This window comes from Alistipes intestinihominis (genome assembly GCF_040095975.1).
Taxonomy (GTDB): domain Bacteria; phylum Bacteroidota; class Bacteroidia; order Bacteroidales; family Rikenellaceae; genus Alistipes; species Alistipes senegalensis.
Genome location: NZ_JBBMFL010000003.1, coordinates 173,014 through 230,684, shown reverse-complemented (window position 1 = coordinate 230,684; position 57,671 = coordinate 173,014). Strand labels below are relative to the sequence as shown.

52 protein-coding genes, 4 tRNA genes and 1 riboswitch (2 of these 57 only partly in view) are annotated in these 57,671 nt (G+C 58.4%); of the genes, 14 read left to right on the top strand and 42 right to left on the bottom strand.

Annotated features, from left to right (window positions below):
• Positions 1 to 307, bottom strand: the 5' portion of a protein-coding gene (locus WMO46_RS04100) for a YceD family protein (protein WP_026076664.1). The gene continues 296 nt to the left of window position 1, outside the view; the window shows 307 of its 603 coding nt (coding positions 1–307); its start codon is at positions 305 to 307; its stop codon lies beyond the left edge, outside the window.
• Between the two features lie 169 nt (positions 308 to 476).
• Between WMO46_RS04100 and WMO46_RS04095 the strand changes: the two genes are divergently transcribed.
• On the top strand, positions 477 to 881 hold the full coding sequence (locus WMO46_RS04095; protein WP_129651578.1) for a hypothetical protein: 405 nt from the start codon (positions 477 to 479) through the stop codon (positions 879 to 881).
• A gap of 85 nt (positions 882 to 966) precedes the next feature.
• Here WMO46_RS04095 and gap read toward each other — a convergent pair whose 3' ends face one another.
• The 4 genes from gap to WMO46_RS04075 form a co-directional block, all read right to left on the bottom strand.
• On the bottom strand, positions 967 to 1,983 hold the full coding sequence (gene gap / locus WMO46_RS04090; RefSeq protein ID WP_129651577.1) for a type I glyceraldehyde-3-phosphate dehydrogenase: 1,017 nt from the start codon (positions 1,981 to 1,983) through the stop codon (positions 967 to 969).
• Between the two features lie 142 nt (positions 1,984 to 2,125).
• A complete protein-coding gene (locus WMO46_RS04085; protein WP_129651576.1) occupies positions 2,126 to 2,881 on the bottom strand; it encodes an ABC transporter ATP-binding protein in 756 nt (251 codons plus the stop codon).
• Positions 2,878 to 3,621, bottom strand: a complete 744-nt coding sequence (locus WMO46_RS04080) for an MlaE family ABC transporter permease (RefSeq protein WP_019151390.1) — start codon at positions 3,619 to 3,621, stop codon at positions 2,878 to 2,880. The genes WMO46_RS04085 and WMO46_RS04080 overlap by 4 nt, the downstream gene beginning before the upstream one ends.
• 4 nt (positions 3,622 to 3,625) lie before the next feature.
• A complete protein-coding gene (locus WMO46_RS04075) occupies positions 3,626 to 4,042 on the bottom strand; it encodes a DUF4834 family protein (RefSeq protein WP_019151391.1) in 417 nt (138 codons plus the stop codon).
• Between the two features lie 103 nt (positions 4,043 to 4,145).
• Between WMO46_RS04075 and purB the strand changes: the two genes are divergently transcribed.
• Positions 4,146 to 5,492 carry an adenylosuccinate lyase gene (gene purB, locus WMO46_RS04070; protein ID WP_019151392.1) on the top strand — a complete coding sequence of 449 codons (1,347 nt, stop codon included), beginning with the start codon at positions 4,146 to 4,148 and terminating at the stop codon, positions 5,490 to 5,492.
• A gap of 69 nt (positions 5,493 to 5,561) precedes the next feature.
• Here the strand turns inward: purB and WMO46_RS04065 are convergent, their stop codons facing one another.
• From WMO46_RS04065 to WMO46_RS04005, 13 genes are all read right to left on the bottom strand, one after another.
• Positions 5,562 to 7,205, bottom strand: a complete 1,644-nt coding sequence (locus tag WMO46_RS04065; protein WP_349093863.1) for a PL29 family lyase N-terminal domain-containing protein — start codon at positions 7,203 to 7,205, stop codon at positions 5,562 to 5,564.
• A gap of 255 nt (positions 7,206 to 7,460) precedes the next feature.
• Positions 7,461 to 7,657, bottom strand: a riboswitch (cobalamin riboswitch).
• 362 nt (positions 7,658 to 8,019) lie between these two features.
• The gene (locus tag WMO46_RS04060; RefSeq protein WP_410520077.1) at positions 8,020 to 10,401 is read right to left on the bottom strand and encodes a TonB-dependent receptor; all 2,382 of its coding nucleotides are present in this window, start codon (positions 10,399 to 10,401) and stop codon (positions 8,020 to 8,022) included.
• Positions 10,402 to 10,424: 23 nt separating this feature from the next.
• A complete protein-coding gene (locus tag WMO46_RS04055) occupies positions 10,425 to 11,327 on the bottom strand; it encodes a bile acid:sodium symporter family protein (protein WP_262707866.1) in 903 nt (300 codons plus the stop codon).
• 40 nt (positions 11,328 to 11,367) lie between these two features.
• Positions 11,368 to 11,442: transfer RNA gene (locus tag WMO46_RS04050), tRNA-Val, on the bottom strand.
• Between the two features lie 39 nt (positions 11,443 to 11,481).
• Positions 11,482 to 11,556: transfer RNA gene (locus WMO46_RS04045), tRNA-Val, on the bottom strand.
• A 387-nt stretch (positions 11,557 to 11,943) separates the two neighbouring features.
• A complete protein-coding gene (locus tag WMO46_RS04040; RefSeq protein ID WP_244075921.1) occupies positions 11,944 to 12,141 on the bottom strand; it encodes a hypothetical protein in 198 nt (65 codons plus the stop codon).
• Between the two features lie 403 nt (positions 12,142 to 12,544).
• Positions 12,545 to 13,018: a HEPN family nuclease gene (locus WMO46_RS04035; RefSeq protein WP_138266303.1), complete on the bottom strand. Its 474-nt coding sequence runs from the start codon at positions 13,016 to 13,018 to the stop codon at positions 12,545 to 12,547.
• A gap of 12 nt (positions 13,019 to 13,030) precedes the next feature.
• Complete coding sequence (locus WMO46_RS04030) at positions 13,031 to 15,184, bottom strand: PL29 family lyase N-terminal domain-containing protein (RefSeq protein ID WP_349093862.1); 2,154 nt, start codon at positions 15,182 to 15,184, stop codon at positions 13,031 to 13,033.
• A gap of 421 nt (positions 15,185 to 15,605) precedes the next feature.
• Entirely contained in the window at positions 15,606 to 15,884 is a 279-nt protein-coding gene (locus tag WMO46_RS04025) for a hypothetical protein (protein ID WP_270391120.1), read from the bottom strand.
• On the bottom strand, positions 15,881 to 16,270 hold the full coding sequence (locus tag WMO46_RS04020; RefSeq protein WP_091534450.1) for a DUF6908 domain-containing protein: 390 nt from the start codon (positions 16,268 to 16,270) through the stop codon (positions 15,881 to 15,883). The genes WMO46_RS04025 and WMO46_RS04020 overlap by 4 nt, the downstream gene beginning before the upstream one ends.
• A gap of 306 nt (positions 16,271 to 16,576) precedes the next feature.
• Positions 16,577 to 17,809: an ImmA/IrrE family metallo-endopeptidase gene (locus tag WMO46_RS04015; protein WP_349093861.1), complete on the bottom strand. Its 1,233-nt coding sequence runs from the start codon at positions 17,807 to 17,809 to the stop codon at positions 16,577 to 16,579.
• Positions 17,810 to 17,975: 166 nt separating this feature from the next.
• Complete coding sequence (locus WMO46_RS04010; protein ID WP_349093860.1) at positions 17,976 to 19,136, bottom strand: hypothetical protein; 1,161 nt, start codon at positions 19,134 to 19,136, stop codon at positions 17,976 to 17,978.
• Between the two features lie 21 nt (positions 19,137 to 19,157).
• Positions 19,158 to 19,646, bottom strand: coding sequence for a hypothetical protein (locus WMO46_RS04005; protein WP_349093859.1), 489 nt, complete (start codon positions 19,644 to 19,646; stop codon positions 19,158 to 19,160).
• A 585-nt stretch (positions 19,647 to 20,231) separates the two neighbouring features.
• Here WMO46_RS04005 and WMO46_RS04000 point away from each other — a divergent pair.
• Together WMO46_RS04000 and WMO46_RS03995 are read left to right on the top strand one after the other, a co-directional pair.
• Positions 20,232 to 21,071 carry a hypothetical protein gene (locus WMO46_RS04000; protein ID WP_349093858.1) on the top strand — a complete coding sequence of 280 codons (840 nt, stop codon included), beginning with the start codon at positions 20,232 to 20,234 and terminating at the stop codon, positions 21,069 to 21,071.
• Positions 21,072 to 21,236: 165 nt separating this feature from the next.
• A complete protein-coding gene (locus tag WMO46_RS03995) occupies positions 21,237 to 21,776 on the top strand; it encodes a hypothetical protein (RefSeq protein ID WP_349093857.1) in 540 nt (179 codons plus the stop codon).
• A 63-nt stretch (positions 21,777 to 21,839) separates the two neighbouring features.
• Here WMO46_RS03995 and WMO46_RS03990 read toward each other — a convergent pair whose 3' ends face one another.
• The 3 genes from WMO46_RS03990 to WMO46_RS03980 all read right to left on the bottom strand — a co-directional run bounded on the left by WMO46_RS03990 (position 21,840) and on the right by WMO46_RS03980 (position 23,446).
• Positions 21,840 to 23,057 (bottom strand): site-specific integrase, encoded by a 1,218-nt coding sequence (locus tag WMO46_RS03990; protein WP_349093856.1) that lies wholly within the window; start codon positions 23,055 to 23,057, stop codon positions 21,840 to 21,842.
• Between the two features lie 119 nt (positions 23,058 to 23,176).
• Positions 23,177 to 23,251, bottom strand: a tRNA-Val gene (locus tag WMO46_RS03985).
• Positions 23,252 to 23,372: 121 nt separating this feature from the next.
• Positions 23,373 to 23,446: transfer RNA gene (locus tag WMO46_RS03980), tRNA-Asn, on the bottom strand.
• A gap of 125 nt (positions 23,447 to 23,571) precedes the next feature.
• Here WMO46_RS03980 and WMO46_RS03975 point away from each other — a divergent pair.
• Genes WMO46_RS03975 through WMO46_RS03960 form a run of 4 tightly spaced genes read left to right on the top strand, consistent with a single transcriptional unit; the run spans position 23,572 to position 27,531 of the window.
• A complete protein-coding gene (locus WMO46_RS03975; RefSeq protein ID WP_349093855.1) occupies positions 23,572 to 24,651 on the top strand; it encodes a DUF1573 domain-containing protein in 1,080 nt (359 codons plus the stop codon).
• Positions 24,652 to 24,675: 24 nt separating this feature from the next.
• Entirely contained in the window at positions 24,676 to 25,560 is an 885-nt protein-coding gene (locus WMO46_RS03970) for a sulfide/dihydroorotate dehydrogenase-like FAD/NAD-binding protein (RefSeq protein ID WP_349093854.1), read from the top strand.
• A gap of 3 nt (positions 25,561 to 25,563) precedes the next feature.
• Positions 25,564 to 26,949: an NADPH-dependent glutamate synthase gene (gltA, locus tag WMO46_RS03965; RefSeq protein WP_276760143.1), complete on the top strand. Its 1,386-nt coding sequence runs from the start codon at positions 25,564 to 25,566 to the stop codon at positions 26,947 to 26,949.
• Positions 26,950 to 26,961: 12 nt separating this feature from the next.
• Entirely contained in the window at positions 26,962 to 27,531 is a 570-nt protein-coding gene (locus WMO46_RS03960) for a lipocalin-like domain-containing protein (RefSeq protein ID WP_196016803.1), read from the top strand.
• Positions 27,532 to 27,585: 54 nt separating this feature from the next.
• Here the strand turns inward: WMO46_RS03960 and WMO46_RS03955 are convergent, their stop codons facing one another.
• Together WMO46_RS03955 and WMO46_RS03950 are read right to left on the bottom strand one after the other, a co-directional pair.
• Positions 27,586 to 28,611, bottom strand: a complete 1,026-nt coding sequence (locus WMO46_RS03955) for a glycosyltransferase family 9 protein (protein ID WP_349093853.1) — start codon at positions 28,609 to 28,611, stop codon at positions 27,586 to 27,588.
• Positions 28,595 to 29,200 (bottom strand): DUF4254 domain-containing protein, encoded by a 606-nt coding sequence (locus WMO46_RS03950; protein ID WP_019151401.1) that lies wholly within the window; start codon positions 29,198 to 29,200, stop codon positions 28,595 to 28,597. The genes WMO46_RS03955 and WMO46_RS03950 overlap by 17 nt, the downstream gene beginning before the upstream one ends.
• Before the next feature lie 75 nt (positions 29,201 to 29,275).
• Here WMO46_RS03950 and WMO46_RS03945 point away from each other — a divergent pair, with 75 nt between their 5' ends.
• From WMO46_RS03945 to WMO46_RS03930, 4 genes are all read left to right on the top strand, one after another.
• The gene (locus WMO46_RS03945) at positions 29,276 to 30,280 is read left to right on the top strand and encodes a glucosaminidase domain-containing protein (RefSeq protein ID WP_195497642.1); all 1,005 of its coding nucleotides are present in this window, start codon (positions 29,276 to 29,278) and stop codon (positions 30,278 to 30,280) included.
• Positions 30,281 to 30,297: 17 nt separating this feature from the next.
• Entirely contained in the window at positions 30,298 to 30,984 is a 687-nt protein-coding gene (locus WMO46_RS03940; protein ID WP_026076667.1) for a hypothetical protein, read from the top strand.
• A gap of 155 nt (positions 30,985 to 31,139) precedes the next feature.
• Complete coding sequence (locus tag WMO46_RS03935; protein ID WP_349093852.1) at positions 31,140 to 33,272, top strand: S9 family peptidase; 2,133 nt, start codon at positions 31,140 to 31,142, stop codon at positions 33,270 to 33,272.
• Positions 33,269 to 33,739 carry a methylated-DNA--[protein]-cysteine S-methyltransferase gene (locus tag WMO46_RS03930; protein WP_129651568.1) on the top strand — a complete coding sequence of 157 codons (471 nt, stop codon included), beginning with the start codon at positions 33,269 to 33,271 and terminating at the stop codon, positions 33,737 to 33,739. Before WMO46_RS03935 ends, WMO46_RS03930 begins: the two co-directional genes overlap by 4 nt.
• On the opposite strand, the gene WMO46_RS03925 is transcribed toward WMO46_RS03930, so the two are convergent.
• The 13 genes from WMO46_RS03925 to WMO46_RS03865 all read right to left on the bottom strand — a co-directional run bounded on the left by WMO46_RS03925 (position 33,740) and on the right by WMO46_RS03865 (position 46,510).
• Entirely contained in the window at positions 33,740 to 35,287 is a 1,548-nt protein-coding gene (locus WMO46_RS03925) for a glycosyltransferase family 39 protein (RefSeq protein WP_349093851.1), read from the bottom strand.
• Between the two features lie 149 nt (positions 35,288 to 35,436).
• Complete coding sequence (locus tag WMO46_RS03920; protein WP_129651566.1) at positions 35,437 to 36,864, bottom strand: NADH-quinone oxidoreductase subunit N; 1,428 nt, start codon at positions 36,862 to 36,864, stop codon at positions 35,437 to 35,439.
• A gap of 6 nt (positions 36,865 to 36,870) precedes the next feature.
• On the bottom strand, positions 36,871 to 38,355 hold the full coding sequence (locus WMO46_RS03915; protein ID WP_026076670.1) for a complex I subunit 4 family protein: 1,485 nt from the start codon (positions 38,353 to 38,355) through the stop codon (positions 36,871 to 36,873).
• A 13-nt stretch (positions 38,356 to 38,368) separates the two neighbouring features.
• Positions 38,369 to 40,261 carry an NADH-quinone oxidoreductase subunit L gene (gene nuoL, locus WMO46_RS03910; RefSeq protein WP_349093850.1) on the bottom strand — a complete coding sequence of 631 codons (1,893 nt, stop codon included), beginning with the start codon at positions 40,259 to 40,261 and terminating at the stop codon, positions 38,369 to 38,371.
• Between the two features lie 13 nt (positions 40,262 to 40,274).
• A complete protein-coding gene (gene nuoK / locus WMO46_RS03905) occupies positions 40,275 to 40,583 on the bottom strand; it encodes an NADH-quinone oxidoreductase subunit NuoK (RefSeq protein ID WP_019151409.1) in 309 nt (102 codons plus the stop codon).
• Positions 40,584 to 40,596: 13 nt separating this feature from the next.
• The gene (locus WMO46_RS03900; RefSeq protein WP_019151410.1) at positions 40,597 to 41,106 is read right to left on the bottom strand and encodes an NADH-quinone oxidoreductase subunit J family protein; all 510 of its coding nucleotides are present in this window, start codon (positions 41,104 to 41,106) and stop codon (positions 40,597 to 40,599) included.
• Positions 41,107 to 41,109: 3 nt separating this feature from the next.
• Positions 41,110 to 41,550, bottom strand: a complete 441-nt coding sequence (locus WMO46_RS03895; RefSeq protein WP_019151411.1) for a 4Fe-4S binding protein — start codon at positions 41,548 to 41,550, stop codon at positions 41,110 to 41,112.
• Between the two features lie 2 nt (positions 41,551 to 41,552).
• The gene (nuoH, locus tag WMO46_RS03890) at positions 41,553 to 42,629 is read right to left on the bottom strand and encodes an NADH-quinone oxidoreductase subunit NuoH (protein WP_129651564.1); all 1,077 of its coding nucleotides are present in this window, start codon (positions 42,627 to 42,629) and stop codon (positions 41,553 to 41,555) included.
• Between the two features lie 12 nt (positions 42,630 to 42,641).
• Entirely contained in the window at positions 42,642 to 44,189 is a 1,548-nt protein-coding gene (locus tag WMO46_RS03885; RefSeq protein ID WP_026076672.1) for an NADH-quinone oxidoreductase subunit D-related protein, read from the bottom strand.
• 64 nt (positions 44,190 to 44,253) lie between these two features.
• Entirely contained in the window at positions 44,254 to 44,913 is a 660-nt protein-coding gene (locus WMO46_RS03880; protein WP_019151414.1) for an NADH-quinone oxidoreductase subunit B, read from the bottom strand.
• On the bottom strand, positions 44,904 to 45,254 hold the full coding sequence (locus tag WMO46_RS03875; protein WP_010264732.1) for an NADH-quinone oxidoreductase subunit A: 351 nt from the start codon (positions 45,252 to 45,254) through the stop codon (positions 44,904 to 44,906). Before WMO46_RS03875 ends, WMO46_RS03880 begins: the two co-directional genes overlap by 10 nt.
• 111 nt (positions 45,255 to 45,365) lie before the next feature.
• The gene (locus WMO46_RS03870; protein ID WP_227901141.1) at positions 45,366 to 45,725 is read right to left on the bottom strand and encodes a hypothetical protein; all 360 of its coding nucleotides are present in this window, start codon (positions 45,723 to 45,725) and stop codon (positions 45,366 to 45,368) included.
• Positions 45,726 to 45,901: 176 nt separating this feature from the next.
• Entirely contained in the window at positions 45,902 to 46,510 is a 609-nt protein-coding gene (locus WMO46_RS03865) for a superoxide dismutase (protein WP_349093849.1), read from the bottom strand.
• Positions 46,511 to 46,715: 205 nt separating this feature from the next.
• Here WMO46_RS03865 and WMO46_RS03860 point away from each other — a divergent pair, with 205 nt between their 5' ends.
• Positions 46,716 to 48,140 carry a sialate O-acetylesterase gene (locus tag WMO46_RS03860; protein ID WP_349093848.1) on the top strand — a complete coding sequence of 475 codons (1,425 nt, stop codon included), beginning with the start codon at positions 46,716 to 46,718 and terminating at the stop codon, positions 48,138 to 48,140.
• A 41-nt stretch (positions 48,141 to 48,181) separates the two neighbouring features.
• Here WMO46_RS03860 and WMO46_RS03855 read toward each other — a convergent pair whose 3' ends face one another.
• The 6 genes from WMO46_RS03855 to WMO46_RS03830 form a co-directional block, all read right to left on the bottom strand.
• Positions 48,182 to 49,390 (bottom strand): site-specific integrase, encoded by a 1,209-nt coding sequence (locus WMO46_RS03855; protein ID WP_129651561.1) that lies wholly within the window; start codon positions 49,388 to 49,390, stop codon positions 48,182 to 48,184.
• 119 nt (positions 49,391 to 49,509) lie between these two features.
• Positions 49,510 to 50,001, bottom strand: coding sequence for a hypothetical protein (locus WMO46_RS03850; protein WP_195497650.1), 492 nt, complete (start codon positions 49,999 to 50,001; stop codon positions 49,510 to 49,512).
• A 48-nt stretch (positions 50,002 to 50,049) separates the two neighbouring features.
• Positions 50,050 to 51,042, bottom strand: coding sequence for an aspartate-semialdehyde dehydrogenase (locus WMO46_RS03845; protein ID WP_349093847.1), 993 nt, complete (start codon positions 51,040 to 51,042; stop codon positions 50,050 to 50,052).
• A 130-nt stretch (positions 51,043 to 51,172) separates the two neighbouring features.
• Entirely contained in the window at positions 51,173 to 53,575 is a 2,403-nt protein-coding gene (locus WMO46_RS03840) for a transglycosylase domain-containing protein (RefSeq protein ID WP_195497652.1), read from the bottom strand.
• A gap of 36 nt (positions 53,576 to 53,611) precedes the next feature.
• Positions 53,612 to 56,542, bottom strand: coding sequence for a hypothetical protein (locus tag WMO46_RS03835; protein ID WP_349093845.1), 2,931 nt, complete (start codon positions 56,540 to 56,542; stop codon positions 53,612 to 53,614).
• Between the two features lies 1 nt (position 56,543).
• Positions 56,544 to 56,891, bottom strand: a complete 348-nt coding sequence (locus WMO46_RS03830) for a translation initiation factor (protein ID WP_129651556.1) — start codon at positions 56,889 to 56,891, stop codon at positions 56,544 to 56,546.
• A gap of 169 nt (positions 56,892 to 57,060) precedes the next feature.
• Between WMO46_RS03830 and WMO46_RS03825 the strand changes: the two genes are divergently transcribed.
• Positions 57,061 to 57,671, top strand: partial view of a DUF4435 domain-containing protein gene (locus tag WMO46_RS03825; RefSeq protein ID WP_349093844.1) — the 5' portion only. The gene runs 487 nt beyond the window's last position; 611 of the gene's 1,098 nt are visible here — the first part of the coding sequence; its start codon is at positions 57,061 to 57,063; the stop codon falls past the right edge of the window.

The window sequence follows — 57,671 nt, the reverse complement described above, 5'->3', positions numbered from 1 at the left end:
TCACCTCGCCGTCGTATTCATGCACCTCTTCGGAGAATTTCACCACGAGCCGCCCCTCGAAATCGATGGGCACGCGGCAATCTTCCAGACAGCGGTCGCACTCCACGACGACGTAGCCCGCGATCGCCACGTCGAGCGTCACCTGGCTTTCCGAGCGGTCGGCGGCGACCGTCACTTCACAGCGGCCGTCCTTGATTTCCGTGCTCTGGTACTCCTCGAACAGCGATCCGTCCACCTCGAAACGAAATTCGTGGCAGCCGTTCTTCAGCCCTTTATAAGGGATCGCATATCGTTGAGATTCCTCCATTTATACATATTTAGTGCGCAAAGTTACGAAAAAATAGGACATTTGCAAAGAAAACCGCGAGATTTAGCGCTTCCGCACGCTTTGCGGCGAGCCCGCCGCAGGATGGTTTTGCATCCGTGCGTCTTTTCCCTATCTTTGCGGAGGATATTCTATCGCACCTTATTATAATATGGACAAAAAAGGATTCACCATCGAAGTCACGAGCCGTTACGACGGGTGGTGGCGGTATAACGCGGCGCTGATGTGCGGCTGTTTCGACGCTGCGGAGCAGCGCATCGGGTTCGCTTCGGCCGAATCGACCGTCGCCGCCGTGGGAGCCAATCTCGCCGAACGCCCGGCCGACATCCCGGCCGACCGCCGCGCGGTGCTGGAGACCATGCCGTGCGACCATCTCGTGCTCTATCTCTACCTCATTCCTCACACGCTGCCTGCGGGCAACGACATCGACACGACACGGCCTTTCGAAATCGAGCTGCGCATCTCCTACGCCGGGCGCCTGCTGCGCACCGAGAGGCGGGCGATCAACCAGTGGTCGGGCGCCTCGATAGAGCTGCGCGTGGAGTCGGGAAAATAATCCCCGCCCGGAGCGGCGGCCTCCGACCGCCCGAAAAAAAGAAAGGGACCCCGAGGGGTCCCTTTTCCGTTGAATAGCTTTTCGACTATTTGTTGTTGAAAGCGGCCATCTTCTCGATCAGCATGAGGACCTTGTTCGAGTATCCCCACTCGTTGTCGTACCACGAAACGACCTTCACGAAGGTGTCGGTCAGTGCGATACCGGCAGCCTTGTCGAAGATCGACGTGCGGGCGTCGCCCAGGAAGTCCGACGAAACGACAGCCTCCTCGGTGTAACCCAGAATGCCTTTCAGTTCGCCTTCCGAAGCCTCCTTCATGGCAGCGCAGATCTCGTCGTACTTGGCGGGCTTGGCCAGGTTCACGGTCAGATCGACAACCGAAACGTCGAGGGTCGGAACGCGCATCGACATACCGGTCAGCTTACCGTTCAGCTCGGGGATCACCTTGCCTACGGCCTTTGCGGCGCCGGTCGAAGAGGGGATGATGTTGCCCGAAGCGGCACGGCCGCCGCGCCAGTCCTTCATCGAGGGACCGTCAACGGTCTTCTGCGTTGCGGTGGTCGAGTGAACGGTGGTCATCAGACCGTCGGTGATGCCGAACTTGTCGTTCAGGACCTTGGCGATCGGGGCGAGGCAGTTCGTGGTGCACGATGCGTTCGAAACGATCTTCTGACCGGCGTAGGTGTCGGTGTTCACGCCGCATACGAACATCGGGGTGTCGTCCTTCGAGGGAGCCGACATAACGACGTACTTGGCACCGGCTGCGATGTGGGCCTCGGCCTTCTCCTTGGTGAGGAACAGACCCGTCGATTCAACGACGTACTCGGCGCCCACCTCGTTCCACTTCAGGTTAGCGGGGTCCTTCTCGGCGGTCACGCGGATCGACTTGCCGTTTACGATCAGCAGGCTCTTCTCGGCGTTGAAATCCACCGTGCCGTTGAAGCGGCCGTGCATCGTGTCGTATTTGAGCATGTAAGCCATGTAGTCCACGGGAACCAGGTCGTTGATGCCCACTACTTCGATGTTGTCGTTCGTGCAGGCTGCACGGAACACCAGACGGCCGATGCGGCCGAAGCCGTTGATACCGATTTTGATAGTTGCCATAATGATTTGAATTATTTGTTAATAAAAGTTTCCGTTATTTTTTTCACAGCACAAAAGTACATACTTTATATATTTTACGCAAATAAAAAATTAAATTTTTTTACGAACCGTATGCACCTGTACGCCGCACCCTCCCTGCGGCCTATTCCGCGACCCGTTTGGCCCGTTTGGCCATGGCCGAGGCGAAGACGAAATCGTTGAGTTCGCGGTTGTCGGCGTGGAGAATATCCTCCTTGGTCCCTTCCCACCATTTGCGGCCGCCGTGGATATATACAATTTTCTCGCCGATCTCCATCACCGAGTTCATGTCGTGGGTGTTGATGATCGTCGTGATGCCGTACTCCTCGGTGATCTCGTGAATCAGGTTGTCGATGACGATCGAGGTCTGGGGATCGAGGCCCGAGTTGGGCTCGTCGCAGAAGAGGTAGCGGGGGTTCATCACGATGGCGCGGGCGATGGCCACGCGCTTGATCATGCCGCCCGACAGTTCGGCCGGATAGAGCCGGTTGGCATCTTCGAGGCGCACGCGCTGAAGACAGAAGTTCACGCGCTCCATCTTCTCCTTCGTGCTCTGCGACGTGAAGAGGTCCAGCGGCAGCCGGACATTCTCCTCGACGGTCGATGAATCGAGCAGCGCCCCGCCCTGGAAGATCATGCCGATGTCCTTGCGGATGGCCTTGCGGTCGCGGAACCCCAGCCGGGTGAAATTGATGTCGTCGTACCACACGTCGCCCGAATCGGGTTCGTGCAATCCGACCAGCGTTTTGAGCAGCACGGTCTTTCCCGAGCCGCTGCGGCCGATGATGAGGTTGGTCTTCCCGGTTTCGAACTCCACCGAGATGTCGTCGAGCACCACGCGCCCGTCGAACGTTTTGACGATATGTTCGGCACGTATCATATGAGCAGGACTTGCGTAAGAATCAGGTCGAAAAGCAGGACCACCACGCAGCTGGCCACCACGGCGCGCGTCGATGCGGCGCCGACCTCCAGCGAGTTGCCCCGGGCGTTGTAGCCGTAGAAGGCCGAGATCGAAGTGATGATGTAGGCGAAGACGACGGTCTTGATGAGCGTGTAGGTGATCGAATAGGGTTTGAAATCCATCAGCAGGCCGTCAACGTAGTCGGCCGGGATCATAATGCCCGTGGCCGCGGCGATGATCCATCCGCCGAGGATGCCGATCAGGATCGAGAGGATCGTGAGGAAAGGGAAGAAGAGCATCGCGGCGACGATCTTCGGAAGGATCAGATACGAAGCCGAATTGACGCCCATGATTTCGAGGGCGTCGATCTGCTCGGTGATGCGCATCGTTCCGATCTCCGAGGCGATCGACGAACCGACCTTGCCGGCGAGGATCAGCGCCACGACCGCCGACGAGAATTCCAGGATCATCGTCTCGCGCGTGGCATAGCCCACCAGCGAGCGGGGGATGAAGGGCGAATCGAGGTTGATGCACATTTGCAGCGTGATGACCGCGCCGATGAACACCGAGATGATGGCCGTCAGGCCGATCGAATTGACGCCCAGCGCCTCCATCTCGAAGACGATGCGCCGGCGGTAGATCGCCGCCTTCTCCGGACGGGAAAAGACCTTCCCCATCAGCATGAAATAGCGGCCTATGATTTCGAATACCTTCAACATGCGGCTACCGTTCCTTTTCCTCCTCGAAATCGACGTAGTCGCCCACGTCTTTCGACACACGTTTCTCGGGGGTCCCGGCGGTCCGGTGCACCCGCACCTCGCCTTCGCGGCCCCTGCGCTCCCGGTCTGCAAACGGCGAGCCGGAATTCCGCTGCCGGAATCCGCCCTGCGCCTGATCCCCGAAGCCTTCGCCGAACTGCTCCTCCATCTGCTTGCGGACCCTGTAAATCCGCCAGCGGAAGGCCAGCATCAGCACGACGGCCAAAATGACAAGTCCCATAAAAAAGTACATGATAAAAAGCGCGATGCCTTTCAGCAGCGCGGGGGCGCCGAGCGCCAGTATGACGATAAGGAGCGTCGTCAGCGGATTGCGCTGCACGAAACCCACCAGCGAGTCGATGATTGCCGTTATGAAATTCATTCCGATTCTGGTTTACATCCCCACAAAGGTAGGGAAAAATCTGCGTATTTCAATTAATTGTCGTAAATTTGGCGGCTGAAAGCAAAAACAAATCAAACCCGATATGTTAACTTCCCTCACCGCCATTTCGCCCGTTGACGGGCGCTACCGTAATAAAACGGAGAAACTGGCCGATTATTTTTCCGAACAGGCCCTCATCCGCTACCGCATCCGCGTCGAAGTGGAGTATTTCATCGCGCTCTGCGAACTGCCGCTGCCGCAGCTCGCCGGCATCGACCGCTCGAAATTCGCCGCCTTGCGCTCGCTGTACACCGATTTCTCGACCGCCGACGCCCAACGCGTCAAGGAGATCGAGTCGGTGACGAACCACGATGTCAAGGCCATCGAGTACATCATCAAGGAGAAAATGGACACCCTGGGGCTCGAAGCCTACAAGGAGTTCGTGCACTTCGGCCTCACGTCGCAGGACATCAACAACACAGCCATCCCGCTCTCGCTGAAAGAGGCCATGACGGGGGTCTACTACCCCGCCGTCGAGGAGGTCCGCGGCAAGCTGGCGTCGTTCGCCGAGCAGTGGCGCGCGGTGCCGATGCTGGCACGCACGCACGGACAGCCCGCCTCGCCGACCTCCCTGGGCAAGGAATTCATGGTCTTCGTCGAGCGCATCGAAAAACAGCTGGCCATGCTCCACGACATCGCCGTACCGGCCAAGTTCGGCGGCGCCACGGGCAATTTCAACGCCCACCGCGCGGCCTATCCCGGCATCGACTGGGTGGAGTTCGCCAACCGCTTCGTGGGCGAAAAGCTGGGGCTCTGCCGCTCGCAGTACACCACGCAGATCGAGCACTACGACAATCTGGCGGCGATCTTTGACAACATGAAGCGCATCGACACCATTCTGATCGACCTTTCGCGCGACATGTGGACCTATATCTCGATGGAGTACTTCAAGCAGCAGATCAAGGCCGGGGAGGTCGGATCGAGCGCCATGCCCCACAAGGTCAACCCCATCGACTTCGAGAACGCCGAGGGTAATTTCGGCATCGCCAACGCCGTCTTCGAGCACCTCGCGTCGAAACTCCCCGTCTCGCGCCTGCAACGCGACCTGACGGATTCGACCGTCCTGCGCAACGTCGGCGTGCCGATGGCCCATGCGGTGATCGCCCTGCAATCGCTGATGAAGGGACTCAACAAGGTGATCCTCAACCCCGAAGCGCTGGAGCACGACCTGGAGAACAACTGGGCCGTCGTGGCCGAGGGCATCCAGACCATCCTGCGCCGCGAAGGCTTCCCCAAGCCCTACGAGGCGCTGAAAGCCCTCACGCGCACCAACGCCCACATCACCCGTGAGTCGATCGCGGCGTTCATCGAGACGCTCGACGTGGCGGAATCGGTCAAGGAGGAGTTGCGCGCCCTCTCGCCCTCGACCTACACGGGCGTATTCCGATAGGTCTTTCTCCCAAAAAGCGAAATGCAGGGCCCCGCTCGGAGCCCTGCATTTTTTCCGTCATAACGGCCGCTACTCCTTGCAGCAGCGCACCGTGTAGCCATAGGAGCGGTGTACGTCCAGCTCCGGATTGATCGACCCGGATGTGCTGATCCGCTTCTTGACATACAGGTAGTAAGCCTTAACCGCCGTCGCCTTCGACGACCAGTAGCCGCCCGAACCGCCGCTCGAAGCCCGCTGGCCGACGATGGCACCGGTATTGTACATGCGGTAGCCCTGCCCCGGATACCAGGCCGTCTGCCCGTTGTAAGTATAGGTCACGCCATAGTTTTCGACATCCCATGCCGACACGCCGTCGATGTAGTCGCGTCCCGAACTCAGGTTCTCCCATGCGTCTATATCCGGGACCTTGTATCCCGGAGGGCAGGGATCGTTCAGGGTCTTGGCCTCTCCCCACAGTTTTGCGCTCGGCTTCGCCAGCCAGTTGGAACCGGTTCCGACCGTATTGTTATAGAACGTCATCGGATTGGCCGCGGCTGCCTCCGGCGTCACGGCGGCCTTGGCGAGGCTCCACGTCAGAGCCGCATACGCGGGGTTTACGACGGTAAGTTCTTTCACCTCATCGAAAGGGGTGGCGCTGGTCGAGGTTTTCGTTCCCCAGTAGAACGGGTCCTTGCGCCCCCACTGGTAATACATGCCGTAAGCGTCCGTTCCGCCGACGGTGGTTCCCACAGCGCCCAGATTGCGGTCCATAAAGACCACGCCGTTTTCATAGGCCATCGTCTGCGGGGCGTCGGTCACCCAGATGTGCCAGCTCCACACGATCGCATCCTCCTGCACGAGGGCCACCAGCGCGTTGCCCCGGCCCTCGCCGACCGTGAAGACGATCTCCCCGGACTCCTTGTCGAGGACAACATCCGACACCAGCCCCTCCCGGTCGGTCCATATCCAGTCGGCCTTCATGCCGTCGGCGATTTCGATCGCCGGGTCGAATCCCGCCGAAGCCGCTTCGCCCGCGCCGTTGCCGCGCACTTTCGCATTGAACGCATAGGTTCCCGGAGTCGATACGACATAGCAGTTGGCCGTTCCTGCGGCGCTCAGGTCATCGACCTTCACCGCAGAAAGTTCCCCGCCGCCGGTCAGCACCACTTTCACGCGCCCCTCGGCCATCGTCACCGAGCGGAATTGGGCTGCCTGCACCTCCTCCGACGCCTCGATCGGCTCTCCGGCGGCGTCCACGATCCGCCACGGCGCAGCCTCGCCCGCCGCAACGGTCCAATAGCCCTCTTCGTCAACATCCGTCACCGGAACGGCCCCCGAGACGGGCATCCGTGCACCCGAGGCGTCTTTCAGCCACGGCGCATCCTTTTCCGCGGCGAGCGTCCAATAATAAACCTCCTCGTCGGCCGCAATTCCGATCAACGGGGCTCCGGCTGCCTCCGCATCGCAGGCGACTGTCACCTCCGTGCCGTCGCGGAACGCGATAAGCGTCCCCGCGTCGCCCTCCGTCACGGCACCGACCGCCGAGCGCGACACAGCCCCGGTCAGCTCCCGAAGCGTAACGAGCCCGGCATTGAGGTCCTCGATCTTCTGTTTCAGCTCCGGGGAGACGGGATCGACGGAGGGGGGGGGTACATCGCCCGGGGCGTTGCCCGAGTCGCTTTCACATCCGCCGAGGAGCAGCGTCCAAGCGCAGATCACAAACAATTTTTTCATCATGCTTTGCTTTTTAGTTAATGGTGTTGTCTGTTCGTCCGGTCCGGACAGGCTTTCCCGACGACGACAGGCATACACAAGCGGGAGCGGGAACAACAAGTCCCGGCAAAGCATGGCGACAACCTTTTCATCCGACCGTAAAAAGTCTGTCCGAAGAGGTTTGCTGCTGATGAAAAAAAAGCGAAAGCTGTTAACAAATTGCGCGCAGGCACAATGCCGGCGGCATGTCAGGCGCCCCCTTTCTCCGCAGGAGCAAACACTCTATCGTGCAAGGCAGGTCTTCTGACTCGTCCCGAATGCGGCGCCTTCCCGGTTTTCACCAGTGGCTCGGATTGCCGCATCCTTTCATGCCCTCGACGGGCGGGACTCACAGCAGCGGGAACTGTTGCCGATTCACACGGCATTCCCTTTTAATTCCCCGCGAGGGGAAACCATTGCGGGAACAAAGATAGGCTTTTCCCGCCGGGAAGCAAACGAATCCGGCGGAATATTTGTCCGGAGGGTCCGAAAATCGCTCAAAAAGCCTTTTCGGCCCCGGCCAGCCGTTTTCGGACGACCGCCGTCCATCTTTGGCACGCACTTTGCAATTACTTCAATCAACTGCGGCACAGCAACCGCAGTGAGGTTTCTTCATTTATTTAAGTTTGGGTTAGTAGTTTTAGGAGGGCAACCTCCGGGGGCAGCAGGCAATCGTGACGATTCCCTGCTGTTTTTTTGCGTATCCCGCAACGCAGAACCGAAGAGGCGCAGAACCGGGCCCGAAACGCAGCAACCGTCCATCGCCCCCTAAAACCCGGCTCTTAGCCGGGGCGGGTCAGAACTCCACCGTGACGCCCAGCGACGGCAGCAAAGTGCCGCTGACCTGTTCGAGCCTCTTCATGCGGTAGCGCTGCTCCGACGCCGGAGCCGAGGGGTTCTCGATCTCGCCCGTGGACATCAGCACGTCGGGCTGGCGGAGCTTTCCTCCGGCGACGTTCTGCAAGTCGATGTAGAGACCCAGCATGCAGCGGCGGAAATAGAATACCTTGTCGATGCGCACGTCGAGCTGGGCGAAGGCGTCGAGCCGCCCGGCATTGTACCTCGAATAGTCGTAATAGGGCCGTCCCTGCGCGTCCCACGCCTCGACGAGCGACGATTTCTCCTCGTCGTAGGGCGTGTAGGGCGCACCGCCCACGGCGCTGAGCTTCGCCCCGACGCTCCAATGGCGCGGCAGATCGTAGGTGCCGCTGACGTTGACCACGAAACGGTTGTCCCACGCCGAAGCGATCCACGGGGCCGAACGGTCGTTGCGGTACTCCGAGCGGAACACGGTCACCGACCCCACGACGCTCACGCGCCCCGGAATCTGCCAGCGGGCCATCGCCTCGACGCCGTAGGCGCGTCCCTGCGCCGAGGAGACCAGCTCCTCGTTACCCACCACGCCGTAGTCGTTGCCCTTGCACGAGAGCGGAATCCCGTCCGCAACCGACAGGGGCACATCCCCGTAGCGTTTGTAGAATCCCTCGACCGAGACGATCAGCCGGTCGCGTAGCCGCCAGTCGATGCCGGCGCTGAAAATCCCGACCCGCATGTAGTCGAGCGATTCGTTCACCAGCCTGTCGTCCCGCTTGAATCCCAGCGCCGTATAGGCCGGAAGCTGGTAGTAGAGCCCTGCGCTGCCGCTGACCGACCACGCCGGAGCCAGCGCATAGGAGACCGACGCGCGCGGCGAGGGCCGGTTCCACAGCCGGACCATGCGCCCCGAGTAGTCGCACCCGTCGGCGCGCAGTCCCGCCGAGGCGGTGAACCGCTTGTCGGCCGAGGCGTATTCGGCTCCGGCGAAAAGCCCCCAACCGACGATTCCCAGCCGCGTGTTGTAATCCGAGAGCTGCGACTTGTCGGTGTAGAGCCGCTGCAAGGTGCGGTTCGTGTAACCGGACCAGTTCACCTCGACGCCCTCGCGGAGCGTCCAGCGGCCCAGGTAGGAGCGGTTCTCGGCCCGCAGCGCGGTCTTCTGCTCCACGGAACGGAGCCGCAGCGTGAGGTTATCCTCCGACAAATCGTCGTTGCGCAGGTATTTCAGGTTGCGGTTGTTCAGGTAGTTGTGGCTCAGCGTCACGGTCTGCACGTGGCGGCCCGCATAGTGACGCCACGAAGCCCCCACGGTGAAAGTCTCCTGCCGGATGCGGGGCAGGTAGCTCAGCAGGTATTCGGCGTCCTCGCCCTTCTCATCGACGTTGAGCTTCATATTGTCGAAGCCCGCCAGGGCCAGCACCGTCAGCTCGTCGCGCTCCGAAAGGCGCGTCTTGACCTTCGCCTGCCCGTCGATGTAGTTGGGCAGAAACGGCAGTCCCAGCATCTTGAACAGCAGTTGCAGGTAGGACTGGCGGACCGAAAACAGATAGGTGGTCTTTTTACCGATGTGGCCGCTGCCGCTCACGCCCACCTCCGAAGCCCCCAACGTGGCCTTGAAAGTCTGCTTTTCGGCATTGCCGTCGCGCAATTTGAAATCCAACACCGAACTCAGCGCCCCGGCCCGGTCGGCGGGGAAAGCCCCCGTATAGAAGCTGATCTCGCGCACGAGGTCGGCATTGACGATGCTCACCGGGCCGCCCGTGGCGCCCTGCGTGGCGAAGTGGTTGATATTGGGGATCTCGATCCCGTCCATGTAGAATTTGTTCTCCGCGGGGCCTCCGCCGCGCACGATCAGGTCGTTGCGGTAACCCACGGGCGAAAAGGCCACGCCGGGATAGGAGCGCACGATGCGCGACACGTCGCGGTTCGAGCCGGGGCTCTTCTCGATCTCCTGCAAGCCGATCACCTTCAGGCTCACGGGACTTTCGACCGTGGCGCGGAACGGCGACGGTCGCACCGTCACGGCCTCCAGCCGCTCGGCGTCCTCCTCCAGCTCGACCTCGATGAAGGGCGTGGCCGCCGACACCATATATTCGGGTGTCGTGACGCTCTTATACCCCACCGACGAGACCGCCAGCCGCCAAATGCCGGGCTCCACCCGTTCGATGCGGAATCTCCCCAGCGAATCGGTCGAAGCGCCCTTCCGCTCCTGCCCGGCCAGCACCACGGCAGCATAGGCCACGGGGCGGCGGCTCAGACGGTCGATCACCCGTCCGCTGACGGAGTAGGTTCCCTGCTGTCCCCGCACGGCGAACGCCGCCGGCAGGCACAGACACAGCATCACGATTTTCAGGAGTTTCATACGGCAAATATAGCCGATCGGAGCTAATCCGCCGCCGTTTCGCCGGAATATTTCGGCAGCAATTTCAGATAGACGAGCAGAATGACGTTCATCAGCAGGGCGTAGACGATGGCCGGGATGGCCATCTCCCCGCTGTCGAAGATCAGCGGCGAGGCGGCGATGGCGATGGCCTGCGCGGCGTTCTGCATCCCGACCTCGATAACGACGGTTCTCCGCGCCGCCCTCCGCAGTCCGAACACTCGGGACAGCAGCGATCCGGCGCTCATGGCCAACAAGATCAGCGCCCCGGCGGCCAGTCCCAGCGTCCCGAGGTTTTCCAGAATGGTGCCGGCATACTGCACGAAGAAAACCGCGGCCAGCAGCATCAGCGCGGGAAAGGCCACGCGCCCCAGCGACGCATGGACCCGCCGGGCCGCATCCGGACGCCAGCGGCGGAACAGGGCTCCCGCGGCCATCGGCAGGAAGAGCAGGACGATATTCTGGACCAGCAGTTTCCCGGCCGGGAGGTCGATAGCCGCCTCCGTATGCACGGAGACGAACCGCGCGGCGAACCCCATCACCACGGGGATCGTGAAGAGCGTGACGACGCTGCTCAACGCCGTCAGCGTCACCGACAAAGCCACGTCGCCCTTGGCCAGCATCGAAAAGACATTCGACGAGCTGCCTCCGGGACAGCAGGCGATCAGCATCAGCCCCATGAACCACACGGGCGGAAGCCGGAACGCCAGCGCCACGCCGAAAGCGATGAGCGGCAGTGCCAGGAGCTGCCCGAGCAGCCCCGCGACGACGGCTGCGGGACGGCGAAACACCCCGGCGAACGCCTGCCGGTCGAGTTCGATACCGAGCTGGAACATCAGCACGATCAGAATGGGGAGTACGATCCAAATGGTATTCATAGCGGCACCGGAATAAGGATTGAACGACAAAAAAGTCTTCCAGAAAATCCTGAAAGACTTTTTTCATCGGTGGGAACAAGCGGATTTGAACCGCTGACCTCCTGCTTGTCGAGCAGGCGCTCTAAACCAACTGAGCTATGCTCCCTGCATAAAAAAACCATCTTCCGAGATGGTTGTAACCTTGTGGGAGCTGAGGGATTCGAACCCCCGACCCTCTGCTTGTAAGGCAGACGCTCTGAACCAACTGAGCTAAGCTCCCCTTTTGCTGAATTGCGAGTGCAAATGTATGATAAATAAATCATTCCTGCAAGTCCTCCATTCATTTTGGGAAATCTTTTTTCGCTGGCAGTTCGTTCGGTTTACACGCTGGTTTACACATTTGCATAAAGCCAATGCTGGTTAAACAATAGTGAATTAATTGACAATCTTATATTTGAATAAAATCGGACCAACTTGTGCAGGGGGTCTTAAAATAGACCATCCTGCAAAGTCGGTCCTAATTTTGAGGTCAAAGGAAAACCGCATTTTTTCGGCCTGCCCTTAACCTTTTAAGATATATAGTATATATAACTCCATTTTTTGTGGAGTAATATTCTTTACCTCTAATACGTGCGTCTGTTCCGTTACTACCGTACGGTTCCTGCCGCTACTTTGCAAATTGCATCAGATAGTTTTCGCAAAATCCAGCTAACGGGAATTTCACTACCTCGTCCCGTCCGTCGGGTGTGACGTATTGGAATAGGATTGTATCGGCTTTCACGTGGTAGTCGAACAAATTCACCTTTTCGCCCGTTCCCTCGATTTGTGCCTCGTTAGCCGTCATTGTGCCGATGATCCCGTCCATATCTTCGAGTTCGCATTTTCATCCGAATATGTATTGTCGGTTCTTTGTAAGGACAATTTCGACGGGCTTTGTAATGTCTGCCATATTAGGGGCAAACATGTAGATAAATGTTTCGGGAAATATTTCGTCTTTGGGTTTTCCTACAAGCAGGACTATTCCCTCTGTTTGGCTCCATTTGACCGCCTTTTGGATTATCTGTTTATCCTCTCATGCGTCGGTCTTTCATGCTGTTTTCGGTTGTTTGTATCTGTTCATATTGCGCAAAATGTTATGTTGTTATTTATCTTTATAAAGATAAGATTATTAGCGGAATAAACAAAATAAGAAAGTGACAAACTCTGCAAAAGGGTCTTATAGATTAACCTTTTCACAAAGTCTGTCACTCGGAAGGTCAGATGAAAATTCAACTATTCGTTAATTTTTCTTCTAACTTATCTGCGTATTTCAGCACGAATTTTCGGAAATCATCGAAACTTAATTCCAGATCAAATGTAATAGGTGCATTTACATCATCTCCGCTTTTATCCATAATATGGATATTCTCAATGTTTTCTACATTGCAATTCATTATATCGAACCGATAGTGGCATATTGAGTTACGGATATGATAGGCTATATTTTCTATTGAATTCTTATCAACTCCTTTTCTGTGTTCATTCGCTGTGATTTTGGTTGTATCAATTCCCCAGTTTTCATAATCAACTAATCCATCTACGGATATATTTTTGTCATGGTCTGCGCATTGTTGCGGCATAATTAAGAGGCCCACACAACAATTCATAAAGAGGGTCTTTTCAGAGTTGCAGTTGTGTTCGTATTGAACAAGAATTTGTCGCGTGCGGGAAATAAAATCAATGCGATTTTGATAGTTACTCATAAGTTCTTATTTTTATTCATCTAATCCCGTAATGCTTGCAAATTTTTTCCATCCTGTTGCTTTTTTATATGCATCAGTGCATCCTGACGGCACTTTCAGCACCGAATAAGGATTAATGTTGTAAAAAGTATAATCTTTACATGTCGGCGGTATTTCTGTACCTATTTTGAATAATCGAAGGTTGGAATTGCCATAAAAAGTGTATTCATCTATTCTTTTGACTTGTGTACATTCAGACATATCAACGGTCGTAAGATTTATTGCCCCATCAAAGGCTCCCAAATCACGAACTCCTGAGATAGATTCCAATTTTGAACCTTTCTCAAACGTAATCATTTCTAATGATGAACAACCTTTGAATGCGGCAATTTCAATCGTTTCCACACTTGCGGGAATCTCGATGAAGGTTAAGGCTTTGCAGTCTGAAAGGGCACCCGAATAATTATCTTTGTTCTGATAACCTCCTGTGATAGATTTCAATTTTGAACCTTTCTCAAACGTAATTGTTCTCAATGATGAACCCTTGAAAGCTGTTCCAAGGCTTTCTACGCTTGCAGGAATCTCAATAGTAGTTAAGGATTTGCAGTCTAAAAAGGCACCCAAAATCTTATAATTATTATCATGTCCCCCTGTGAAAGCTTTTAATTTTGAACCTTTCTCAAAAGTTATTGTTTTCAATGAAACACAACCCTTGAAATTATTAAAGGTCATCGACTCTACATTTACAGGAATCGTCACTTTCCATAGATTGGAACAACCGCTGAATGCATCATCAAGAACTGTCAAACCTGTAAAGTGTTTCAATTCATTAAAAATCTGAATTTCCGAGTTTCCTGTGAATGTTGTGCCAAGTGATGTAACCGTTGCGGCTTCGTCATAGGATAATTCAAGATCTCCATTAGTGTCCCACATTCCCACACATAGTTTCTTTACATTTTCATCTGCGAACTGAATAATATTCGGGTCTACCGATTGTCCCGTTTTGGAAATCGTGATTACCGTACCATCTGCCAATTCAAAGTAAACATTGTTCTCATCCTGCGTGATTTTGATGCTATCTGCATCCTTGCCGTCCTCTCCCGTAGCTTTGCCTAATTGCGTCCAATTCGTTCCGTTGTCATAGGAAATCCACCAATAGCCCTCTCGAATTTCGAGTTTCGGCGTAACACCATCTGCACCATCACTGCCGTCTGTCCCCTGTGCCTTGATTTTCTGTCCGTCCACAATGATAAATTCACCGTCCAGCGTCCAATAATAGATGCCATCCCCGTCTTTCTTCACACCGATAACGGGAGTGTTTCCATCGACGCCATCCGTACCATCTTTACCGTTATAAATCACAATCGGGTTACTCTTGGCGAACTTAATCGTGTAGCCTACCACCTTGCCGTTCTCGGTCAGTGGGTCTACACTCGTGATATAATCGTTGTTTTGGAGTGCTGTCACAATCGTTTGTAATGCCGAAAGGTTGGTATTCGTTTCGTTGCAAAGACGCTGTAAGGCTTCAAAAGCAGACCATGTAGGCAGTTTGATTTGCGTACCGTCAGCCAATGTAAAGATTACATAGTCGGTGCTGGTTTTATAATCCACGCCCGAAAACATGGAATCGCCACCAATGCCATCTTCACCTGTTGCTTTACCTAACTGCATCCAATTTGCTCCGTTATCATAGGAAACAAACCAATAATCGTTTTCGATTTTGAATTGCGGGGTCGTGCCGTTGGTTCCATTTGTGCCGTCTTTACCCTCGGCTTGGATTTTTCCACCATCGACCATGATAAATTCACCGTTCAACGTCCAATAATAGACACCATCAGTATCTTTCTTTACGCCGATAGTGGGTGTTGTCCCATCTTCACCGTCTTGTCCGTCTTTACCGTGATAGATGGTAATAGGGTTACCTTTGCTGAAAGTAATTGTATAGCCGATTTCTTTACCGTCTTGCATAAGAGGTGTAGTCCCCGTAACATAGACGTTGTTTTGTAATGCTGTTACGATGGTTTGCAACGATGAAATATTTGTGTTCATCTGCTTGCAGAGTTCCTCCAATTTTGCGACACGGTTTTCCAATCCGTGAACGCTGTTCCAAAGGTCATCATCATCGTATTTACACGATGTGAGAGCAACCACCGCAAATAATGCGGCAAAGGTCAATAGCTTTTTCATAGTAAGATTTATTTAAGTTGAACAAATGTTTCCAATCTTACTATCCGCACCTCGATAGTGGTTCATATAAAAATAGAAAGCGTGATGCCGAAAACTTATTCTATTAGAGTAGGTCGTAGGAAACCTTGAAGATAAAATAAGCAACAACACCACGCCTATATCCACAAATGGATATGACGCAGCAAGATGTCAGCTAATTCCCTCTTCAGATTGAATTTCCTACGTTCACTCTAAAGGAACAAGCTACACTTTCCGTGTATTCAATATGTTACTGCAAAAGTAGCATATTCGGCGGAAATTGCAAAACATCCTGCCCTTTCGGGTGCTGTTGCTGTGATTAATTGTGCAAAGTTCTTGAAAACAAAGTTTCTATCCAATAGATTACGCTATGGAATCGAAACTTTGTTAGTTGTAAGTTGGGTTAATCGTTCCCGCAGATTTCTTGTATTACGCCATCCATGTAAATCGCCTGCCCGCTGGATTGTCTGCCCCACCAGTAGCAACCGTATTCCTCGATGATAACCTCGCCTTGCGCTTTCAGTCGTTCAGCCAGCCAAGAATCAATCAGCCACCATTCCATGACATCATCCACGAACGGATAAAGATATTCTTCGGAAATAAGGTTTGCCCGTATCATTTCCTCGATAACCGTGCTTTGATTCTTCAAAACACAATTCTGTACTACTCGTTGCGCATTCATATAATCGGTTGTTGCGAGTTCATGCGTATTAGCCATCGGTTTGCAAAATTTGTGTGGTCAGCCTGTCGTTCCTCGGCGCAATTCTCCATTCCGTTTTCTGTCGGGTACGCACTATGCGATTCAATGCGGAGAGTTTTGTTGCAGTAATAGTACGGGATAAATTGCTTTGTACTTGTGTCAAATGCAAAATTCATTTCTGTATTCTGCGCAAGTTTACCTTTAGCTTCGTAGTATTCTACCAGCGAAATAAGGTTGTACTTTCCATTGCGCCCAATCATTGCGGCACGTAAGCGTGTGTAAACTCCGTTTCCGTGGTCGATTCTGTAAGCCCGCACGGCTAACAAGGCTTTCAGAATTTCTGTCGCCCTTTCATTTAATGTTTTCATGGTCTGTAAAGTTTAGAGTTATTCCCCATTACTTGTAAAAAGATAACTCCATTCATAACTAACTAAACAGGGCGGTATATCTCCATGTAAGAATAGCTTTCCGATTCTATATAATTCCGATAATTTTATGCTGTTATATGGTTTCGGGCATAAATAAGGGGCGGCTTGTATTATGTGGAATCCTATTAAATGGGATGGATAAAAATTCGGTTTCCCATCTGAAAAGGGGGAGGGGTTAAAAATAGGGAGTATCCGTTCGGTTGAAATAAAAAAGCGTTGCAGTTTATGCAACGCCTAAGTTTTTACCTAAAATTTACTTAAAGATGGTGTTTTCATTTCTCGTAAACGGTCTATAAAGTTGGAAGCATCTTTGAGTAGATTGTTGTGTTTTAGAGCAATTTTTGCCATCTGTTTAGAAACATTAAATTTATCTCCAATGTAAGAGCACGCTTTGTATCCTAATGAAATATTACACTGCTGATTGTCAATATATATAGGGAGTTTGGTGATGCCTTCTTGTAGCATAAATTTTGCAAACGCAACTTTTAATTCATTGAGTGGCAAAAGTAAATGTTCTGCAAAAACATTTGCTTGATATTCCATTATATCATTGTTTGATAATCGTTCTTTGGCTAAAATATTTTGAGAACAGTTTGTTTCTTCAAAGGTAGAGTGTAAATGCTTGTGTAATATAAAATGGCCTATCTCGTGAGCAATTGTAAATCTATAGCGATGCTCGTCACACTTTAATCGAGAATTAAGAATTATCGTTTTATTTTTGAAATCTGTTCTACCTAATATTCTTGTATCAAGTAGTTGATGTTCAAACTGAATATTATTTTGTGAAGTAAAGTGCTCACAAAGACTTTGTATATCCAAACACCCATTATTATAGCAATGGCTAACGGCTAATAGTTCTATTTTAGCTTTTATGTCCTCAGGAGTAAGATATGGGACTATGCTATTTTTTGATTTACGTTGGATTAATCGTAAATCTTCAAATAAATCTATAAGGCTATTGTAGCTTTTTCCTGCATTGAGGATAACAAATTGTCCCGAGGAGATTGTTGCATCGGATAATAATGTTCGAGCCCTTTGTAAGCTATATGATTTTACTTCTCTGTTTGCAATAGACAAAAGAGTTCCATCATCATTCATCCGAATCAATCCAATATGATAGTGCTCGGCAACAGTTATTGCGCTCTGTTGAAATCCGTGTCGGGAAATCATGAACCCTTTATGGGCTTTAATTTGGGATAATTTGGTGTGAAACTCCTCTACATCATCAACAGGGGTCGGTCTATTGCAGTCTTTACATTCAATAATCGTAAGCGTATTATATGATGATGATATATCCATAGTTGTTTCAATAGATATATCGGTAATGATATAATTATTGCGAGCTTGAGAGAAATACTTTGCTTTTTGTTTGATAATGCTTTGCTGACTATTAACGGGCAATCGATTGTCTTCTAATAGTCCTCTGAAAACCTTATAAACTTTATCTTCAAATTTATCTCCCTTTGCCGTTGTATTCATCTGTATAATATTTAATTCTCAAAATTAACGATTATTTTTAAAGGTAACACTATTTAGATTTATTTTAACTTTTAGATATTTTGTTGGCCACTCATCTGTCCCTAATAATTGTCACACACGCAGTCGTTTTACCCTCTATTCGTGTCGGCGCGTCCTTTATTTCATATCATTGTGCAAGGTCTGTCGCTTTGGCTTTTCGTTGCAGACCCAGCGTGTCGTAAATCTCCTGCAAGCGTTCTTTCGCCTTGTTCTTGGCAATCGGTGTCTGCTTCTGAAATGCGGCGTTTATCATCTTCACGATTTTATAGTCGTCGCCGATTGAAAGTCCCTTTACCAACTCGCGGCGGATGTTGCCGACATGGTATTTCAACGCCTGCACTTTGGTTGTTCCCAACTGGTCGTAAGCCTGCTTCACTAACGGATGCCGCTGTTCTATCACGGCGCATAGTTCGGCGGGACTTTCTACCACGAAAAATTGCTCGGTCATTGTTTTCAGTCGGCTGTATTCATCGAACAACTCCCGAAAAGTAGTCCTTGCCGAGGGGCTGGCCGCAAGGCGTTCCACGACCTTGCTGTATGTCTGCACCGTTACCTTGTAGCCGTTTCGTTGCAGTTCGTCGGTAAGGTTTACATAGGTTGCGTAAATATGTCGGCTGATTTTGAAATTCACGATGTCCATGTTGGCGAGGTTCTTTTCCACGACAAGGCGGTTATTGACTATCCGCACATATTGTTCGTTGATGTAGGGAATCTTCGACAAGGTTTTAACCCGTGTGGCATCACTCAACGAGTTTATCTCGGCGGCATAGCTTTCGGCGTCTGCAAGCGTCCGCTGGGTAGCCGCAACGAATTCGTTGAGCGTTACGGCCTTGCTGTATTTGGTCGTGGAATAGACGTGCACGATTTGCGCCTTGTAACGGGAATCTCGGATGCGTCCGCATATCTGCGTAAAGAGCGTTGAAATATCCAACAGCGTGTGCGCCTTTCGTCCGTCGCTGACGATGAATGTAACGCCATCGGGGTCGAAGATGTCGCACCCCTCGAAGCAGGTCGAGGTGTAAAAGTTTATCTTCTTCGCAGGGTCGGAGGGCTGGCCGATGGGATAGGCATTGCCTAATTTGCGCTGGTTCTCCTGCCTACTCTCCCCGCTCGTGGAACAGACTATCTTAACGGCTTCGGGAGCGAGTTTGAGCGTGTCGATGACCTTTGCGATAAATTCCACGCTGTTGACGAAGATATGCAGGTTGTAGGGCAATTCGTCGTGCAGGACTTTGACGCACTCCGACACGATGTATTTATCGGGTTTGTTGGTCTGCCGCGAACGCACCTTAACCTCCGTAAGGTCGGGTCAGTCGATTTCGCAAACAGGCAGATGCTTCAACTCCTCTAAAATATATTCCCGCTCTATGGGTGTCGCCGTCATATATGTTGCCTTATCGAATTTAGCGGCTTCTACAAGTAAATTCTTAATGGCATTATGTCGAAACGAATAGGAGTTGAACAGTACGTGCCATTCGTCTACTAAAAGGAACAGTTCTTTATAAGGATTAAGACCCGCAGTTTTCAATGCCCGAATCGTTCGCGGCAGGGAATCGTAAGTCGTGGCTATCTTTAAGGGGGAATGGGTACGGGCGAATTGCGTGATGTCCCACTCGGTAATGTCTTCGTAAACGCCCAGCACCTCTATATCGTCGGTGCGGCAGACGGTCTTGTTCTTCACCAATGCCACGTAAGGCATAGCGATAAGGGTGGGAATAGAGTTGCGGATAGCCAGTTCGGTAGCCCCGCACCCCGTCTTTTTCTTGTTAAATAGACAATTCACGGGAATTTCGGTCATAAAGTCCCGAAGTAAGTTTGCACCTTTGGGTGCGTCGATTGTTCAGTTTTGCATAAGTAATTCGTTTTTAGTGAAATAAAGTCTGTAATTATTTTTAATCTTGTATTGTTATTATTAAAGAGAAAGTCCATTTCGGAATCAAAAAATATTACACTCGGAAACAAGAAAAAGAGGTGCTGAAAAACACCTCCCGATTATGGACGGACTCGACATTAGGACTACTCCTTTTTCGTATTATAAAGATAGCACCTTTTTTATTGGGAACAAAGGTCGGACAGCAATTAATCCGAACATTTTTATTCATGTCTTAAATGGCATTATAGGGGTGTTGTACGGGTGGCGGAGTATGTTCGACGTGGAAATTAATGTGCAAAATGTAGTATTAGCGGGTATTTTACATAGTGAGTTGTTCTAAAACACCTTTCGTGTCATGTAATTCAGTACTATTAGCGGTTCGGTACATGGTGTGGCTGTTCTGAAATTCCTTTCGAACACGTGTTTTAAGTGCTAATAGCGGTTTTTGCATGGTAAATAAGTGCGATGTACACGTAAAAAGCCGTAAATTTGGGTGTAAAACGCTATTTTATGAATGAGAAAGAAGCCGATGCCATCCGTAAGAGTATGTATGAACCCTTACTGATGGATGAAAACGATAAGATTGTGCATTGGGATTTCGACCCGATGCGCCGTGAGTTGCGCGAGTATGTCGATATTGCCTGCGGATGTGATGAACAGACGTATGGAATCCGCACACCGCAGTTTGAATATCGCTACTGTACGGGGAAGATTAAGATGCCCTTTACCAAGTCGGATTATCTCGCTAACGACGATATAATCGCTACCGTTATGGGATTGGGGCTGGATGTCGAGAAATTCTGGTTTGCGCTGGTTTTTATTTACGATTATGTCGAAACCTCGTTTAAGAACTGCGGCCTTGTGAAACCCGCGTCTTTGGATAAGGCGGTGCAAAATCTGTTCAAAGAGTTAGGCGAGGATTTCGCGGACGATGATATTGAAATAACCCTTAAAAAGAACCGAAAGAAAGTCGAGGTTCTGCCCGTTATAAAGCGTGGGATTTTGGACTGGTTGCGGGAAACCTATGAACGGGAATGCAAAGGCAGGAAGATTCAGTATTACGGAATTGACACGGGTAATTTCGACGAAACCTATCCGAGTACGTCGTTTCGGATTTATCGGACTGTGGAGATGTATCGGGATATGCTGAACACTTTATTGGGGGATAACCGCCCGAAGCAACCCGACAAGAGTGTTTCGTTGAATCGTCTGTTGCTGATTTCGCGTATCTGTTACCTTTATGAATTTACCTATAACGACAGTTTTTTGTATAGCGACGATTCGTTAAAAGGAATAATTAAGTCCTGCAAGGGGCGTATGCCTGCAACTTATTCCGCTGTTTATCTGTGATTTGCAAAGGGAGAGTAAAAACGCCCTTTATTTCACTCCCCGTGTTTGGGGTGCGAAAAGTCAAATCTTTGTAGTGTCGAAAGGGATAAACCCGACGACCTGCAAACGCTTGGGCAAGGGATGCAGCATAATTTAAGCCCCTCTGTAAAAGGAGTATTTAAGATTATGGCTAATGCTATTATTAACGGACAAAACAACGTAAACGAGCAGAACGTGGCAAACGCCGCAACCGCTACGCCTGCTCCCGTTGCTGAACAGAAAGAACAGCAGACTGCGCAGACCTCGCGCCGCCGCCGTTCGACTACGCCCCCGATGTGGCGGGTAATGACGCAGGCGCGGCCCGTTTTCGATGTCCAACTGAAAAAGGATAACGAAATTAAATTGGCATGCATCGACAAATTCATGAATGCGGCTTACTCGGATGCGAACAAATTTTGGAGCGACTTTATGGAGCAGGTAAATATCCTGCTTGACAGCCGCAGGTATTGCCGCGAGTGCGAAATCTTGGGTTTGAAGCCTGAATATGTAGCGGAACATATCGTGTTCCTCGGTAGTGCCACGATGAAAAAGGTGCTGAAAGACGGCGTATCCCGTACATTAGGGGCTGATGTGCAACTTTACGGGAAACGCTTCTCTCCCGAAGATGCGGACAGGTTTCTGTCGGAAGATATAAAACGGCTTCCCGAACACGCGACGGTCGCCTAATTTCAGCCTGCTGTCGTTGAAAAAAAGGACACTCCGTATATTCGTCGGAGTGCCCTTTTTCGTTCACAATAGATTCTGCATAGCCGCGTCGATTTGGCTGTTCTCAAAACTATCCAAATAGATTTGGGTAGTCGATAAATCGGAATGACCGAGCGATTCGGAAATGATGGCAATATTCACTCCCGAACGCTTCAAAACCGTTGCGAACGTGTGCCGAGCGACATAGGTAGTCAGATGTTCGATGCCAACCCGCTGCCCGATTTTACGCAACCAGCGATTCGTGTTCGTCAGCACCTTATGCGTTCGGTCATATCTCTGCTGTTCCGTTCTATGCACACGACGGTCGAGTATCGGAAAAATATAATCTTCATCCGTCTGTCCTTGTCGCTGGTATTTGACAATGATATTCCGCATTTCTTCCGTCAGCAGAAAATTGATAGGCTTACCCGTTTTCTTCCGAACATATTGCACCCGACCGTCCCGTACATTTCCGTATTTCAGCAGGGCAATGTCTGCAAAGTTAATCCCTGCTCCGAAATAGCTGAACACGAATATATCACGCGCCAATCGTTCGGAGGGATAGCCTTGTGATAAGTCGAGTGCAATAACCTTGCGCACATCCTCTTTCGTAATGGCCCGTTTCTTCGTCCGCGTATCGAATTTGCTGACTTTATAGGCATCGAACGGGTAATAATCCCGTTTCACCAACTGCAATTCTACCGCCTTGTTGAACACGCTACGCAACGTTCGAAAGAGTTGGCTAATGGTCGTATCTCCGCAATCGCTCGTCCGTAACCAATTCTCGTAACGACGCAACCACACGGCGTCAATGTCGCTGAACGGGATTTGCAACCGCTGTCCCGTGAATTTCAGCAATGATGTACGGGAGTATTTGTAAACGCCTGCATTGCCGAGTTTACCGCCGCGTTTCATGTCGTCAATCAGTTTATCGTACAATTCGACCACCGTAGCGCAACGGACTTGGTTATGAAAATGGGACACGAGCGTTTCCACCGTGTATTCACGTTGCTGGGCGGTCATTTCGACAATCAAATCGTTGTATTCCGCCGTTTTTGCGGCTATCAGCCGTTCGATTTGCTCCTTATTGGGACAATTTCGTTTGGGCTTGCCTTTCTCGAAATCCCAAAACTTTTCGTGCAGGGAAAGGCCGAGCGAAACGTATTTGCGTTTGCGGTCTTTCGTAACTCGGAGCATTAAAGGAAATGTGCCGTCTTTGAGCGGCTTGGACTTGTAACAAACAACCTCTACGGTAACTTTCATCGTGTAAATCTCGGTTTACACACTGGTTTACACAAACGGGCAAAAAACGTGTAAACCGACCACGGAGGCACACAAAAGAAAAACGACCTACATTGCTGTAAGTCGTTGATTTTCAGTTGTGGGAGCTGAGGGATTCGAACCCCCGACCCTCTGCTTGTAAGGCAGACGCTCTGAACCAACTGAGCTAAGCTCCCCTAAAAATGGCTTGGGACTGCAAAGGCAATCTTCCGATCGCACATTCCGGACCATCCTTTTACGGACAACCCCTTGCAGGCGTATTCTTGAAAGAACCTTTACGCAACCCTCGCGCATCTGCGCCTGAACAAGGACTTGAACCTAGGACCCCATGATTAACAGTCATGTGCTCTAACCAACTGAGCTATTCAGGCATTCGAAAACGAGTTGTTTCATCGTTTCGGAGTGCAAATATAGAGCAAAAATTCATTCCTGCAAAATTATTGCACGAATTTTTCGCAAAAAAAGTATCTTTGCATGTCCCGCAACAACCGAACCGATGTCAGCGAAACGAACCATACTCCTCATTATCGCGGCGTTCGCCGCCCTTTCCGCCGCCGCGCAGGCGCGTCTGGTCTTCGAACCCGACACCTGGGATTTCGGCACCATCCGCGAGAGCGACGGCCGCGTCAGCCACACTTTCACGGGCGTCAACCGCGGCGACAAACCGCTGGTGATCCTCGACGTGGTGACCTCCTGCGGCTGCACGGCGCCCGAATTCTCGCGCCGTCCCGTCACCCCGGGCGGCACGACGCAGATCACCGTCACGTACGACCCCACGAACCGCCCCGGCACCTTCACCAAGGAGCTGTGGATCTATTCCGACGAACGGAAGAAAGTCGCCTCGATCACCGTGCAGGGCAATGTCACGCCGCGCGAAAAGAGCCTCGAAGAACTCTACCCGGTCGATGCCGGCGGGGGCCTGCGGCTGGCCGCGACGCTCAGCGCTTTCTCCTATATATATCAGGGACGGCAGACGCAGGGGGCGATCGGCTACGCCAACGCCTCGGACCGCACGATCCGCCTCTCGCTGCGTCCGCAGAGCGCGAGCGGCCTGCTCAGCATCGACGCCCCGCAGCGGATCGCGCCGGGCCAACGGGGCGAGATCAACCTCTCCTACCTCATCCCGGCCGACAAACCCCGCTACGGCACCCTGCGCGACGCGCTGGAAGTCGCCGTTGACGGCCGCAGCAACGGCACGACGATCGTTGCGCACGGCATCGGCGTCGATCCGCGGCCTGCCGACGCGACACAAAAGACCCCGAGGGCCGAATTTTCGGAAAATATCCTTAAATTTGGACCGGTGAAGCATGCGGGCCCGCGCCGGAGACTGTCGTTCACGCTCTCGAACACGGGCGAAGCCGAACTGATCGTCCGGGCCGTGGAGGGCGAAGGACACATCGCCACGACGCTCGCACCGGGCCAGACGGTGGCTCCGGGAGGTTCCTACCGGGCCGAGGTGCTCCTCGACCCCGGGACGCAGGATTTCGGCGTCCTGACCGAGCACCTCGTGGTGGTGACCAACGACCCCGTGCGGCCGATGCGGCGGCTGCGGATCACGGCGATCATCGAAGAGTGACACACAAACGCTTAATACGACACAATGTACCCCATTCTTGAAAAACGAAGCCTCGCGGAAGGCATCTGGCTGATGAAGATCCTCGCACCGCGCGTAGCGCGTTCGGCGCAGCCCGGACAGTTCGTCATCGTGCGCAGCGACGAACACGGCGAGCGCATTCCGCTCACGATCTCCGACTTCGACGCCGCGGAGGACAGCGTGACGATCGTCACGCAGGCCATCGGCGCCTCGACGCGCAAAATCTGCGCACTCGAACAGGGCGACGCTCTCGCCGACTTCGCAGGGCCGCTGGGCCACCCCTCGGAGTTCGTCAAAATGCCCGTCGAAGAGCTCCGCAAACGACGTTACCTCTTCGTGGCGGGCGGCGTGGGCACGGCCCCGGTCTATCCGCAGGTCAAATGGCTCCGGGAACACGGCGTCGAAGCCGATGTCATCATCGGCGCGAAGACGCGCGACATGCTGATCTACACCGACGCCATGCGGGCCGTGGCCGAAAACCTCTACATCGCCACCGACGACGGTTCGGAGGGTTTCAAGGGGCTGGTAACGCAGGTGGTCGAAGAGCTCGTCGAGCGACAGGGCCGGCACTACGACGAATGCGTGGCCATCGGGCCGATGATCATGATGAAGTTCGTGGCCCTCACCACGAAGAAATACGGACTGAAAACCACCGTGTCGCTCAACGCGCTGATGGTTGACGGCACGGGCATGTGCGGCGCCTGCCGCGTGACGGTCGGCGGACGGACGCGCTTCACGTGCGTCGATGGCCCGGAGTTCGACGCCCACGAGGTCGATTTCGACGAGGCGATGCGCCGTCAGGGCATGTACCGCAACCAGGAGCAGCGCGCCGCGGCCATCGAAGCCGAGCGCGAGGCGGGACACGTATGTAAAATCGGATTGGACAAGTAAATCATGGCAAACAAAATACCCCGCGTCCCCGTGCGCGAACAGGACCCGGCGATCCGGGCCGCCAATTTCGAAGAGGTCTGCTACGGCTACGACCTCGAAGAGGCCGCACTCGAAGCCTCGCGCTGTCTGCATTGCAAGAATCCCCGCTGCGTGGCGGCCTGCCCCGTGGGCATCCGCATCCCCGACTTCATCGCCGCCCTGCACGAAGGCCGGTTGCAGGAGGCCGCCGACATCATCTCCGAGGACAGTTCGCTGCCCTCGATCTGCGGCCGCGTCTGCCCGCAGGAGAGCCAGTGCGAAGGGTCGTGCGTCCTGGGCATCAAGGGCGAACCGGTGGCCGTGGGCAAGCTGGAACGCTTCGTCGGCGACTGGAAACTCGAACACGGCGCACCCGTACAGCCCGCCGCCGTGCGCAACGGCCGCAAAGTGGCCGTCATCGGCAGCGGCCCCGCCGGACTGGCCTGCGCCAGCGATCTGGCGCGGATGGGCTACACCGTGAAGATCTTCGAGGCGCTGCACAAGGTGGGCGGCGTGCTGGTCTACGGCATCCCCGAGTTCCGCCTCCCGAAGGAGCGCATCGTGGCGCGCGAGATCGCTCAGGTCGAGCGACTGGGCGTCGAGATCGAGACCGACGTGATCGTGGGCCGCACCGTGACGATCGACTCACTGCTGGACGAGGAGGGTTACGACGCCGTTTTCATCGGCTCGGGCGCCGGACTGCCCCGCTTCATGGGCATTCCGGGCGAGAACCTCAACGGCGTGGTCTCGGCCAACGAATTCCTCACGCGGGCCAACCTGATGCACGCCTACGACAAGGAGTACGACACCCCGATCTACGTCGGACGGCGCGTGGTGGTCGTGGGCGGCGGCAACGTGGCGATGGACGCCGTGCGCACGGCCCGGCGGCTGGGCGCCGAGGCGACGATCGTCTACCGCCGTTCGGAAAAGGAGCTCCCGGCGCGCGTCGAGGAGGTCCACCACGCCCGTGAGGAGGGCATCCGCTTCCGCATGCTGACCAACCCCACCGAGGTCCTCGGCGACGAGCAGGGCTGGGTGACGGGTCTGCGGTGCGTGGAGATGGAGTTGGGCGAACCCGACGAAAGCGGCCGCCGGTCGCCGGTGGTGAAGGAGGGCTCGGAGTTCGAGATCGCCTGCGACGTGGTCATCATGGCGCTGGGCACCTCGCCCAACCCGCTGCTGGCGGCGACGACCGAAGGTCTCGAAACCAACCGCCGGGGCTGCATCACGGCTGACGAGCACGGAGCCACCACCCGCAAGGGCGTCTTCGCCGGAGGCGACGCCGTGACAGGCGCCGCGACGGTGATTCTGGCTATGGGAGCCGGACGCACGGCGGCCCGGGCGATCGACGAATACATCAAAAAACGTTAACAATACAAGCCAATGAAAAGCATCAAACTCCTGACGACTGCCGCGGCCCTCTGCGGGCTGGCAGCCTGCGCCGACAATACCCCGAAGTTTTTCGAGGGCTTCATCGCCGACGCTTCGATGAACACCGTCACCGTCAAGGCTCCGACGGCCGACGTCACCTACACCTTCTCGACGACGGACGCCGACAAGAGCGAGGCCAACGGCCTGCTGCCGGGCGCTCCGGTCGTCGTGGACTACACGGGCAAACTGGAGGACGGCGCCGCGGCCACGAAGATCGCCACCGACCCCACCTACGCCGAAGCCATAGGCCGGTGGACGATGCCCGACCCGATCGACCCCGAGGGCGTGATGGGCGTCGAGATCCGGATCGAAGGCGTTGCGCAGTCGATCAACATGGCCACGCTGGTCTACACGTCGTGGGAGCTCCAGGGCGAGGCCGACAAAATCCTGCTCAAAGGAGAGAGCATCGGCAACGGCCAGACCATCGGCTTCACCGAGACGGGCGTGATCGCCAAGGACGCCGAGGGCAAATACACCCTGACGATCGAGGGGACCGGAACGGTCTACACCAAAGCCGATTAACCGCATCTGCGGCAAAAAAAGAGCCTCCGGTCGTCCGGAGGCTTTTTCGTTTCGTCATCGTCCGACAAGCAGCCGGACCCGTTCGGCGATCATCGCGGGGGTCACGGCTTTCAGACAGCGGTAGTCGCCGTAGCGGCAGGGCTTGCTGCCGAAGACCGAACAGGGACGGCACGCCATGTCGGCTTGCAGCACGCCCCGCGGATCGCACCCGTAGCCCAGGAATCCCAGCCCGGGATGCGTCGCTCCCCACACCGACACCACGGGCGTAGCCACGAGCGCCGCGAGGTGCATGACCAGCGAATCCATCGACACCACGCAGTCGAGGTCGGCGATCAGGTCCATCTCCCCGTCGAGGCCGACCTTGCCGAACAACGCCGTGACGTTGGGATACGTGCGCTCCATCTCCTCGGCGAAGCGTTGCTCGCCGCCTCCGCCGCCGTGGATGAAGACCCGGTCGTAACGCTCCGCCAGCAGCCGCACCGCCTCGCGGCTCAGCTCTTCGGGATAGGTCTTGCCCCGCTGGGCCGAAAACGGCGCGAAGCCCACCCAGACGCCCTCTTTCGGGCCGAACGGATCGGGCCGCTCCTGCCGGCGGACCGGCTCCGGATCGTCGAACACGAACCCCAGCCGCCGGAACGTGTCGCAGTAGCGCAGCACGGTGTGGCGCAGCGGCTCCATGCCGCGGCTTCCGCAGCGGATGAACCGCCGTTTTTCCGCGCGGCCCTTGTGGATGAAGGCCACGGGGATGCCGTGGAGAGTCATCGACAGGCGGAACGCCCGGGAGCGCAGCACGTCGTGCACGTCGGCCACGGCGTCCACGCCCAGCCGCCGGGCCTCGGCCGCCAGCCGCCACATGCCCCGCAGGGAGTGGTGGACGCCTTTGAGATCGACATCGAGAAAATCCACGCCGAGCCCCTCGAAGAAGGGTTTGAACATCGGCCGCGTCGCCACCGTGACCCGCAGGTCGGGATAGGCCGACATCAGCGCCCGGAGCGCATGCGGCAGCATCGCCACATCGCCCATCGCCGAGGTCCGCAGCACCAGCAGATGACGCGGCAGCTCCCTATTTCTTCTGCCCATAGAGTACCGGATTCAGCGCCGGGTCGTTGTACATCTTCATCTGCTTGTAGGTTTTCATGTACTTGCGACCCGCTTCGATGTCCTCGATCAGCTCCTCGATGGCCCGCGAAAGGTCGGCCTGCTGCGACAACAGCACGCCGAGCTTCTTCCGGCAGGCCGCACGGTGTTCGTCATCGACATCCGTGCGCTCCGCCTCGCGCGCCATATGATAGATTTTCAGGGCGAGGATCGACAGCCGGTCGATGGCCCACGCCGGGGTTTCGGTGTTCAGCCGGGCGTCGGGCGCCGGCACGACCTCCTTGTATTTGTCCAGCAGGTAGGAATCCACGTACTCCACCATGTCCGTGCGGTCCTGGTTCGACTTGTCGATGCGGCGCTTGATCTTCAGCGCCTCGGCCGGGTCGATCTCCGGATCGCGGATGATGTCCTCCAGATGCCACTGCACGGTGTCGATCCAGTTCTTATGATAAAGCAGGTGGTCGATCGTTCCCGGAGCATAGGGATTGTCGATCGGATGATCGACATCGTCCCAGCGGTGATAATCTTCGATAGAACGGTTGAAAATACGATTCGCGTTTTCGGTAAACATAGCTTAGGGTTTATTCGATTATTGTTATTTTCATCGGAAAATTATACCTTTGTCGGTAACTGTTAAACAAAGATAATGACTTTTTCCAAAAAAGCAATATCCCTCGCGGGAATCCTCCTCTGCTGCGCGGTGCAGCTCGGGGCGCAGGTGCGCCAGACACGCGAAGAATACATCAGCCGCTACATGTCGATCGCCGTGGCCCACATGGAGCGCTACGGCATCCCGGCAAGCATCACTATGGCGCAAGGCATCCTCGAATCCGACTGCGGCAACAGCCTGCTGTCGATGAAGTCCAACAACCACTTCGGCATCAAGTGCAAGCGCAACTGGACCGGCGAGAAGGTCTACCACGACGACGACGCCAAGGGCGAATGTTTCCGTTCGTACCCCTCGGTCGAAGCCTCCTACCAGGACCACGCCGAGTTTCTCGACTCGCAGCCGCGCTACGACTCGCTCTTCGCCTATCCGTCCGACGACTACAAGAGCTGGGCGCGGGGTCTGAAGGCCGCCGGATACGCCACGGCCCCCGACTACGCCCAGCGGCTCGTGCGGGTCATCGAGGAGAACCAGCTCTACCTGCTGGACCGTCCCGACGGCATGCGCCTCTACGCCACGCGCTACGGGCTTCCGCGCGACCCCGAGGAGTGGTTCGCAGAGCAGAGCAGCGTGGAACGCACGGCCGAGGCCGGAACGGCCGTCGATCCGGACAACTACCGCGTGACGATCAACGCCCATGCGGGCTACAACGTCTATGCCACCAACGGCGTGCACTACGTCACGGCCAAGGAGAACGATACGTTCGAGAACATCGGCCGCAAATTCCGCATTTCGCCGCGCAACCTGCGCAAGTTCAACGATCTGAAAGACAAGCAGGCGCAGCCCGTGCCGGGCGAGACGGTCTACATCGAGCGCAAGAAGAAGCGCTGGACGGGCAACTCCCGGCACCACATCGCGCGCCGGGGCGAGACGGCCTACTCCGTCGGCCAGTCCTACGCCATCCGCACGCGGTCGATCGAAAAGCTCAACAAACTCAAACCCGGCGAGGAGCTGGAACAGGGACGCCAGATACGGATCAAATAAAAACCGACATAAGACCTATGGAAACAACCCCGCTGAGAGCCAGGATACTCGATACGATCATCCGCAAATCGACCCTCAAACAGAAGGTCTTCGACAACTCGTTCGCGGCATTCAACACCCTGAAGGAGACGCTGTTCGAGATGGCCTCGGAGATGGACGACGAGCTGGACGGCAAACTCGACCGCCGCGTGCGCCTCGAATACCGCGACCGCGGCAAGTTCGAAGCCCAGCTGCAAGTCGCCAACGACATCCTGATCTTCCAGATGCACACCGACGTTTTCGAATTCGAAGACGGACACCCCATCTGGCAGAACCCCTACGTCGCGGCCGACCGCGAGAACTCCTACTGCGGACTGGTCAACATCTACAACTTCCTTTCCGACTCGTTCAAGTTCAACCGCAACGCCGACGAAGGGTATCTGATCGGCCGCATCTTCATCAACCGCGAACGCCGCTACTTCGTCGAAGGCAAGCAGCAGACCTCGATGCGGGCCGCGGATTTCGGCCGGGAGGAGCTGGACCGCGACGCGCTGGTGCCGATTCTCGAATCGGCGATCGACTTCGCGCTGAACTTCGACCTGCTGATGCCTCCCTACGAGGAGAACAAGCGCGTGACGGTCGATCAGTTCAACACCAAGATGGACAATTCGAAATTCGTGACCGGCAAGCGACTGGGCTACGATTTCGACATAGAGGATATTTAAGCAACCGGGAACTGAAACAAAATCCGGTCCCGCACCGAATTTGCGTATCCGCCGGTCGCAGTCGCCGCCACGGGCGGCGTTTACAAATCTGACCCACCCCTAAATCCCCTCCTCGGAGGGGACTTACGCTGCAACGCAAAAAAGACAGAACAACCGTGATAAACAAATTAATTATTCTCTCCGGACTGCTGTTGGCAACCGGGACAGCATACGCCCAGAACGAATACGCCGGAATCGCCCGCCTGCGCAGCCTGAACGAATCGGTGCGCGGCATCCGCCCCACGGCCGACGGCGAGCACTACACCACGCTCGAAAAAAACAATATACTCCGTTACAGCTATGCCACGGATGCTCCCGGCGAGAGCCTGCTCCCGTCGCCCGCGCCCGATCTGGTTATCAGCGACTACCTCTTTTCGCCCGACGAGCGGACGATCCTCATCGCCTCGGGGCGCAAACCCATCTACCGCCACTCCTACACCACCTCCTATTCGCTCATCCGCGACAACCGCGTGCAGCCCGTGCTGCGGCAGGCCGAAGCGCCGCGCGACGCCTCGTTCTCGCCCGACGGACAGCGCATCGCCTACTCCGACGGCAACGACCTCTACGTCTACGACATCGCCGCGCAGACCACGCGCCGCATCACCGACGACGGAGCGTGGAATCAGGTCATCAACGGCACGACCGACTGGGTCTACGAAGAGGAGTTCGGCATCACGCGCGCCTACGCCTTCTCGCCCGACAGCCGCCGCATCGCCTACCTGCGCTTCGACGAGAGCGAAGTGCCGCTGATGGAGATGATGCGCTTCGACGGCAAGCTCTACAACCGGGCCTACTCGTTCAAATACCCCAAGGCCGGGGAGCGCAATTCGGTGGTCCAGCTCTGGGTGGCGGACCTCTCGACCGGCGCGAAGGAGCGCATCGACACGGGTCCCGAAACCGACCAGTACATCCCCCGCATCGGGTGGACGCCCGACGGACGGCCCTGGTATTACCGCCTCAACCGGCGTCAGAACACCTTCGAAATGATCGTCTGCGAACCCCACGGGGCCCAGCGCACAGTCTACGAGGAGCGCGCCCGGCAGTATGTCGAACGGGTCGATGACAAGACCGTGACGTTCATCGACAAGGACCGCTTCCTCGTGCGGCAGGAGAGCCACACGGGATTCATGCACCTCTACCTGTACAGCCTCCGCCGGGGCATTCTCGGGCAGGTGACCCGGGGCGACTGGGAGGTCACCGAGGTCGTGGGATGCGACGGCAAACGCGTCTGGTACCTCTCGACCGAGACCTCGCCGCTGCGCCGCAACCTTTACAGCATACGTCTCGACGGCAAGGACAAGCGGCGTCTCACCGCGGGCGAAGGCTACTACACCGCCGCCCCGGCTCCCGGCATGAAATACTTCATCACCACCTTCTCCAACGCCGCGACGCCCAACCTCACGGAGGTCTGCGACGCCGAAGGCCGGGTGATCCGCACGCTGGCCGACAGCCGCAAGCTGCGCGAGGAGCTGGCGGCATCGGAACGCCCCGTCAAGGAGTTCTTCACGTTCACGACCGAGCGCGGCGACACGCTTAACGCCTACATCGTCAAACCCCGCGGCTTCGACCCCTCGCAGCGCTACCCCGTGCTGCTGACGCAGTATTCGGGCCCCGGCTCGCAGTCGGTCCGCGACCGCTGGTCGCTGGACTGGGAGGACGCTTTGGCCGACAAAGGCTATATCGTGGTCTGCGCCGACGGCCGCGGCACGGGATTCCGGGGCGAGAAGTTCAAGAAACTCACCTACGGACGCCTGGGAGCCCTCGAAACCGAGGATCAGATCTCGACGGCCCGCTACATGGCGTCGCAGCCCTGGGTGGACCCCGCGCGCATCGGCATCTACGGCTGGTCCTACGGCGGATTCATGGCCCTGAGCTGCGCCATGAAGGGGCACGGGCTGTTCCGCATGGCGATCGCCGTGGCGCCCGTCACCTCGTGGCGCTATTACGACACGATCTACACCGAAATTTACAACAACCTCCCGCAGTACAACGCCGCGGGTTACGACGACAATTCGCCGATCAACTTCGCGCGGATGCTCGACGACAAGCGGACGCGCCTGCTGATCATCCACGGCACGGCCGACGACAACGTCCATTTCCAGAACACCGTGGAGATGACCCGGGCGCTGAACCGCGCCGGCAAGCAGTACGACATGATGGTGTATCCCGATCAGAATCACTCGATGTTGCCCGACGCAACGGCACACATAAGACAGAAAATGATTGATTACACCCTGAAGAATTTATGACGTATTCCATGCAACTCGAAACGCCGATCGGCCCGCTGACGGTCACGGCGACGAAGAAAGCCGTGACGGCCATCCGATTCGGCACGGAGGTCCCGGAGGGCTCCGCACGCTGCACCGCGGCGGAAGCCACTCCCCTGCTGCGCAAGGCCGCCGAAGAGATCGGGGAGTATTTCGCAGGCTCGCGGCGCAAATTCACGCTGCCCCTCGCCCCCGAAGGGTCGCCTTTCCAGCAGAAGGTCTGGGAGGCGCTGCGCACCATCCCCTACGGCGAAACCCGCACCTACAAACAGATCGCCATCCAAATCGGCCACAACCAGTCGTTCCGGGCCGTCGGCATGGCCAACAACCGCAATCCGATCGTGATCGTCGTCCCCTGCCACCGGGTCATCGGCTACGACGGCAAGCTCACGGGATATGCCGGGGGCCTCGACGTTAAGGAGCAGCTGCTCGCGCTGGAGAAACGGTAGTCAGACGGCTTCCGGAGCGGCCGCGGCCGTCGGTTCCACCTCCCAGACACCCATATAGCGGGCGCCGAAGCGCGTCCAGTCGTTGAAATTGAAACAGCGCACCAGCCAGTCGGGATAGGGGCGCCAGGGGACTTTTTTCAGCGGCAGGGACAGTTCCGTGTCCAGCCACCAGCAGTGCGAAAGCACCATCAGCTGCCGGTCCGGGGCCTGCAACGCGGGAACCGCCGCTTCGAGCGCCTCCTGCGTGTCGAAACAGAGCGGCCGGAGGTTCCGGGGCATGTAGAACCGGATCTCCACGATGCGGCCGGGTTCCAAAATATCCTCGATATACCCGTATCCGACGCCCGTGGGAACCAGCCCGAGAGCCACGACCTCCTTTTTGCCGCGGCAGTACTCCTGCATCATCTTGTAGAAACAGATCTCCGGACGGGGCTGCGCCAGGCAGTAGCCCATGATGCCCGCATTGACCGCGACGAGCGCTCCCAGCACGTAACGCCAGACCCGGGCCCCGAACCACCTGCGGGGCAGCTCGCGGAACATCAGCACGATGAACCACGGGGCGAAGAAGAGCGCCGGGAAGAAGAACCGCAGCTCCTTGTGCCCCAGGAAGAAGTGCACCAGCAGGAACGGCACGAGCATCCACGTCACGACATGCCGGGGACGGCGCCAAAAGAACCAAACCGCAGCGACCAGCGCCAACGGTCCGTAGACATAGCCGCCCTCGGTGAACGGCTCGGTGAAGTAGTACCACCACGGCGAGGTCCCGAATTTGAGCATATTCTCGTTGAAGATGTTCTCGCGCAGGTAGTTCACCGGCGTAAGGGTCCACTCGCCGTAGAGCCAGCGGTCGGTCAGCATCCCGAGCGCCAGCACGACCAGAACGCCCGGAACCATCCCGGCATAGAGCTTCCGGCGGCGGTGGAACACCAACAGCCAGATGCCGTAGCCCAACAGCGCGAATCCCATCTGGAACCGCACCGCGAAAGTCAGTCCCGCGGTCATGCCCAGCAGCACGCCCCGGCCGAACTCCCGCCGGCCCACGGCCCTATGACAGCGCATCGTGAGCGCCGCCAGCAGCAGGAGCAGGTTGCCCGAGATCATCTCGGCGTTGAAATGGACGTGGAGGTAGGCCAGATACCAAAGGAAAAATCCCAGCAGCAGGAACCAGCAGCGGGCATTCTCGTCGCGCAGGTCATCGCGCACCGTGCGGTAGAAGAACAGCAGCACGACGGCCGAAAGGGCTCCGCTCAGCAGCTGGAGCACGAAGACCACGGCGAAGGGCGAATAAATCCCCGCGGCCAGCAGTCCTTTCCCGACGGCCCACGCCACGAACGGCTGTATACCGGGGCGCATCTGCAAGAGGTACTCCCACGGCAGATGATCCGGCGTAGGGGTCCCGAAGAGCTTCATATGAGCGTATTCGAGTATCTGGAAATGTTCGTCGGGATGGTAGGTGCCCAGGCTGAAAGCGGCGTATAGCAGCGTGACCAGACACCCGGCCCAAATCAGGCGGGGGGGGGTAATTCCGAGGCGTTCGAAAGAGATCATCAATCCTGTTCAGCGTTGTTTCGGTTGCAAAAATACGACAAATCCCGCAAATTCCGCACTCCCGGGCGAAATATGCCCCGTCCGGGGGCTCCGTCGAAAGCGCGGGGCGAGGAAAACCGCGCCCCGCACATGCCGTCCGGGCTCCGGGATCAGAGCCCGAACGCGAAGAGGTTGATGCCGTCGTAAACGGCGCTCACGACGCCCAGCAGCAACACCCCGGCCATGCAAACTGCCAGACCGATGCGCGTGCAGCGGTCGGTGCGGAACGCGGCGATCGGCGTATCGTTGGGGGTGATGTAGATCGCCTTGACGATCAGCAGGTAGTAGTAGAGCGAGATCACGGTGTTGATCAGCGCGATGAAGACCAGCCAGCGGAACCCGCCCTCGAAAGCCGCCGCGAAGACGAAGAATTTCGAGAAGAAGCCCGCGAAAGGCGGGATTCCCGCCAGCGAGAAGAGCGCGAGCGTCATCCCCACCGCCAGCCGGGGATTGGTCTTGTAGAAACCGTTGTAGTCCTCCATCCCCACCTTGCCGCCGGTCTGCTGCTCGACGGCCGACAGGACGCCGAACACCGCGAGGTTCGCGGCCATGTAGACCAGCACGTAGAAAACCAGCGAGGTCATGCCGAGGGCGCTGCCGCCGATGACGGCCAACATGATGTAGCCGGCCTGCGAGATGGACGAGAAGGCCATGAAGCGTTTGAGGTCCTTCTGCCGGATGGCGAAGAGGTTGGCGACGGTGATGCTCAGCACGGTGACGATCCAAAGCAGCGTCTGCCACTCCCGGACCATCGGTGCGAAGACCTTCACGAGCACCGCCAGCAGCACGAACGCCGCGGCGCCCTTCGACACCACCGAAAGGTAGGAGGTCACCGCCGTGGGCGCCCCCTGATAGGTGTCGGCGGTCCAGAGGTGGAACGGCACGAGCGAGATCTTGAACCCGAGCCCCGAGAAGAAGAAGACCAGCGCCATCACCTGCAAGGGCGAACCCGTCAGACGGGCCGTCATATCGTCGAAATAGAGCGTTCCGGTGGTTCCGTAGAGGAACGAGATACCGTAGAGCATCAAGCCGCTCGAAAACAGCGCGCAGAGGATGTACTTGGCTCCGGCCTCGGCCGAATAGCGCTTGTATTTGTCGAAAGCCACCAGACAGGCCGCCGGCACCGAGGCCAGCTCCAGCCCGATGAAGAAGAGCAGGAAATTGCCTGCGCCGATCATGAAATACATGCCCAGCAGCGTCGAGAGGGTCAGGATGTAGAATTCGCCCTGCTTGTGGCGCGTATCCTCGCGCCGCAGCCAGGTGTTCGCCTGTAAGCAGACGACGAGCGCACCCGCGGCGAGAATGCCCTTGACGATGCCGTGCATCGGATGGTACTGAAACATCCCGCCGAACGCTTCGCCCTCTCCGCCCGGAAGGAGGCAGACCGCCGTCTGCACGGCGAGCAGGCCGCAGACCACGGCCGAAAACCGGCGGCGTCCGCGCTCCCCGGCAACGAGGTCGTAGAGAAATACGAGGACGAGGATTGCCGTGAGGGTCACTTCGGCCCGCATCAGCGTAAATATCGAGGTGTAATCCATAGTCGCTTAACTCAAAATGTGTGCAATGATTTCCGAAACGCTGCCGCGGATCATATCGCTCACCCACAGCGGCGCGAGCCCCATGCCGGCGATGGCCGCGACGAGGCAGACGACCGAAAGGCGTTCGTCCCACGTGGCGTCGGTGAGTTTGAGGTGCCCGGGGTTGTCGCACGTGCCGTAGAGGATCTTCCCGACGACGCGCAGGATGTAGACCGCCGTAATGACGATCGACGTGCAGGCGACGACCGTGACCACGCGATGGAACGTGTCGGCGTGCATGAACGCACCGTTGAAGATGGTCATCTCGGCCACGAAGCCGCTCAGGCCCGGGAGTCCGAGGTTGGCGAGGCCCGCGATCACGTAGCCCACCGCGAGGAAGGGCATCACCTTCATCAGTCCGCCCAGCTGGCGGATGTCGCGCGTGTGGGTGCGGCCGTAGATCATGCCGATCAGGGCGAAGAAGAGGGCCGTCATCAGGCCGTGGCTCAGCATCTGGAGCACGGCGCCCGTGCCGGCCGCGGTGTTCATCATCAGCACGGCGAAGAGCACCAGCCCGCAGTGCGACACCGAGGAGTAGGCATTGATGTACTTCAGGTCGGTCTGCACGCAGGCCGCGAAAGCGCCGTAGACGACCGAAACCGTCGTCAGGACGATGAATATCCAGCTCAGCTCCTGCGCGGCGTCGGGCAGGAGGTACATGGCCACCCGGAAGCAGCCGTATCCGCCCAGCTTCATCAGCACCCCGGCGTGGAGCATCGACACGGCCGTCGGGGCCGAGGCGTGGCCGTCGGGGCTCCACGTGTGGAACGGGAACAGGGCCCCCAGCACGCCGAAGCCCACGAACACCAGCGGGAACCAGATGCGCTGCAACGACAGCGGGATGTTGTGCAGGGCAGCAATCTCCTGAATGTTCATCGTCGTGGCGCCCGCACCGAAATAGATGCCCAGAATGCCGATCAGCAGCAGCGCCGAACCGCCCATGAGCATCAGCGTGAGTTTCATGGCCGCATACTCCTTGCGGCCGCTGCCCCAGACGCCGATCAGCAGGTACATCGGAATCAGCGCCACTTCGTAGAACATGAACATCGTGAAGAGGTCCACCGAGACGAAGAACCCGAAGACGCCCACGCTCAGCAGGCAGAACCAGAGGAAATAGGCTTTGACATCGGTTTTCATCTGCCACGATGCGAACGTGCCCGTGAAGACGATAATGGCCGACAGCAGGAGCATCGCCACCGAAATGCCATCGACGCCCACGGCGTAATGGATATTGAGCGGCGCATACCACACGCGGCTGGCGGTGAAGAGCATCGGGGCCGTCTCGCCCGCGCCGCGCAGCCCGAGGTACTGCACCACGAGCACGACGGCCAGCGCCAGGAGCAGCGAGGAGCCGGCGACCATCACGGCGTGGATCTGCCGCGTCGATTTCGAGAGCCACAACCCCAGCATCATCACGAGCGGGACGGCCGGGAAGAGGGATAGTATATTCATAACGACTTTCCGATTAGCAGATTAAAAGGATCAGGATCGTGAGGCTCAGCGCACCGCCGAGGAACCAGATGCAGTAACGCTGCACGCTGCCGCTCTGCATGTCGCGGATGAGCCAGGCGGCGCCGTTGGCGCCCCGGGCGAGGAGGTCCATGAAGCCATCGACCACGTGGCGGTCGAACCACGCGACGGGCGTCGAGATGCAGGCGAAAATCACGCGGTGGGTGATGAACTGATAAACCTCGTCGATGTAGAAACGGCGGTAGGCCGCGCGGTGCAGGCCGCTGAACGTGGCGGCCAGCCTGTCCGCCACGGGCTGTTTATCGCGGGCGTACATCCACGTCGCCAGCGCGATGGCCGCGGCGGCCACGCAGAGGCTGACGGCAGCGACGCCCCGGTCGATATGGATGGCGTAGGCCGCGCCGTCGCTCGAAACGAACTCCCCGAAAGGTATGAATCCGGCGACGCAGGTCACCGCCGCGAGGAACACGAGCGGCAGGGTCATCGTCAGCGGAGCTTCGTGCGGCGTATGCGCGGCATGGAGTTCGCGATTTTCGGTGCCCCAGAAGATGCCGTAGTAGAGGCGGAACATGTAGAACGCCGTGAGGCCCGCGATGGCGGTCATCGTCCACCCCATCACGGGGCTGAAAGCGAAGCAGGCGGTCAGAATCTCGTCTTTCGAGAAGAAGCCGCTCAGGGGCCAGATGCCCGCGATGGCGAGGCACGCCACGAGGAACGTCGCATGGGTCAGCGGCATGTAACGCCGCAGGCCGCCCATCGCCGACATCTCGTTGGAGTGCACCGCATGGATGATGCACCCCGCGCCGAGGAACAGCAGGGCCTTGAACATCGCGTGGGTGAAGAGGTGGAACATCGAGGCCATGTAGCCCAGTCCGCCTGCGTGCGGGTCGGCCGAGGTGCAGACGCCCAGCGCCACGATCATAAAGCCGATCTGCGAAATGGTGCTGAACGCCAGCACCCGTTTGATGTCGCTCTGCACGCAGGCCACGACGGCGGCGTAGAGCGCCGTGAAGGCCCCGACATAGGCCGTCCAATGCAACACCTCGGGAGCGTAGCCGATGAAGAGCGGGAACATCCGCGCCACGAGGTAGACGCCCGCCACGACCATCGTGGCGGCATGGATCAGCGCCGACACGGGCGTCGGGCCTTCCATAGCGTCGGGCAGCCAGATGTGCAGCGGGAACATGGCGCTCTTGCCCGCGCCGCCGACGAACATCAGCCCCAGAGCCAGCGGGATCATCGCCCCGGCGGCCGCGAGGGTCTGCGCCGCAGGCGTGAAGGAGAAGGTCCCGGCGTAGTAGCCGTAGACGAGGATGCCGACGAGGAAGCCCAGGTCGGCGAAGCGCGTCACGATGAAAGCCTTCTTCGACGCGGCCACGGCCTCCGGCTTCGTGTAGTAGAAGCCGATCAGCAGGTAGGAGCTCACGCCCACCAGCTCCCAGAAGAGGTACATCTGGAAGATGTTGGTGGCAACCACCAGCCCCATCATACTCATCGTGAAGAGCGAGAGGAAGGCATAGTAGCGCTGGAAGCCCCGTTCGCCCTTCATGTAGCCCAGCGAGTAGACGTGGACCATCAGCGAGACCGTGGAGATCACCACGAGCATCATCACCGAGATCGGATCGAGCAGGATGCCCAGGTCGATGTGCAGCTCCCCGCCGATGGGCAGCCACACGATGTTCCACGGGACGAGGGTCGGGAACGCGCCCGCGGCGTCGCGCCCGGCCGAGAAGTATTCGAAAGCCGTGTAATAACTCAGCAGCGCCACCGCGGCCAGCACGGCCGTGCCGACGAGACCCGCTGCGACGGGGCGCATCTTCATGCCCGCGAGCCCCAGCACGAGGAAGCTCACGAACGGCAGCAAAAGTATCAGGATCGTATATTCCATAGCGAAGCGTTTGTTACCACTTCATCTCCCGCAGGCTCTTGACCTCGATGTTGCGGATGTTGCGGTAGATGTTGATGATGATGGCGATGGCCACGGCGGTCTCCGCCGCGCTGATGCCGATGGCGAAGAGCGTGAAGAAGAAGCCTTCGAGCTGTTCGGGGAAGAGGAAGCGGTTGAACACCACGAAATTGATGTCCACCGAATTGAGAATCAGCTCCACGGAGATCAGCATCGCCAGCAGGTTGCGCCGCGTGACGAACCCGTAGATGCCCACGAACATCAGGATCGTGGAGACGACGAGGTAATATTCCATTTTTATCATAGCCGTAGTTGTTTTAGCGTTTGCGTGCGATGAGGATTCCGCCTACGATGCAGGCCAGCAGCAGGATGCTGATGACCTCGAAAGGCAGTACGTAGCCGTACTTTTCCGGGCTCATCAGCGCGTGCCCGATGGTCTGCACGTGCAGTTCGCCGTGCTCGAAATGCGAGGGGTTGAAGTCGTGCCGGAGCATCACCCAGAGGCAGATGCCGAGGCTCGCCAGCGTGGCGGCCAGTCCCGCGAAGAGCTTGTAGCCTTTCAGGTCCTCGGCCTTGTCGCCCTGACTCGAGGTCAGCAGGATCGAGAAGACGTAGAGCACCGTGATGCCGCCGGCGTAGACCAGCAGCTGCACGGCCCCGAGAAACGAGTAGTTGAGCTGGAAATAGATGCCCGCCGTGCCGAAAAGCACGAACAGCAGGTAGGTCGCAGCGCGCAGGATGCGCTTGGTCGTCACGGCGAGTATCGCGCTGACGCCGATGAACAGCGCCAGAATGACGAAGACGATGAATTCGAGTGTTATTTCCATGACTTACTGCTTGTTGAGTTGTTTGACGAGTTTTTCGCGCGTGTAGACCGCATGCTCGAAACGGGTCGAGAAGCGGATGGCGCCCGTCGGGCAGGCGTTGACGCACAGCCGGCAGAACATGCACGACCCGAGGTCGTATTCGTAACGCGCCAGCCGTTTTTTGCTCTTGCCCGTTTCGGGATCGACGACCGTCTCGGTCGTCAGGCGGATGGTGCCATTGGGGCAGGCCGACTGGCACAGGCCGCAGGCGATGCACTTGTTGCGGCCCTCGGCGTCGTGGGGCATGGTCAGCTCGCCGCAGAAACGGTCGTACATCTTCAACGCCGCCCGGTTCTCGGGGTATTGTTCCGTGACTTTCGGGGTGAAGAACTCCTTCAGCGTGACCTTCATGCCGGTCATCAGGGTTCCCACGCCGTGAAACACTCCTTTGATATAGTTGCTCATGGCTAAAAATGCAGTTTGAATACGACGACGATGACCATCAGCAACAGGTTCGCCAGGCCGATGGGCACCAGATACTTCCATTCGAGGGTCAGGATCTGGTCGATGCGCAGGCGCGGGAAGGTCCACTTGATCCACATCAGCAGCCCCACCACGAAGAAAGCCTTGGCGAAGAACCACACGAAGCCCGGGATGCAGTCCATCGCAGCGTTGAAGCCCTCCCAGCCCGCGACGTGCAGCGGCATCCAGCCCCCGAGGAAGATGGTGGCGGCGACGCCCGCGACGATGAACAGGTTGACGAACTCGGCGACGTAGAACAGGCCGAAGTGCATGCCCGAATACTCGGTGTGGTAACCCGCCGTCAGTTCCGATTCGGCCTCCGGGAGATCGAACGGCCCGCGGTTGACCTCGGCGTTGCCCGCGATGAGGTAGATCACGAAGGCGACGAACGCCGGGAGGTGGCCCTTGAAGAGGAACCATCCGTCGGCCTGCCGGGCCACGATCTCGGAGAACTGCATGGTGTCGGTCAGCACGACGATCGTGAGGATCGAGAGGCCGATCGAAAGCTCGTAGGAGATCATCTGGGCACCGCTCCGCATGGCGCCGATCAGCGAATACTTGTTGTTGGAGCTCCACCCGGCCAGCAGGATGCCGACCACGCCGATGGACGAGGCGGCCATCAGGAAGAAGACCCCCACGTTGAAGTCCAGCACCTCCAGTCCCTTGCTCACGGGCAGGCAGGCGAAGGCCAGCACCGAGGCCAGAATGACGATGTAGGGAGCGAGGTTATACAGAAACCTGTCCGAGCGGCGGATGGTGATGATCTCCTTGGTGAGCATCTTCAGCACGTCGGCAGGGACCTGCAACAGCCCCCAGAAACCCACGCGCACCGGGCCCAGGCGACATTGGAAAGCCGCGCAGACCTTGCGTTCCATGAAGATCATCACGACGGCGATCACCGCGTACATCAGCAGCAGGCAGAGGCCGACCACGACGCATTCGACGAAGACGGCCAGTCCGAGGGGCATCAGCGATGTCAGCATCCCGTGAACCCAGCTTGTAATTATTGAAAAGTCGAACATAGTGTCTCTTTTTTATCTGTCAATATCCGGAACCACATAGTCCAGCGTGCCGCCGATGGCGATCAGGTCGGCGATCTTCGTTCCCCGGGCGATGGTCTCCAGGCACGAGACGAGCGGCAGGCCCGTCGAACGGAACTTCATGCGGTAGGGGAACTTGTCGCCCCGGCTCTCGATGAAGACCCCGAACTCGCCGCGGCTCCCCTCGACGGCGGCATAATAGCTGCCCTCGGGAATGCGGATCACGGGCTTCATTTTCAGCTGGTATTCGCCCTCGGGAATGTTGTCGATCAGCTGTTCGATGATGTTCATGCTCTGCTCGATCTCGCGCATGCGGACCATGTAGCGGGCGAAGCAGTCGCCCTCGGTGAAGAGCACCTCCTCGAAATCCACCTTGCCGTAAGCGGCGTAGGGATGGCGCTTGCGCACGTCGCAGGCCCATCCCGAGGCGCGCCCCGTGCCGCCCGTGGCGCCGAACGAAACGGCGTCCTCGCGCGTCAGCACGCCGGTGCCTTTCAGACGTTCCTGCGCGATGACGTTGCCCGTGAACACCTCGTGGTATTCGCGCAGTTTGGGACGCATGTAGGCGATGAACTCCTTGGTCTTGCGCACGAAATCGGGGTGGATGTCGGCCTGCACGCCGCCGATGGTGTTGTAGGTCTGGATCAGACGCCCTCCGGTGGTCTGTTCGAGGATGTCGAGCACCTTCTCGCGGTCGCGGAAGCCATAGAAAAAGGCCGTCAGCGCCCCCATGTCCATGCAGAGGCAGGAGAAGAAGAGCAGGTGCGAGTCGATGCGCTGCAACTCGTCCATGATCGTGCGGATGTACTGCACGCGCTCCGGCACCTCCACGCCCAACCCCTTCTCGATGCACATGCACAGCGCATGGCGGTTCTGCGCGGCCCCGAGGTAGTCGAGGCGGTCCGTCAGGGCCAGCGTCTGGGGATAGGTCAGCTCCTCGCACATCTTCTCGATGCCGCGGTGGATGTAGCCGCAGTGAACGTCGAGTTTGCGGATGATCTCGCCTTCGAGCGACACGCGGAAACGCAGCACGCCGTGCGTCGCCGGGTGCTGGGGGCCGATGTTGATGACGTACTCGTCCTCCTCGAAGAGCACGTTGCGCTTGCGGATATAGCTGCCGTCGGGTTGCAGTTCGTAGGTCGGCGAGCTGTCCTTCGACACCTCGTTGCTCATGCGCAGGGGGTTCTGCGCCGGGTCGTAATCCTTGCGCAGGGGGTGTCCCGCCCAGTCGTCGCGCAGGAACAGGCGCCGCATGTCGGGATGGTTCAGGAAGCGGATGCCGAAATAGTCGAACGCCTCGCGTTCGTTCAGCTCGGCGGCCTTCCACAGGTCGCACACCGAGGGCAGCACCGGACGCTCGCGGTCGGGGGTCAGCGTCCGCAGCACGACGTTCTCGCCCGTCGCGGTCGCTTCAAGATGATAGACCACGCCGAAACCTGCCTCGCCCCAGTCCATACCCGTGAGGCTGCGCAGGAAGTCGAACCCGTCGGCCCGCAGACGCCCGGCCAGGTCGTGAAAGCCGTCCGCCGGAACGGTGAACATCCCGTCGCCGCCTTCGGTCCATACGGCGCGGGGCTCCCAGGCCGTAATCTTATTCAAGAGGTCGTTATTCATGTTTTTCTTCTCCTTCCACATTGAGATCGTTCTTTTCCGCCGTCAGGTCGCGCCGGAGCAGTTCCTCGTACTCCTCCCGGCCGATCTGGCGGTTCACGCCGCCGAAAAACCGCTGCACCTTCACCTTGCGCTGGAGCTGCATCAGTCCGTAGAGCATCGCCTCGGGGCGCGGCGGGCACCCGGGGATGTAGACATCGACGGGCAGGATCTTGTCCACGCCATCGACCACGTGGTACGACCGTTTGAAAGGCCCTCCGCTGATGGCGCAGCCACCCACGGCGATCACGTATTTGGGATCGGCCATCTGGTCGTAGAGACGTTTGAGCACCGGGGCCATCTTATGGGTGATGGTTCCGGCGACCATGATGAAGTCGGCCTGCCGCGGGGAGGCGCGGGCCACTTCGAACCCGAACCGGGCGAAATCGTAGCGCGCGGCGCCGACGGCCATGAACTCGATGCCGCAGCAGCTCGTGGCGAACGTCAGGGGCCAGAGGCTGTTGCTGCGGCCCCACTCGATCAGTTCGTCCAGACACCCCACCAGCACGTTGGCACCGCCCTCGCGCAGTTCGGCGACCATCCGTTCGATGTATTCGTTGTCGTTGAAATCCTCGTAGGACATCGACTTGATTTTCGGTCTCTTCATCATTTCCATTCCAAAGCTCCTTTCCGCCATGCGTAGGCAAGGCCCAGAATCAGTACCAACAAGAAAAAGAGGATACTCACCAGTCCGTAGACACCCAGTTCCTGCACAACCACGGCCCACGAGAAGAGGAACACCGTCTCGACATCGAACATCAGGAAAAGGATGGCGAAGAGATAGTAACCCACCTTGAACTGCATCCACGAACGGCCCCGCGTGGGGATGCCGCATTCGTAGGCTTCGCCCTTCTGGGGGTTGTACGAGCGCGGCGAAATGGCGCGGGCGATCCCCAGCGCGACAGCTACCAGCGCAATGGCCGTAAGGATGACGACCACCAACAGCGTAAAATACATAAGCGATTGTTTTACGAATTATATCTATCCGGCGCCCGAAACGCCGCGAATCCGGGAAGAGCGCTCCCGGAAGAAACAGACAAAAGACGAAAGAGGGGGGGGGCAGGGACGCTAAATCAGAATGCGCCCCAGCGAGTAGACGTAATAATCCACGGGATCGGCATGCAGGGTCCGGGCATAGGTGCGCATCGCGGTGCGCACTCCGAACGCGGCATCGACGGCGGTGCGCACGGCGGCGCGCTGCCGGACGACGGCCTTCTGGTCCGTCTGCACGACGGGGGCCTCGATCGAGGCGCTGCACGAACAGAGCGCCACGGAGAAATAGTTGCGGACGGCTGCCGGAGGACACGCCGTCACCGTCTCGTCGAGCGCAGGCGGTACACCGCCTGCATCCTGAAACGAGGTGTCCCCGAGATTTCCCGCCAAAGCGAAGAGCAGCAGGATCAAGACATATCGAAGCCGTTCCAACATTCCGTCCGAATCACAGTTTATGCGGTGCGAAGATACGGTCTTTTATGCAGAAAAAAGACTCTGCGGACGGAAAAAGACGCAAAAAGACGAATTTTGATTACATAATCGCCATTTCGAACAACGAAAGCCGCCTTCCGAAACGGGAAAGCGGCGTTCTCACACGACGGTCCGGAAGGCTATTCCTTCGCGTAGCGGTCCTCCACGACACGCCAGTCGATGACGTTCCACAGCGCACCCACGGCGTCGGCGCGGCGGTTGCGGTAGTCGATGTAGTAGGCGTGCTCCCAAACGTCGATCGCCAGCAGCGGCTTCATGCCCCGGCACATCGGATTGCCGGCGTTCTGTTCGCCGACGACCACCAACTCGTCCGACCCGTTCTCGGCCAGCCACACCCAGCCCGATCCGAACAGCCCGGCGGCAGCCTGCGCCATCCGTGTTTTCAGCCCGTCGAACGAACCGAAATCGCGGTCGATGGCCTCCGAAAGTTCGTTCGAGGGCGCTTTCTGCGGATGCGGGGAGAGTTGTCCGAAGAAAAATTCGTGGTTCCAAGCCTGCGCGGCGTTGTTGAAAATCGCACCGTCGGACGAGAGTACGATGTCTTCGAGCGGCTGTCCGGCAAAGGGCGTGTCGAGAATCAGCTCGTTGAGCTTGGCGACATAGCCCGCATAGTGCTTGTCGTGGTGGTAGCGCATCGTCTCGCCGGAGATCGCCGGCTCGAGCGCATCGTATGCGTAGGGCAGTTCCTGCGGCGTGAAACGCGGTTCGGTTGCGGTATCGGTTGCCATAATCAGAGGAATTATAAATAAGGTGATGAATGTCGTCATAAAAGGTCGTTTTTTCGTTATCCGCCTGCCCGGGACACCCCCGCCGGGCTGCGCGTCGAACGGCATTCCAACAAATAAAATGCCCGATCGAGGATTTTCGAATATTTTTCGTAATTTTGAGATCTGCGACCGTTCTGTCGAATCCGATTAAATCCGATAACGAACCATGAAACGAATCCTTCTCACACTGGCCGCGCTCGGCACGGCCCTCACGATGCAGGCGAAAGTCGTCCTGCCCGGCATCTTCGGCGACAACATGGTGCTCCAGCAGCAGTCCGAAGCGCAGTTCTGGGGCAAAGCCGCTCCCGGAAAGAAAGTCACCATCCGCCCCTCGTGGAGCGCGAAGCCCGTGACGGCCACCGCCGGCCGCGACGGTCGCTGGCAGGCCGCCGTGCCCACCCCGGAGGCCGGAGGCCCTTACACGATCGAACTGAGCGACGGCGAGACGCTGACGCTCCGCGACGTACTGATCGGCGAGGTGTGGCTCTGCTCCGGGCAGTCGAACATGGAGATGCCCGTGCGCGGCTTCTTCAACCAGCCCGTCGAAGGCTCGGCGGACGCGATCGTACGGGCCAAGGCCGCGACGCCGATCCGCCTCTGCACCGTGAACCGCGCCACGGCCCGCACGCCGCAGGAGGAGTGCACGGCGCAATGGCAGAAGCACACCCCCGAGGCCGTCGCCGCGACGAGCGCCACGGCCTACTACTTCGCCCGCTACCTGCAAGAGGTGCTGGACGTTCCCGTGGGCGTCATCGTCACCTGCTGGGGCGGCACGCCCGTCGAGGCATGGATGGACCGCGAGACGATGGGCGGCTTCAAGGAGTTCGACCTCTCGTTCCTCGACGGCGACGGGAAGATCGACCGTCCCCAGAACAAGCCCTGCGGACTCTACAACGCCATGATCGCACCGCTCGTGCCCTTCACCGTCAAGGGCTTCCTCTGGTACCAGGGCGAATCGAACCGGCTGCGGCCCGACCAGTACCGGGCGCTGATGCCGGCCTTCGTGAAGATGCTCCGCGAACGCTGGGCGCAGGGCGAACTGCCGTTCTACTACGTGCAGATCGCGCCCTACTGCTATGAAAACCCCGACGAAACGGGCTCGGCCCTGCTGCGCGAAGCCCAGCTGCGCAATCTCGGCGACATTCCGTCGAGCGGCATGGCCGTGACGATGGACATCGGCGACGAGAACTGCATCCACCCCGCCCGGAAAGAGGAGGTCGGCACACGCCTGGCATGGCTGGCGCTGACGAAAACCTACGGCATGAAGGGCATCGACGCCGACACGCCGGTTTATGAAAAGATGGAGGTTGCCGACGGCAAAGCCTATCTGACCTTCCGCACGGGCCGCGAGGGCCTCGCCCCGCTGGGCGACACGCTCACGGGCTTCGAGGTCGCCGGCGCCGACCGGGTGTTCCACCCCGCCACGGCCCGGATCGAAAAGGGCAAAGGACGCCTGATCGTCACGTGCGACGCCGTTGCGGAGCCCGTGGCCGTGCGCTACGCCTTCCGCAACTACGCCGAAGCTACGCTGTTCAACAGTTCGGGCATCCCCGCCTCCTCGTTCCGCACCGACGACTGGGAGGTGAAATGACAGCCGACGGGCCGGACTCCGAAAGGGTCCGGCCCGCTGCGTCATATCCGGGTCAGCGCCGACAGGATCTTCCGGTTGGCGCAGTCGATCACCGAGCTCTCCAGCGAAGAGAGATAGATCCGGGTCGTGCGCTCGGAGGTGTGTCCCATGCCCGCACTGATGACCGTGATGGGCACCCGGTGGTTGCGCGCCGCCGTCGCCCAGCTGTGGCGCGACGCGTAGGACGAAAGCCCCTCTTCGAGCCCGAGGAGCTGCGAGAGCCGCTTCAGCTGGCGGTTGTAATAGTTCAGCGCTATCTGATACTGCGAATAGGCCCTGCCGGGCTCCTCGGCGGTCAGCAGCGGAAAGACGTAAGGCGTATTCCGGGTGCGCCACTCGTACCGCCAGACGATCTCCCGCATGCACGTCTCCAAATGCACGGTCATCAGCTGCCCCGTCTTGCGCCGCACGTAATTGATCTCCCCGCCCGAGAGGTCGCGCTTCCGCAGGAAGGCCATATCGACAAACGACATCCCGCGCGTGCAGTAGCTGAAAATAAAGAGGTCGCGGGCCAGCGCCAGGGCGTCCGATCCGCTCAGGTCGAGGTTCCGGAGCCGGCCGATGAGCCGCTCCTCGACGGCCCGCTTGCGGGTGTGGTCGATGCCCGTGTAGACGCCGCTGAACGGAAAACTCTGCTCTGCAAGGCGCTGCCGGACCGCCCGGTTGTAGACGGCGCGGAGAATGCGCATGTAGAACGACACGGTGTTGCGCACGACGCCGCGCCGGACGAGATAGGCGTTGTACTCCTCGACCAGCGGCTCGGTAAAGGCGGCGAAGGGAAGGTCCGTGCCGCCGAGAAAAGCCGAAAAGCTGTTGAGCGTGCGCGTGTAGTTGCGCGCCGTCCCCAGCCGCCCTTCCGAAGTCAGCCGGGCGATCTGCCCCCGCAGGAATGCCAGTACAGAGACATCCCGGTGCGGGGTGCGGAAACGCGCGACGATCTCGTCCGCCGTGTACGGACGCCTTTCGAGCGTCAGATCGCGGACGATACGCAGCAGCAGGGCCACGTCGCCGTCGATGCGGAGCCGGATCACCGACGCCTCGCCGGGAAGCGGCAGGACGTGCCCGGCAGCGGCGTCCCACCATGCGGGGAGAATGCGGATGCGGGTGGCGATGCGGCGGACCTGACGGTCGTGCGTCACCTGATAATAGATGCTCCCGGCCTTGCCCGGGACACGCGATGTGCGGAATTTCACCTTTACGGAAGTAGTCATAATTCAAAAAATTTATTCCGAAAGGTCGCAATTATCGCACATTTCGCACGCATGCCGGCCGGCCGAGCGACACAAAAACCCCGGAGTTCGCACTCCGGGGTTCGTTTTATGCAAGCCGTCTACATGCAGGTCAGAATCAGGGCGGCCATCGGCACCGCAGGCCACCACGTCCGCCGCCGCTCCTCCGCAGGAAACAGCCGGGCGATGTCCTCCGAACGTTCGAAGTAACGCAGCACTCCGAACCACAAGGCGCACATCACCGCGTTGGTCAGCAGCGCGCTCGCGGGCACCGAAAAGGCACCCGGAAGGTCGCCGAAAACCGGACGATACAGGAACAGGGCCGCGAAATGCGCCGCACTCTTCAGTCCCGCATACAGGCTGACCTGCTGCACGGCATAAGGGCTCCGTCGCAGCAGCAGCCACAGCAGCGTCAAGGGCAGCAGGGAGGCAAGGAGCGTGCAGAGGTCAAAGGCGGCAGCCGTCCACGTCGTCGGTAGGGAGCCGGAAGCGGCCCATGCGAGCAGCCACGACCACATCCGGGAAACGCCGAAAGCGCCGAACAGCCATACGGGTCCGGGCATCGCATAAAGGGCGGAAAGCAATTTTTTCATGGCATCGGGCCGTCATCAGATCCGACGGCGGAGACCGCCGCCGGAGAGTCAGATCAGCGTTTCGAGGATCTGCACGGCGTTGAGCGCCGCACCCTTCCGGATCTGGTCGCTCACGCACCAGAACGTCAGTCCGTTCTCGCAGGTCAGGTCCTTGCGGATACGGCCCACGTAGACGGGGTCGTTGCCGGCGATGAAGAGCGGCATCGGGTAGACCTTGCCGGCCGGGTCGTCCATCAGCACCACACCCGGCTCCTCGGCGAAGGCCGCGCGGACCTCCTCCACCGACACGGGGCGTTCGGTCTCGAGCCACACGCTCTCCGAATGGGCGCGCATCACCGGAACGCGCACGCAGGTCGCCGACACGCAGATGTCCGAGTGCATGATCTTGCGCGTCTCGTGGAACATCTTCATCTCCTCCTTCGTGTAGTCGTTGTCGGTGAACACGTCGATATGCGGAATCACATTATAGGCCAGCTGGAAGGCGAATTTCGCCACCGTGGGCTCCTTGCCCGCGCCGAGCTCGGCATACTGCGTCTCCAGCTCCGTCATGGCGGCGGCTCCGGCGCCGCTGGCCGACTGGTAGGTCGAGACATGCACGCGGGTGATGTGCGAGAGCTTCTCGACGGCGTTCAGTGCCACGACCATCTGGATCGTCGTGCAGTTGGGGTTGGCGATGATGCGGCGGGGCGCATTCTTCGCATCCTCGGGATTGACCTCCGGCACCACGAGGGGCACGTCGTCATCCATGCGGAAGGCGCTCGAATTGTCGATCATGACCGTACCGTGTTTGGTGATCGTATCGGCGAACTCCTTCGACGTTCCGGCCCCGGCCGAGGTCAGGGCGAAGTCGATCCCCTTGAAATCGTCGTTGTGTTGCAGCAGTTTGACCTCGATCTCCTTTCCGCGAAACTTGTATTTGCGTCCCGCACTGCGCTGGGACCCGAACAGCACGAGTTCGTCGATCGGAAGCGCCCGTTCCTCCAAAATTCGCAGAAATTCCTGGCCCACAGCACCGCTGACGCCCACAATAGCAATTTTCATCCTGATTAAAATTAAAAAGTGATCATCGTTCCCGCTCGGACGGACCGTACACGGAAGCTCCGGGGACAAATATAACGAAATCAGTACGAAATGCAAAAAAATCGACCGGCACAATGGCCGGCCGTAATCATCAATTAAAGAAGTCGTCCTCGTCGGAGGTATCGGGCTTCCCGGGATCGACCTCTTCGTCGCAGTCGTAGCGGGGCATCATCGCCGGACGCAGGAACTGATCCCCGCGGCCGATGCCGAAGCGTCCGTCGTCGTAGACCCGCTTCATGAAATCGCCGACGATCGGCAGGGCCATCACGCTGCCCTCGCCGCCGCGGACGAAGTGCACCGACTGGTCCTCGCCGCCGACCCAGGCCCCTGCCACGAGTTTCGGAGCCACGCACATGAACCATGCGTCGCGGTTCTGGTTCGATGTTCCGGTCTTGCCGCCGATCTCCACGTCGTTGAATCCGAACTGCCACTTCAGACGCCCGGCCGTTCCTGCATTGACCACGCCCTGCAACATCGTGAGCATCGTGTAGGCCGTGCGTTCGCTGATGGCGTCCTGCGACTGGGGAATGAACGAGGCGATCAGGTTGCCCTGCCGGTCCTCAATGCGGGTCACGAAGATCGCATCGGTGTGCACGCCCTGATTGGCGAAGGTCGAGAAGGCGCTCACCAGCTCGAAGACGTTCGATTCCGAGGAGCCGAGGGCCAGCGCCGGCACGGGGTCGATGTAACTGCGAATGCCCATGTTATGGATGAAGTCGGCCACGGCCGCAGGCTGCTTGGCCTGCTTCATGATCCACGCCGAATAGTTGTTGCGGCTGCGCGCGAGGCCCCAGCTCAGGGGGTGCAGCACGCCGTCGTACTCGACGTTGCCGGCCTCCTTGGGCGACCACGCCGTACCGTTGGCCGTCTCGATGGTCGTCGGCAGGTTCGGGACCATCGTGCAGGGAGTCATCCCCAGGTGGTCGATGGCGAAGGTATAGACGAAAGGCTTGATCGTCGAACCGATCTGCCGCTTGCCCTGCTTGGCCATGTCGTACTTGAAGTAACGGAAGTTGGGCCCCCCGACATAAGCCTTCACGAATCCCGTGCGGGGGTCGAGCGCCACCATCGCGGCGCGCATGATCCGCTTGTGGTGGAGGATCGAGTCGCGCGGAGTCATCAGCGTATCGCGCTCGCCCTTGTAGGTGAAGACCTTCATGTCGCAGGGTTTGTCGAATGCGGCCTGTATCTGCTTCTCGCTCGCCCCGGCGTTCTTCATCTCGCGGTAGCGGTCCGAATAGCGGACGGCGTGGCGCATGATGCGCTCGCGCTCCTCGCGGTCGGCGCCGATGAAAAGCGTCTTGGTGCTGCGGTACTGCGCGTCCATCTTGGGCTGGATCTCCTTCTCCATCTGCCGCTGCACGGCCTGCTCGGCATAGGACTGCATCACGGAGTTGATCGTGGTGTAGATTTTCAGTCCGTCGCGGTAGATGTTGTAGGGCGTGCCGTCGGCCTTGCGGTTTTTGAGGCACCAGCCGTAGAGCGGATTCTCGTCGTACTCCTTCACCGCCTGGTCGTAGTCCCATTCGTTGTAGAACTGGCTGCGCTTGGGCCGCTCGGCGTTCATCACCAGACGCAGCATCTCGCGGAAATAGGTCGCCGAACCCTCGTTATGCGACACGGGCCGGTAGTTCAGCACGATGGGCAGCGCCGCGATCGAGTCGCGCTGCCTGCGCGTCAGCGCCCCGGCCTCCTCCATGCGCGAGAGCACGAGGTTGCGGCGCGCGAGGGCGTTGTCCGGATTGCGCACCGGGGAGTAGCGCGTCGGGGCGTTCACCACGCCCACCAGCACGGCCGCCTCCTGCACGTTCAGCTCGTCGGGCTCCTTGTTGAAGAACGTGTGGGCCGCCGACTTGATGCCGTAGGCGTTCGAGCCGAACTCCACCGTATTGAGGTACATCGCGGCGATCTCCTCCTTGGTATAGTTGTATTCGAGTTTGAGGGCCGTGATCCACTCTTTCAGCTTCGCCGTCACGAGCTTGGCCTTGCGGACGACGGCGCCGCGGTTGCGGGCCGTGTCGCGCGGGAAGAGGTTCTTGGCCAGCTGCTGGGTGATGGTCGAGCCGCCGCCCTGCGAGGTGTTCTGCATCAGCAGCGTCTTCACGGCCACGCGCGCCAGCGAGGGGATGTCGATGCCCGAATGGCCGCGGAAGCGGATGTCCTCGGTCGAGATAAGCGCCGCGACGATCGGCGGCACCTCGTATCCGTCGAGCCGGATGCGGAGCGTCGAATCCGAGGGAAAGAGGTCCGCGTACTGCACGTAGGAGCGGTTCTGCACGAAGAAGGTGCCGATGACCTTGCCGTCCTCGGAATAGATCTCCGTGGCGAGGTTGCTGCGGGGGTTCTCCAGCTCCTCGAACGAGGGCATGCGCCCGAAGACGCCGAGCGCCGTCAGCAGCAGCAGCACGCCCACAAACGCAAAGGGTGCGAGCGCCACGCACCAGATCCATTTTATCATTTTCGGGCTTACGCCCGTCTTTTTACGCTGTGTCATACGACCAAATTTTGCGGTAAAGATACGAAATATTCCTTAAAACGGTAGCCCCACCGACGCCGCGAACCACACGGAGCCGTTCGAAGGCTTGTAGCACGACAGTTTGAAGGTCGAGGTGGCCGACGCAGGCTGGCGGAAGGCGTTGAAATCGACGACGAGATCGCCGCCCGCGGACCAGATGCGCCGCCAGACATCGTGTCCCGCGTCGCGGAACTGCGCGTAGTCGCCGCCGGCGTTGAGCCGGATGCGCTTGATGTAGATCACCGACCCGATACCGCCCTCGGGGCACCACACCGGCAGCTGGTAATCGAACGACACGGCCGTGTAGTTGTTCGACAGAATGTCCGCCGAGGTGAATCCGCGGGGAATGAGGCGCGTCGAACGGTAGCTGAGCGGCGAGTAGCCCGAGGGGTATTTGTACCCTCCGAGCGAGGTCTGATAGGTCGCGGCGACTTTCACCGAATTGTGACGCACGAATCCCGGCAGGTAAGCCTGTCCGTAGAACGAAATCAGGTCGCTGAAATGGGAGTTCGCCGGATTGAACGTGTAGTTCGTGCTGAGGGTATAGCCCCAGCGGGGAGCGAAATCACGGTGGGACATGCGCACCTGGTCCGAGAAACCCACGCCGAACGAGAGTTTGTGCAGCCCCTTGCGGAATCCGATGTGCTGGATGTTGGAGATCAGCCCTCCCTGGCCCCATTCGATCTCCCGCATATTGGCGACCATGCCGTTGGAGTAGTTCCAGCCCGTCGAGACGGAGAGCTGGCGCGTATGGTAGCCCTGCTGGAAATAGAGCGGCAACGTAGCCGACAGCCCCACGGAGTAGTATTTGTCGGGCGCAGGGCGCGACTGATATTCATATTTTCCGGTCTGCCGGTTATACTGTCCGAGCGAGTAGAAGAGCTGGTTGCCGCCGTAGGAGGCGTCGAGATCGAAGCGCACGCCCAGCCCGAAATAGCGCACCCCGAGGTTCACCAGCGAACCTTCGCTGCGGTTCCAGCCGTAGGAGGCGTAAGCCTCAGTGTTCGACAGGAGGTTCTGCGACAGAAGCGTGAAGCCCAGATTGAGGTCGATGACGTGTTCGTCCACCGCGGCGAACGGATTGAACGCCAGCGGCATCCAGCTGTGGACATTGATCAGGTTGGGCACCTTGCGGTAACGCTTCGTGCGGAACGAATCGCGCTGCATCCGGGAGTCGGCCGCATCGAAACGCACCGTATCGAGGTTCACCACGTCCCAGCGCCTGCGCGGCGGATTGACGAGGTTGACCGGCAGACGCGACGGCGCGACGGGGACCAGCGCGCTGTCCGCGGCCTGCTCCGTGACACGGTAGCCGCGGCGGTCGTAGGTCGTCAGCAGCACGCGGCCGCCGGCAGGAGCCGGAGAGAAAGAGCCGTAGGCCGAGGTCGTGATGCGGTATTCGCGGCCGTCCGTCAGGTCGTAGCAATGGGCCTCGTCCTTGCCCGAGGCGATCGAGCCGTAGTAGAGTTTGCCGCCGCCGGCCCGGAGATTCGAAAGGGTGATGTAGGCCCCCTCGGTGATCGGATGCACCCCTTCGCTGTCGATGCGGCCGATCCACATGCCGCTGTCATCGGTGACGAGGACGTACCACGCCGCCGTCCGGTCGTCCCACGCCAGCCCGTGCACCTCGGTCCGGCCCGGCGTCGCCAAACGCCGTTCGGGTTCCGACCCGCGCCGCACGACGACCGTATAGCGGCCGTCGGGATCGTACTCGACCCACCCCAGTTCGTCGGGCGTCTCCACCGGGAAGAGCGCCCTGCGGCGTCCGGCGACCGAGCGGGGCACGCCGTCGGAGAGTTCCATATAACAAAGCTGCGAATTGACGCGCTGTTCGAAGAGTTTCGAGCGGCGGTATTCGGTCCACCACACCCGTCCCCCGCACAGCGAAGGGCGGGTCGAGACCTGCCCCGTGTAGCAGACGAGGCGTTCGCGGCCCGTGCGGCGGTCGATCTCGACGAAGCGCGACACGCGGTCGAGGTCGGTTTTGAGCGCTAGCACGGCCGTATCGCCCAGCGGCAGGGGCCACTGGTAGGTGGTGTGGTTCTTTTCGGGCAGTCGGGTCAGGGTCGCGGCGCTGTCCTCGGCCGCGGGCAGCGAATCCCAATAGCGTTCCAATTCGTCGAAGGTCTCGCGGAAGAGCTTCTGCACGTTGGTCTTATAGAACTTGCCCAGGGCGACGCGCGTGGTGGCCAGCACGTAAGGGTTGCGCGAACCGTACCACGCGACCTTGTCCCAGACATTTTCACCGTAACGCTCCCAGGCATAGGAACATATCTGGTATCCCAGTTCGTAGTGGTCGGGGATGTAGTCGCGGTAGGAGCCGCAGAACCAGCGGTCGATGTTGCGCCGGTCGCGGCCGACGCTGCCCATCGCGCGGTAGGCCATCGAGAACGAGGGCTGCAATCCCCGCCCGAACGACGACATCATCGTCTCGGACATCACGGCGTCGCCCTCCATAGCCCAGATCGGCATGCACAGCAGGCCGATGGTCGAACCCTGCTGCCCCAGCACGTAGCTCAGGGCGCGGATGACGCCCCGGTCGAGGTTGTTGTACTGCACGGCATGGCGGTATTCGTGGGCCACGAGCTGTTTGTACCACGGCATCGAGTAGCCCTCGACGGCCGGCGAGGTGAGGAACTCCACACGCTTGGGGAGATACATCACCAGCCCGTTCGACTGGAAATTCTCGGGGTGCATGACGAAGGGAATGCGCATCGGACCGTGGCGGAAACCGTAGGCGATGTCGGGCTGCACGGTGCGGATGTAGAACAGCGTGCGCCGGGCGACGGCCGACACGGTGTCGGGATAGATCATCCGCACGTCGGGCGTGCGGATCGCAGACCACTTCATCGGAGGGTCCGAACCCCACGTGTAATACTGGGCGGCGGCGCGCTCGGCACCGCAGACGGCGACGAGCGCCGCGAGCAGGGACAGCAGCCGGCGCACGTCAGCTGCCGGCTTTTTTGCAGCGGTAGCCGCTGCGGGTGAGAATCTCGACCACGCGGTCGCGGTGGTCGCCCTGAATGATGATTTCGCCCTCCTTGGCGGCGCCTCCGACGCCGCAGCGGGTCTTCAACAGGCGCGCCAGCTCCTGCAAATCCCCGTCGCGGCCCACGAAGCCCTTGACGAGGGTCACGACCTTGCCGGCCCGCTGCTTGCGGTCGAGCCACACCCGCAGGTCCTGCCGCGCCGGGGGCAGGGTCTCCGCCTCGGGCTCTTCGGCCGTTTCGTATTTGAAGCCGGGATCGGTCGAATAGACCATCCCGAGCCGCGCTTTCCAGTCGTTGTCCGCCATAATTGTTCGAATGGTTGCAAATGAACGCCGAAAGGGACGTAATTTATTGCGCAAAATTAGCAAAATATTTATCTTTGGTGTCGCAACGACCCGTTAATTTGTCGAAAAGCTCCGCCGGACCGTGCGCAAATTCGCTTCCGCAGCGGGTCTGTATTATTTTTATATGCGTATGGCAAAAAAGTTCCGCGAAAAACTGCGCCGGCTCAACCCCTTCTCGCAGCCGATGACGCCCGAACGGCTGCCCGAGCCCCTGCCCGCCAATCCGGACCAGCGGCTGGTGAAGGTCTATGTCGAAGGCTACGAGGACGTGGCATTCTGGCGCGGGATTTTCGACCATTTCCAGAATCCCTACCTGCGGTTCGAAATCTCAGTGCCCGACCGCGGCGACCTGCCCAAAGGCAAAAAGGTGCTGATGGGGATGATCCCCCGTTCGTCGGAGGAGACGATCCTCTGCGTCGATTCCGATTTCGACTACCTCTTCGCCGACCGCACGCCCCAGTCGAAGGAGGTCAACGGCAGTCGGTTCATGTTCCACACCTACGCCTACGCCACCGAGAACTACCTCTGCTACGCCCCCTCGCTGCACAACGTCTGCGTGAAGGCCACCAAGAACGACACGCGCATCTTCGACTTCGTGAAATTCATGCGCGAATACTCGTGCACGATCTACCCGCTGTTCGTCTGGTACGCCTACTCGGCGCAGCTGGCCACGGAGAACGTCTTTCCGCTGATCGACTTCAAGCAGTCGGTGCGCATCGGCTACCTCGACATCGAGAACAA

Coding starts and splice junctions, on each gene's coding strand:
- WMO46_RS04095 (WP_129651578.1), top strand. CDS start 477: ATGGACAAAAAAGGATTCACCATCGAAGTCACGAGCCGTTACGACGGG.
- gap (WP_129651577.1), bottom strand. CDS start 1,983: ATGGCAACTATCAAAATCGGTATCAACGGCTTCGGCCGCATCGGCCGT.
- WMO46_RS04085 (WP_129651576.1), bottom strand. CDS start 2,881: ATGATACGTGCCGAACATATCGTCAAAACGTTCGACGGGCGCGTGGTG.
- WMO46_RS04080 (WP_019151390.1), bottom strand. CDS start 3,621: ATGTTGAAGGTATTCGAAATCATAGGCCGCTATTTCATGCTGATGGGG.
- WMO46_RS04075 (WP_019151391.1), bottom strand. CDS start 4,042: ATGAATTTCATAACGGCAATCATCGACTCGCTGGTGGGTTTCGTGCAG.
- purB (WP_019151392.1), top strand. CDS start 4,146: ATGTTAACTTCCCTCACCGCCATTTCGCCCGTTGACGGGCGCTACCGT.
- WMO46_RS04065 (WP_349093863.1), bottom strand. CDS start 7,205: ATGAAAAAATTGTTTGTGATCTGCGCTTGGACGCTGCTCCTCGGCGGA.
- WMO46_RS04060 (WP_410520077.1), bottom strand. CDS start 10,401: ATGAAACTCCTGAAAATCGTGATGCTGTGTCTGTGCCTGCCGGCGGCG.
- WMO46_RS04040 (WP_244075921.1), bottom strand. CDS start 12,141: ATGGACGGGATCATCGGCACAATGACGGCTAACGAGGCACAAATCGAG.
- WMO46_RS04035 (WP_138266303.1), bottom strand. CDS start 13,018: ATGAGTAACTATCAAAATCGCATTGATTTTATTTCCCGCACGCGACAA.
- WMO46_RS04030 (WP_349093862.1), bottom strand. CDS start 15,184: ATGAAAAAGCTATTGACCTTTGCCGCATTATTTGCGGTGGTTGCTCTC.
- WMO46_RS04025 (WP_270391120.1), bottom strand. CDS start 15,884: ATGAATGCGCAACGAGTAGTACAGAATTGTGTTTTGAAGAATCAAAGC.
- WMO46_RS04020 (WP_091534450.1), bottom strand. CDS start 16,270: ATGAAAACATTAAATGAAAGGGCGACAGAAATTCTGAAAGCCTTGTTA.
- WMO46_RS04015 (WP_349093861.1), bottom strand. CDS start 17,809: ATGAATACAACGGCAAAGGGAGATAAATTTGAAGATAAAGTTTATAAG.
- WMO46_RS04005 (WP_349093859.1), bottom strand. CDS start 19,646: ATGACCGAAATTCCCGTGAATTGTCTATTTAACAAGAAAAAGACGGGG.
- WMO46_RS04000 (WP_349093858.1), top strand. CDS start 20,232: ATGAATGAGAAAGAAGCCGATGCCATCCGTAAGAGTATGTATGAACCC.
- WMO46_RS03995 (WP_349093857.1), top strand. CDS start 21,237: ATGGCTAATGCTATTATTAACGGACAAAACAACGTAAACGAGCAGAAC.
- WMO46_RS03990 (WP_349093856.1), bottom strand. CDS start 23,057: ATGAAAGTTACCGTAGAGGTTGTTTGTTACAAGTCCAAGCCGCTCAAA.
- WMO46_RS03975 (WP_349093855.1), top strand. CDS start 23,572: ATGTCAGCGAAACGAACCATACTCCTCATTATCGCGGCGTTCGCCGCC.
- WMO46_RS03970 (WP_349093854.1), top strand. CDS start 24,676: ATGTACCCCATTCTTGAAAAACGAAGCCTCGCGGAAGGCATCTGGCTG.
- gltA (WP_276760143.1), top strand. CDS start 25,564: ATGGCAAACAAAATACCCCGCGTCCCCGTGCGCGAACAGGACCCGGCG.
- WMO46_RS03960 (WP_196016803.1), top strand. CDS start 26,962: ATGAAAAGCATCAAACTCCTGACGACTGCCGCGGCCCTCTGCGGGCTG.
- WMO46_RS03955 (WP_349093853.1), bottom strand. CDS start 28,611: ATGGGCAGAAGAAATAGGGAGCTGCCGCGTCATCTGCTGGTGCTGCGG.
- WMO46_RS03950 (WP_019151401.1), bottom strand. CDS start 29,200: ATGTTTACCGAAAACGCGAATCGTATTTTCAACCGTTCTATCGAAGAT.
- WMO46_RS03945 (WP_195497642.1), top strand. CDS start 29,276: ATGACTTTTTCCAAAAAAGCAATATCCCTCGCGGGAATCCTCCTCTGC.
- WMO46_RS03940 (WP_026076667.1), top strand. CDS start 30,298: ATGGAAACAACCCCGCTGAGAGCCAGGATACTCGATACGATCATCCGC.
- WMO46_RS03930 (WP_129651568.1), top strand. CDS start 33,269: ATGACGTATTCCATGCAACTCGAAACGCCGATCGGCCCGCTGACGGTC.
- WMO46_RS03925 (WP_349093851.1), bottom strand. CDS start 35,287: ATGATCTCTTTCGAACGCCTCGGAATTACCCCCCCCCGCCTGATTTGG.
- WMO46_RS03920 (WP_129651566.1), bottom strand. CDS start 36,864: ATGGATTACACCTCGATATTTACGCTGATGCGGGCCGAAGTGACCCTC.
- WMO46_RS03915 (WP_026076670.1), bottom strand. CDS start 38,355: ATGAATATACTATCCCTCTTCCCGGCCGTCCCGCTCGTGATGATGCTG.
- nuoL (WP_349093850.1), bottom strand. CDS start 40,261: ATGGAATATACGATCCTGATACTTTTGCTGCCGTTCGTGAGCTTCCTC.
- nuoK (WP_019151409.1), bottom strand. CDS start 40,583: ATGATAAAAATGGAATATTACCTCGTCGTCTCCACGATCCTGATGTTC.
- WMO46_RS03900 (WP_019151410.1), bottom strand. CDS start 41,106: ATGGAAATAACACTCGAATTCATCGTCTTCGTCATTCTGGCGCTGTTC.
- WMO46_RS03895 (WP_019151411.1), bottom strand. CDS start 41,550: ATGAGCAACTATATCAAAGGAGTGTTTCACGGCGTGGGAACCCTGATG.
- nuoH (WP_129651564.1), bottom strand. CDS start 42,629: ATGTTCGACTTTTCAATAATTACAAGCTGGGTTCACGGGATGCTGACA.
- WMO46_RS03885 (WP_026076672.1), bottom strand. CDS start 44,189: ATGTTCACCGTTCCGGCGGACGGCTTTCACGACCTGGCCGGGCGTCTG.
- WMO46_RS03880 (WP_019151414.1), bottom strand. CDS start 44,913: ATGGAAATGATGAAGAGACCGAAAATCAAGTCGATGTCCTACGAGGAT.
- WMO46_RS03875 (WP_010264732.1), bottom strand. CDS start 45,254: ATGTATTTTACGCTGTTGGTGGTCGTCATCCTTACGGCCATTGCGCTG.
- WMO46_RS03870 (WP_227901141.1), bottom strand. CDS start 45,725: ATGTTGGAACGGCTTCGATATGTCTTGATCCTGCTGCTCTTCGCTTTG.
- WMO46_RS03865 (WP_349093849.1), bottom strand. CDS start 46,510: ATGGCAACCGATACCGCAACCGAACCGCGTTTCACGCCGCAGGAACTG.
- WMO46_RS03860 (WP_349093848.1), top strand. CDS start 46,716: ATGAAACGAATCCTTCTCACACTGGCCGCGCTCGGCACGGCCCTCACG.
- WMO46_RS03855 (WP_129651561.1), bottom strand. CDS start 49,390: ATGACTACTTCCGTAAAGGTGAAATTCCGCACATCGCGTGTCCCGGGC.
- WMO46_RS03850 (WP_195497650.1), bottom strand. CDS start 50,001: ATGAAAAAATTGCTTTCCGCCCTTTATGCGATGCCCGGACCCGTATGG.
- WMO46_RS03845 (WP_349093847.1), bottom strand. CDS start 51,042: ATGAAAATTGCTATTGTGGGCGTCAGCGGTGCTGTGGGCCAGGAATTT.
- WMO46_RS03840 (WP_195497652.1), bottom strand. CDS start 53,575: ATGACACAGCGTAAAAAGACGGGCGTAAGCCCGAAAATGATAAAATGG.
- WMO46_RS03830 (WP_129651556.1), bottom strand. CDS start 56,891: ATGGCGGACAACGACTGGAAAGCGCGGCTCGGGATGGTCTATTCGACC.